The 57,671-nt window shown below is 41.5% G+C and carries 56 protein-coding genes, 1 tRNA gene and 1 pseudogene (1 of these 58 cut by a window edge); 28 read left to right on the top strand and 30 right to left on the bottom strand.

The annotated features are described in order from the left end of the window. On the top strand, positions 1–2,470 hold a 2,470-nt coding region (locus tag RM049_RS18460; protein WP_322705189.1), incomplete at its 5' end, for a HEAT repeat domain-containing protein. A 98-nt stretch (positions 2,471–2,568) separates the two neighbouring features. On the opposite strand, the gene RM049_RS18465 is transcribed toward RM049_RS18460, so the two are convergent. The 4 genes from RM049_RS18465 to RM049_RS18480 form a co-directional block, all read right to left on the bottom strand. Further along, positions 2,569–2,796 (bottom strand): hypothetical protein, encoded by a 228-nt coding sequence (locus RM049_RS18465; RefSeq protein WP_322705190.1) that lies wholly within the window; start codon positions 2,794–2,796, stop codon positions 2,569–2,571. Between the two features lie 365 nt (positions 2,797–3,161). Continuing rightward, complete coding sequence (locus RM049_RS18470; protein WP_322705243.1) at positions 3,162–3,656, bottom strand: hypothetical protein; 495 nt, start codon at positions 3,654–3,656, stop codon at positions 3,162–3,164. A 384-nt stretch (positions 3,657–4,040) separates the two neighbouring features. Then, positions 4,041–5,876: a threonine--tRNA ligase gene (gene thrS / locus RM049_RS18475; protein ID WP_322705244.1), complete on the bottom strand. Its 1,836-nt coding sequence runs from the start codon at positions 5,874–5,876 to the stop codon at positions 4,041–4,043. A gap of 152 nt (positions 5,877–6,028) precedes the next feature. Further along, the gene (locus tag RM049_RS18480) at positions 6,029–6,190 is read right to left on the bottom strand and encodes a hypothetical protein (RefSeq protein WP_322705191.1); all 162 of its coding nucleotides are present in this window, start codon (positions 6,188–6,190) and stop codon (positions 6,029–6,031) included. 217 nt (positions 6,191–6,407) lie between these two features. Between RM049_RS18480 and RM049_RS18485 the strand changes: the two genes are divergently transcribed. Further along, complete coding sequence (locus RM049_RS18485) at positions 6,408–6,725, top strand: DUF2605 domain-containing protein (RefSeq protein WP_322698212.1); 318 nt, start codon at positions 6,408–6,410, stop codon at positions 6,723–6,725. A gap of 308 nt (positions 6,726–7,033) precedes the next feature. Continuing rightward, positions 7,034–7,363: a DUF2973 domain-containing protein gene (locus RM049_RS18490; protein WP_322672931.1), complete on the top strand. Its 330-nt coding sequence runs from the start codon at positions 7,034–7,036 to the stop codon at positions 7,361–7,363. A gap of 215 nt (positions 7,364–7,578) precedes the next feature. On the opposite strand, the gene RM049_RS18495 is transcribed toward RM049_RS18490, so the two are convergent. The 4 genes from RM049_RS18495 to RM049_RS18510 form a co-directional block, all read right to left on the bottom strand. Then, positions 7,579–7,824: a hypothetical protein gene (locus tag RM049_RS18495; protein WP_322682188.1), complete on the bottom strand. Its 246-nt coding sequence runs from the start codon at positions 7,822–7,824 to the stop codon at positions 7,579–7,581. Positions 7,825–7,870: 46 nt separating this feature from the next. Next, positions 7,871–8,146, bottom strand: a complete 276-nt coding sequence (locus RM049_RS18500; RefSeq protein WP_322705192.1) for a hypothetical protein — start codon at positions 8,144–8,146, stop codon at positions 7,871–7,873. A gap of 230 nt (positions 8,147–8,376) precedes the next feature. Further along, positions 8,377–9,900, bottom strand: coding sequence for a chlorophyll a/b binding light-harvesting protein (locus RM049_RS18505; protein WP_322705193.1), 1,524 nt, complete (start codon positions 9,898–9,900; stop codon positions 8,377–8,379). A gap of 92 nt (positions 9,901–9,992) precedes the next feature. Beyond that, a complete protein-coding gene (locus RM049_RS18510) occupies positions 9,993–11,051 on the bottom strand; it encodes a chlorophyll a/b binding light-harvesting protein (RefSeq protein ID WP_322705194.1) in 1,059 nt (352 codons plus the stop codon). 173 nt (positions 11,052–11,224) lie between these two features. Between RM049_RS18510 and RM049_RS18515 the strand changes: the two genes are divergently transcribed. The 4 genes from RM049_RS18515 (at position 11,225) to RM049_RS18530 (ending at position 12,984) form a co-directional block, all read left to right on the top strand. Next, the gene (locus RM049_RS18515) at positions 11,225–11,380 is read left to right on the top strand and encodes a hypothetical protein (protein WP_322705195.1); all 156 of its coding nucleotides are present in this window, start codon (positions 11,225–11,227) and stop codon (positions 11,378–11,380) included. A gap of 110 nt (positions 11,381–11,490) precedes the next feature. Then, the gene (locus tag RM049_RS18520; RefSeq protein ID WP_322705196.1) at positions 11,491–11,811 is read left to right on the top strand and encodes a hypothetical protein; all 321 of its coding nucleotides are present in this window, start codon (positions 11,491–11,493) and stop codon (positions 11,809–11,811) included. Between the two features lie 79 nt (positions 11,812–11,890). Further along, the gene (locus tag RM049_RS18525) at positions 11,891–12,304 is read left to right on the top strand and encodes a RusA family crossover junction endodeoxyribonuclease (RefSeq protein WP_292752920.1); all 414 of its coding nucleotides are present in this window, start codon (positions 11,891–11,893) and stop codon (positions 12,302–12,304) included. After that, entirely contained in the window at positions 12,304–12,984 is a 681-nt protein-coding gene (locus RM049_RS18530; RefSeq protein WP_322705245.1) for a hypothetical protein, read from the top strand. The genes RM049_RS18525 and RM049_RS18530 overlap by 1 nt, the downstream gene beginning before the upstream one ends. Positions 12,985–13,100: 116 nt before the next feature. Here RM049_RS18530 and RM049_RS18535 read toward each other — a convergent pair whose 3' ends face one another. Continuing rightward, positions 13,101–15,392, bottom strand: coding sequence for an amylo-alpha-1,6-glucosidase (locus RM049_RS18535; RefSeq protein ID WP_322705197.1), 2,292 nt, complete (start codon positions 15,390–15,392; stop codon positions 13,101–13,103). A 302-nt stretch (positions 15,393–15,694) separates the two neighbouring features. Here RM049_RS18535 and RM049_RS18540 point away from each other — a divergent pair, with 302 nt between their 5' ends. The 4 genes from RM049_RS18540 to trpE all read left to right on the top strand — a co-directional run bounded on the left by RM049_RS18540 (position 15,695) and on the right by trpE (position 20,399). Continuing rightward, positions 15,695–15,838, top strand: coding sequence for a hypothetical protein (locus RM049_RS18540; protein ID WP_322705198.1), 144 nt, complete (start codon positions 15,695–15,697; stop codon positions 15,836–15,838). Positions 15,839–16,116: 278 nt separating this feature from the next. After that, the gene (locus tag RM049_RS18545; RefSeq protein ID WP_322705199.1) at positions 16,117–18,126 is read left to right on the top strand and encodes a DICT sensory domain-containing protein; all 2,010 of its coding nucleotides are present in this window, start codon (positions 16,117–16,119) and stop codon (positions 18,124–18,126) included. A 223-nt stretch (positions 18,127–18,349) separates the two neighbouring features. Next, complete coding sequence (locus tag RM049_RS18550) at positions 18,350–18,775, top strand: photosystem I reaction center subunit II (protein ID WP_322705200.1); 426 nt, start codon at positions 18,350–18,352, stop codon at positions 18,773–18,775. A 94-nt stretch (positions 18,776–18,869) separates the two neighbouring features. Beyond that, complete coding sequence (gene trpE / locus RM049_RS18555) at positions 18,870–20,399, top strand: anthranilate synthase component I (protein WP_322705201.1); 1,530 nt, start codon at positions 18,870–18,872, stop codon at positions 20,397–20,399. 598 nt (positions 20,400–20,997) lie between these two features. Here trpE and RM049_RS18560 read toward each other — a convergent pair. Further along, positions 20,998–21,228 (bottom strand): annotated as a pseudogene (locus tag RM049_RS18560) (hypothetical protein). Positions 21,229–21,297: 69 nt separating this feature from the next. After that, positions 21,298–21,510, bottom strand: coding sequence for a chlorophyll a/b-binding protein (locus RM049_RS18565; RefSeq protein WP_322689934.1), 213 nt, complete (start codon positions 21,508–21,510; stop codon positions 21,298–21,300). 962 nt (positions 21,511–22,472) lie between these two features. Here RM049_RS18565 and RM049_RS18570 point away from each other — a divergent pair. The 3 genes from RM049_RS18570 to RM049_RS18580 all read left to right on the top strand — a co-directional run bounded on the left by RM049_RS18570 (position 22,473) and on the right by RM049_RS18580 (position 24,817). Continuing rightward, the gene (locus tag RM049_RS18570; RefSeq protein ID WP_322705202.1) at positions 22,473–23,435 is read left to right on the top strand and encodes an orange carotenoid protein N-terminal domain-containing protein; all 963 of its coding nucleotides are present in this window, start codon (positions 22,473–22,475) and stop codon (positions 23,433–23,435) included. Positions 23,436–23,755: 320 nt separating this feature from the next. Further along, positions 23,756–24,448: a hypothetical protein gene (locus RM049_RS18575; RefSeq protein WP_322705203.1), complete on the top strand. Its 693-nt coding sequence runs from the start codon at positions 23,756–23,758 to the stop codon at positions 24,446–24,448. A 126-nt stretch (positions 24,449–24,574) separates the two neighbouring features. Then, on the top strand, positions 24,575–24,817 hold the full coding sequence (locus RM049_RS18580; protein ID WP_322682178.1) for a hypothetical protein: 243 nt from the start codon (positions 24,575–24,577) through the stop codon (positions 24,815–24,817). Positions 24,818–24,860: 43 nt separating this feature from the next. Here the strand turns inward: RM049_RS18580 and RM049_RS18585 are convergent, their stop codons facing one another. Further along, positions 24,861–25,316, bottom strand: a complete 456-nt coding sequence (locus RM049_RS18585; RefSeq protein ID WP_322705204.1) for a nuclear transport factor 2 family protein — start codon at positions 25,314–25,316, stop codon at positions 24,861–24,863. A gap of 154 nt (positions 25,317–25,470) precedes the next feature. Between RM049_RS18585 and RM049_RS18590 the strand changes: the two genes are divergently transcribed. After that, on the top strand, positions 25,471–26,058 hold the full coding sequence (locus tag RM049_RS18590; RefSeq protein ID WP_322705205.1) for a Uma2 family endonuclease: 588 nt from the start codon (positions 25,471–25,473) through the stop codon (positions 26,056–26,058). Between the two features lie 2 nt (positions 26,059–26,060). On the opposite strand, the gene RM049_RS18595 is transcribed toward RM049_RS18590, so the two are convergent. From RM049_RS18595 to RM049_RS18605, 3 genes are all read right to left on the bottom strand, one after another. Next, entirely contained in the window at positions 26,061–27,995 is a 1,935-nt protein-coding gene (locus RM049_RS18595) for a hypothetical protein (protein ID WP_322705206.1), read from the bottom strand. Between the two features lie 656 nt (positions 27,996–28,651). Beyond that, complete coding sequence (locus RM049_RS18600; protein WP_094352241.1) at positions 28,652–29,056, bottom strand: ExbD/TolR family protein; 405 nt, start codon at positions 29,054–29,056, stop codon at positions 28,652–28,654. After that, positions 29,040–29,693 carry a MotA/TolQ/ExbB proton channel family protein gene (locus tag RM049_RS18605; protein WP_322672955.1) on the bottom strand — a complete coding sequence of 218 codons (654 nt, stop codon included), beginning with the start codon at positions 29,691–29,693 and terminating at the stop codon, positions 29,040–29,042. Before RM049_RS18605 ends, RM049_RS18600 begins: the two co-directional genes overlap by 17 nt. 341 nt (positions 29,694–30,034) lie before the next feature. Between RM049_RS18605 and RM049_RS18610 the strand changes: the two genes are divergently transcribed. Beyond that, entirely contained in the window at positions 30,035–31,573 is a 1,539-nt protein-coding gene (locus tag RM049_RS18610; protein WP_322705207.1) for a TonB family protein, read from the top strand. A 189-nt stretch (positions 31,574–31,762) separates the two neighbouring features. Here the strand turns inward: RM049_RS18610 and RM049_RS18615 are convergent, their stop codons facing one another. After that, positions 31,763–31,984 (bottom strand): hypothetical protein, encoded by a 222-nt coding sequence (locus RM049_RS18615; protein ID WP_322689924.1) that lies wholly within the window; start codon positions 31,982–31,984, stop codon positions 31,763–31,765. A gap of 190 nt (positions 31,985–32,174) precedes the next feature. Between RM049_RS18615 and RM049_RS18620 the strand changes: the two genes are divergently transcribed. Then, complete coding sequence (locus tag RM049_RS18620) at positions 32,175–32,420, top strand: hypothetical protein (RefSeq protein WP_099099597.1); 246 nt, start codon at positions 32,175–32,177, stop codon at positions 32,418–32,420. A gap of 10 nt (positions 32,421–32,430) precedes the next feature. Then, positions 32,431–33,468, top strand: a complete 1,038-nt coding sequence (locus RM049_RS18625; RefSeq protein WP_322705208.1) for a hypothetical protein — start codon at positions 32,431–32,433, stop codon at positions 33,466–33,468. 104 nt (positions 33,469–33,572) lie between these two features. Here the strand turns inward: RM049_RS18625 and ilvA are convergent, their stop codons facing one another. After that, complete coding sequence (gene ilvA / locus RM049_RS18630; RefSeq protein ID WP_322705209.1) at positions 33,573–35,084, bottom strand: threonine ammonia-lyase, biosynthetic; 1,512 nt, start codon at positions 35,082–35,084, stop codon at positions 33,573–33,575. 534 nt (positions 35,085–35,618) lie between these two features. Between ilvA and RM049_RS18635 the strand changes: the two genes are divergently transcribed. The 3 genes from RM049_RS18635 (at position 35,619) to RM049_RS18645 (ending at position 37,635) form a co-directional block, all read left to right on the top strand. Further along, positions 35,619–35,921: an RNA-binding protein gene (locus RM049_RS18635; protein ID WP_322705210.1), complete on the top strand. Its 303-nt coding sequence runs from the start codon at positions 35,619–35,621 to the stop codon at positions 35,919–35,921. A 235-nt stretch (positions 35,922–36,156) separates the two neighbouring features. After that, the gene (locus RM049_RS18640; protein WP_322705211.1) at positions 36,157–37,164 is read left to right on the top strand and encodes an aldo/keto reductase; all 1,008 of its coding nucleotides are present in this window, start codon (positions 36,157–36,159) and stop codon (positions 37,162–37,164) included. 195 nt (positions 37,165–37,359) lie between these two features. Beyond that, positions 37,360–37,635 carry a tetratricopeptide repeat protein gene (locus RM049_RS18645; protein ID WP_322705212.1) on the top strand — a complete coding sequence of 92 codons (276 nt, stop codon included), beginning with the start codon at positions 37,360–37,362 and terminating at the stop codon, positions 37,633–37,635. Between the two features lie 346 nt (positions 37,636–37,981). Here RM049_RS18645 and RM049_RS18650 read toward each other — a convergent pair whose 3' ends face one another. After that, entirely contained in the window at positions 37,982–38,749 is a 768-nt protein-coding gene (locus RM049_RS18650) for a Uma2 family endonuclease (RefSeq protein WP_322705213.1), read from the bottom strand. 64 nt (positions 38,750–38,813) lie between these two features. Then, a complete protein-coding gene (locus RM049_RS18655; protein ID WP_322705214.1) occupies positions 38,814–40,040 on the bottom strand; it encodes a hypothetical protein in 1,227 nt (408 codons plus the stop codon). A gap of 377 nt (positions 40,041–40,417) precedes the next feature. Between RM049_RS18655 and RM049_RS18660 the strand changes: the two genes are divergently transcribed. Beyond that, the gene (locus RM049_RS18660) at positions 40,418–41,008 is read left to right on the top strand and encodes a chromophore lyase CpcT/CpeT (protein WP_322672965.1); all 591 of its coding nucleotides are present in this window, start codon (positions 40,418–40,420) and stop codon (positions 41,006–41,008) included. A gap of 642 nt (positions 41,009–41,650) precedes the next feature. On the opposite strand, the gene RM049_RS18665 is transcribed toward RM049_RS18660, so the two are convergent. The 5 genes from RM049_RS18665 to RM049_RS18685 form a co-directional block, all read right to left on the bottom strand. Then, positions 41,651–42,631, bottom strand: a complete 981-nt coding sequence (locus RM049_RS18665; RefSeq protein ID WP_322705215.1) for a hypothetical protein — start codon at positions 42,629–42,631, stop codon at positions 41,651–41,653. 259 nt (positions 42,632–42,890) lie between these two features. After that, positions 42,891–43,289: a hypothetical protein gene (locus RM049_RS18670; RefSeq protein ID WP_322705216.1), complete on the bottom strand. Its 399-nt coding sequence runs from the start codon at positions 43,287–43,289 to the stop codon at positions 42,891–42,893. 83 nt (positions 43,290–43,372) lie between these two features. Continuing rightward, positions 43,373–43,603: a hypothetical protein gene (locus tag RM049_RS18675; RefSeq protein WP_322705217.1), complete on the bottom strand. Its 231-nt coding sequence runs from the start codon at positions 43,601–43,603 to the stop codon at positions 43,373–43,375. A gap of 215 nt (positions 43,604–43,818) precedes the next feature. Further along, positions 43,819–44,451, bottom strand: coding sequence for a plasmid mobilization protein (locus RM049_RS18680; RefSeq protein WP_322705218.1), 633 nt, complete (start codon positions 44,449–44,451; stop codon positions 43,819–43,821). A 311-nt stretch (positions 44,452–44,762) separates the two neighbouring features. Further along, the gene (locus RM049_RS18685) at positions 44,763–45,878 is read right to left on the bottom strand and encodes a site-specific integrase (RefSeq protein WP_322705219.1); all 1,116 of its coding nucleotides are present in this window, start codon (positions 45,876–45,878) and stop codon (positions 44,763–44,765) included. Positions 45,879–46,048: 170 nt separating this feature from the next. Here RM049_RS18685 and RM049_RS18690 point away from each other — a divergent pair. The 5 genes from RM049_RS18690 (at position 46,049) to RM049_RS18705 (ending at position 49,559) form a co-directional block, all read left to right on the top strand. Next, a tRNA-Cys gene (locus tag RM049_RS18690) sits at positions 46,049–46,119 on the top strand. 317 nt (positions 46,120–46,436) lie between these two features. Further along, positions 46,437–46,580 (top strand): Arm DNA-binding domain-containing protein, encoded by a 144-nt coding sequence (locus RM049_RS39330; RefSeq protein ID WP_416212648.1) that lies wholly within the window; start codon positions 46,437–46,439, stop codon positions 46,578–46,580. A gap of 72 nt (positions 46,581–46,652) precedes the next feature. Next, positions 46,653–47,120, top strand: coding sequence for a hypothetical protein (locus RM049_RS18695; RefSeq protein WP_322705220.1), 468 nt, complete (start codon positions 46,653–46,655; stop codon positions 47,118–47,120). 351 nt (positions 47,121–47,471) lie between these two features. Beyond that, the gene (locus RM049_RS18700; RefSeq protein ID WP_322705221.1) at positions 47,472–49,109 is read left to right on the top strand and encodes an AAA family ATPase; all 1,638 of its coding nucleotides are present in this window, start codon (positions 47,472–47,474) and stop codon (positions 49,107–49,109) included. A 75-nt stretch (positions 49,110–49,184) separates the two neighbouring features. Beyond that, a complete protein-coding gene (locus RM049_RS18705; RefSeq protein ID WP_322644149.1) occupies positions 49,185–49,559 on the top strand; it encodes a DUF1257 domain-containing protein in 375 nt (124 codons plus the stop codon). Positions 49,560–49,648: 89 nt separating this feature from the next. On the opposite strand, the gene RM049_RS18710 is transcribed toward RM049_RS18705, so the two are convergent. From RM049_RS18710 to RM049_RS18735, 6 genes are all read right to left on the bottom strand, one after another. Continuing rightward, positions 49,649–50,884 carry a WD40 repeat domain-containing protein gene (locus RM049_RS18710; protein ID WP_322705222.1) on the bottom strand — a complete coding sequence of 412 codons (1,236 nt, stop codon included), beginning with the start codon at positions 50,882–50,884 and terminating at the stop codon, positions 49,649–49,651. A gap of 81 nt (positions 50,885–50,965) precedes the next feature. Then, positions 50,966–52,261 (bottom strand): WD40 repeat domain-containing protein, encoded by a 1,296-nt coding sequence (locus tag RM049_RS18715; RefSeq protein WP_322705223.1) that lies wholly within the window; start codon positions 52,259–52,261, stop codon positions 50,966–50,968. 330 nt (positions 52,262–52,591) lie between these two features. Further along, positions 52,592–53,788, bottom strand: coding sequence for a hypothetical protein (locus RM049_RS18720; RefSeq protein ID WP_322705224.1), 1,197 nt, complete (start codon positions 53,786–53,788; stop codon positions 52,592–52,594). A gap of 67 nt (positions 53,789–53,855) precedes the next feature. Further along, positions 53,856–55,415: an Hsp70 family protein gene (locus RM049_RS18725; protein ID WP_322705225.1), complete on the bottom strand. Its 1,560-nt coding sequence runs from the start codon at positions 55,413–55,415 to the stop codon at positions 53,856–53,858. A 126-nt stretch (positions 55,416–55,541) separates the two neighbouring features. After that, entirely contained in the window at positions 55,542–56,189 is a 648-nt protein-coding gene (locus RM049_RS18730; protein ID WP_322705226.1) for a hypothetical protein, read from the bottom strand. Between the two features lie 17 nt (positions 56,190–56,206). Beyond that, positions 56,207–56,419, bottom strand: a complete 213-nt coding sequence (locus tag RM049_RS18735) for a DUF2997 domain-containing protein (RefSeq protein WP_322672977.1) — start codon at positions 56,417–56,419, stop codon at positions 56,207–56,209. Between the two features lie 262 nt (positions 56,420–56,681). Between RM049_RS18735 and RM049_RS18740 the strand changes: the two genes are divergently transcribed. After that, positions 56,682–57,671, top strand: partial view of a hypothetical protein gene (locus tag RM049_RS18740; protein WP_322686086.1) — the 5' portion only. The gene runs 213 nt beyond the window's last position; only the first 990 of its 1,203 coding nucleotides appear in the window; its start codon is at positions 56,682–56,684; its stop codon lies off the right edge, out of view.

A 57,671-nucleotide genomic window follows, 5' to 3' on the forward strand; every position in this document is an offset into this window, starting at 1 on the left:
AGCATCGGCATTGGGAAATCTGGGGGAGGCTGCCAAACCCTACGTCAAAGACATCCTCGACTTCCTCAAGGATAAATCCGTTGAATTCTATGCTAGTTACAGTGCAGCATCGGCATTGGAAAATCTGGGGGAGGTAGCCAAACCCTACGTCAAAGACATCGCTGACATCCTCAAGGATGAAACCGTTGACTCAAGTGTTCGTTACTATGCAGCATCGGCATTGGAAAATCTGGGGGAGGCTGCCAAACCCTACGTCAAAGACATCCTCGACTTCTTCAAGGATAAATCCGTTGAATCCTATGTTAGTTACAGTGCAGCAGAGGCATTGGAAAATCTGGGGGAGGCTGCCAAACCCTACGTCAAAGATATCGCTGACATCCTCAAGGATAAAACCGTTAACTCAAGTGTTCGTTCCAGTGCAGCAAAGGCATTGGGAAATCTGGGGGAGGCAGCCAAACTCTACGTCAAAGACATCGCTGACATCCTCAAGGATAAATCCGTTGACTCAAGTGTTCGTTCCGGTGCAGTATTGGCATTGGGAAATCTGGGGGAGGCAGCCAAACCCTACGTCCAAGACATCCTCGACTTCCTCAAGGATAAAACCGTTGATAAAGATGTTCGTTCCAGTGCAGCATCAGCATTGGGAAAGATAGAACAACTCAACCTAAATGATATTGTAGTAATTCTGGATACCATCTATTACGAAGGTCAATCAGAATTTGCACAGTGGCGATTTTTGACATATTTTTTGGGTGGCGGCACTAATGAAGTCAAAACACTGCTCACATGGCTGGGTTTTCCTGAGACTAAAACAATTCCTGTTTCATTAAGCCACGATCGCGGTGATAAAACTCTCAAAATCTTTGCCCAAGTCTGGGAACCTAGCCAAGGTTTTACACGATTACGCGAAGACTTAGCCAAGCAAATTGCTGTAGTTGCCAGAAAAGTCCATTGGAAACCGCAAGATATTGTTATTTTAGAAACTCACCACAAAAACCTCAAAGACGCTGGCTACAACGAAGCTGATTCGGTGCAATCAGTAATAGTTAATCTCAAAACTTGGCAGTGGTTTCTCAACGCCAGAACTACTATTTTGATTCATGCTGCCTTTTGGCTTGTCCTGATCTTCGCTTATCCCAAATTTCCCCAAGTTCAAGCCATCTTCTTCTGGAATCCTTGGGTGAGGCGCATTCTCGGTGTCGGCTACGTCGGCTTAATTCTCACCTGGGTTCCCTTTTTCCGCAAAAAGTTATTTGAACCTTTCAAGCCTTCCCTACTAGCCGATGCCGGGTTAGATAAATTTAACCCCGAAGCTTACTTTCCAAATTCTAAAGTGAAAGTTCCCGGTGTAGATGAACCCGTACCAATTACCCAAGCGCTACCTAACATCAAAGGACAAGTCATTTTAGAAGGTGATTCCGGCTTGGGTAAGTCAATGTATCTGCGCTATTTGGTAAAAACTTCTGGGCGGCTTGTGGTTTATCTACCTGCACACAAGTGTGACAAGGGAGTAATTGAGGCAATTCAAGCCAAGCTGCACGGACAAGCACAAGATGCTGATTTTCTCAAGAATTTAATTTACAGTGGCGCATTAGATATTTGCATTGACGGACTTAATGAAGTTACCGCCGACACCAGGGCAAAAATCTGTCAGTTTGCCGAAAGCTATTTCCGGGGTAACATCATCATGACCACCCAACCCCTAGAGTGGACACCACCCTCAACAGCCAAAATATATAAATTGCTGCCCCTTGAAGAACCACAAATACAGCAATTTCTGATTTCCCGTCAGCCACGATTGCCCAAAAATGCCAAAGTTCAAGGTACTAATTATGAGCAAGCCACTGCTAGTTTTTTAACCAAAGCCCTCACTAATCAGCAATCACCACAGGAATTAAGCGCGATTGAGAAGGTTCTCTCTAATCCAATGGATTTAACTGTGGTAGCCCTGATGTTATCCCAAGGTGAATACCCCGATTTGTTTCACTTGCAACAACATCAATATCAATTGATGGCAGCAGAATACTTGCAAGAGTGGAACCAGGAATTTCCCCTGAAAAAATTCTCCGATGCTGTCTATCAAATGCGGCTGAATGATAAACAGGCGTTACCTGCGGATGAATTTTACCAGGTATTACAGTCTTTGGAAGACGATAAATATAAAATGGTTGTCAGCCGTCAGTGGCAAGACGAAAAAGGCGAAGCCAAGAGAGAATGGTATTTCCGCCACGACAAGATTATGGATTTCTTTTTGGTGCAAAACTTTCTCGGCGAGAGTGAGGAAGCTAAAAACCGTCTCCTTGACCACATGGACGACCCCCGTTTTCGTGGTGTCTACTTTTTGCTAGCAACCTTACTCCCGTTAGATGCTGCCGAAGAACTGAAGGAAAAATTAGTTCAATACGCCGCCGATACCAAAGACCATACTGTGAGTGATACCTTTGTGCAATTGTTGCGGCCAAGAGCGTGAGATTAATTCGTAATTGGTAATGGGCTACACGCTGCTACGCTAACGTAATTCGTAATTAAGAAAGAGACTTATAGGCTGAGGGGAAATTTTTGATTTCATTAAAATGAGTCTTTTAGCTCCATTAATGAGCCTTTGAACTCCATTAAAGAGCCTTTTAGCTCCATTAAAGAGCCTTTGAACTCCATTAAAGAGCCTTTTAGCTCCATTAAAGAGCCTTTGAACTCCATTAAAGAGCTTTTTAGCTCCATTAATGAGTCTTTGAACTCCATTAATGAGCCTTTTAGCTCCATTAATGAGCCTTTGAACTCCATTAATGAATCTAGCACTAAGGGTAAATTCTTAATTTAATAAAAATCTGACCTTTCACATCATGTAGAATAGCTAACGCTAAACCTAATCCCTGAGCAAGTTTCCTTACTAGGGAATAGAAGCGAGGTTTTCTAGATAAGAGTGAAAAGTCAGATATTGGAATGATATTATGTCCGCATAGTTAGTTATGATTCCCACAGTCATTGCACCCCACCCCCAACCCCTCCCCGCAGGCGGGGAGGGGAGATAAAGCGCAGGTTTAGCGGGGTGGGGTTTTTTGGGTTTAATAAGCAATCAAGCGGACATGATATGACTGGAATAAAGAGATTGTGTTTGTCCTACTGCTAAGTAGAATCAATGCTCAGTTTACTTGGAACTAAGCTTAATACGTAGGCACAATGATTCTACGTTCCCAGCCGCGATCGCGCTCATAGCGACGGTTATTATCAATGTTGCGAAGGTCATTATCGCGGTCATATCGGCGGTTATTTTCGCGCTCATAACGGCGATGATTTTCACGCTCATAACGGCGATTATTTTCGCGCTCATAGCGGCGATTATTTTCGCGCTCATAATGGCGATTATTGTCGCGGTCATGGCGGCGGTTATTGTCGCGGTCATAGCGGCGGTTATTGTCGCGCTCATAACGGCGATCGTCACGAATATTGCGAAGGTCATTGTGGCGGTCATAATCACCATTTCTGTAGTGACGACTATGACGTTCGTAGTTAGCATCGTTGTTGTGTTCATAGCCGTAGCTATCAAACTCAGCAAGATAAGATGCTGGTGTATTAGCCTCAGCTTTTGGAGAAATAGCCAAAGCTGATGCAGATGCTATCAAGCCAGCCAGCAAAATAGAGGTAAAGCGGTTCATCATGTTAGTCAAAAATTATTGACATTAATTTATGCAAGTCCAGTCTGTTTACGAAGAGCAGATTCCACAAGTCTTTAAATCAATCCTATCAGTCTTAAATAACTTGAAAAGTTTTCTTGAGTGGGGTGATTGAGAAAACTTTTGTTGTCTGTGATACTTTATGCTCTTCCAAATCTCATGAAAAGTTAAAATTAAAATGAGTATTTGAACTGGATGAATCCACCTTTGATCTTTGTTAACGAGTCTTTGAACTCCATTAATGAGCCTTTAATAATTAAATACGTTACGATCGCACCTTCCCAAAACCTACCAGCTAGACAAAACGCACACCAATATATGATTAGTGTGCGCTTGCGGTTAGATTTTAGAAATTATCAAGGTTAGATTTTAGAAATTCTCGAACTTAGCGATCGCATCTTTCATTTTATCTACCACCTCATCGACAGGGATAACTCCCAATTCTCCAGAGGCGCGGGTACGGATACTTAAGGTGTTAGTTTCCACTTCCTTAGCTCCCACCACAGCCATCACGGGTATTTTTTCTTTCTCTGCATTGCGAATTTGTTTACCCAAGCGATCGCCACTGGTATCAACTTCTGCACGGATGCCTAATGCACGCATCTTCGCCACCACATCTTTCGCAAAGTCTAACTGTGTATCACCCACTGGGAGTAATCTAGCTTGCACTGGCGCTAACCACAAAGGAAAATCACCCGCATATTCTTCAATCAAGATCCCAATTAGCCGTTCTAGCGAACCAAAAGGCGCACGGTGAATCATCACTGGACGTTTGCGAACGCCATCTTCAGCGACGTATTCCAACTCAAAGCGTTCAGGCAAATTGTAATCTACTTGTACAGTTCCTAATTGCCACTCCCGATCTAGGGCATCACTAAAGATAAAGTCAAGTTTTGGCCCATAGAATGCCGCTTCTCCAATCCCTTCAAAGTGTTCCATTCCCAAGGTTTCAACTGCACGGCGAATTGCACCTTCGGCTTTGTCCCAAACTTCATCATTACCGATGTACTTATCGCTAGCAGGATCGCGGAAACTGAGTCTAGCTTTAAAGTTCTTCAGTTGCAGCTTATTGAACACCGACAAAATCAAATCCACTACACTAAGGAATTCGCTATCTAGCTGTTCTGGAGTGACAAACAGGTGAGAATCATCCACAGTAAAACCGCGCACCCGCGTTAAACCGCCCAATTCCCCTGATTGTTCGTAGCGGTAAACAGTACCAAATTCCGCCAGTCGCATTGGTAATTCCCGATAAGAGCGTAACTCACTCTTATATATTTGGATATGGAAAGGGCAGTTCATCGGCTTCATCACGAAGCCTTGTTCCTGTGCAGCCGCTTCTTGATCGTCTGCCATTAAGGGGAACATATCTTCTTTATATTTCTGCCAATGTCCAGAAGTTTTAAATAAATCTACTCTGGCAATGTGGGGTGTTACTACAGATAAGTAACCCCGTTTTACCTGTTCTTGCTTGAGGAAATCTTCTAAAGTACTCCGTAACAGAGTGCCTTTGGGTGTCCACAAAGGTAAACCCGGCCCTACTAGATCGGAAAATATAAATAATCCCAGTTCCTTACCCAGTTTCCGGTGATCTCGCCGTAGCGCTTCTTCTTTGCGTCGCTTATATTCAGCGAGTTGTTCTGGACTTTCCCAAGCGGTGGCGTAGATGCGTTGTAATTGGGCTTTAGTTTCATCCCCACGCCAATAAGCGCCAGCAACGCTTTCTAGTTCAACTGCTTTCGGGTTTAATTCACTAGTATTTTCCAGATGAGGCCCCGCACACAAATCCCACCATTCATTCCCCAGATGGTAAATTGTGATTGGTTCCTCTTTGATATCTCCCAGGATTTCTAGCTTGTAAGGTTCATTAATTCCTTGAATCCGGCGTTCGGCTTCTTCGCGGCTGACTTCTTCCCGAATTAGTGGCAATTTGCGATTGATAATCTTCGCCATCTCTTTCTTGATGGCTTTGAGATCGTTTTCGCTAAATGGTTCTGGACTGTCGAAGTCATAGTAAAAACCGTTTTCTATCCAAGGGCCGATTGTAACTTGCGCCTTGGGAAACAGCTTTTGTACCGCCATTGCCATAACATGGGAAGCAGTGTGGCGAATCTTTTTTAAGTTCTCTGATTCGCTGGTACGCGGTAAATAGATTTTTTCAACTTGTTCTAACTGTTGTGACTGATTTGATGAATTTGGCGACATTGGCTGCTGAACCGTTGGCGAAGTGATTACAAAAGTTGATTTATCTGAATCTGTAGGCTTATTCAACTATAACGACTTTGGTTAATTAGTCATTTGTCATTTGTTCGTTGTCATTTGTCCGTTACGAATAACTAATGACTAATGACTAATGATTAATGACTAATAGCTAATGACTTTGCGTAGCGGTTTGATTCTGAGTCCTGAATTTTGACTCCTGAATTCTTCTTCAATCCAAAAATAAAGATAAATTTTTGATTTGTTACCTGAGTTTCAAATTCAGGATTGCCCGCGTAGGCGTAGCCCGTCGTAGACATCGCTAAATTATCTTATGAATTGCAACTCGCTGTCATATATGCCTATAGATGCCTGTCCAAAGGCACTGTACAAACCAGAGATCGAGACTATATAATAAATTTTGTGCCCTTTGTTACAAAATTTTACATTAAGTAATTATGAGAGAAATCTAAAAAGTATTAAGAAACGTAAATAACGTTAATATTAGTAAGCAAGTTTGAAATATCCCTCTTATTTATGTCAGACTCAAATTTACCAGGGACTGAGTTGTTGAAAACGGTTTTAGATCCGCTGCTGGAAGATTTTCAGCATTGGTTTACGCGATCGCGCCATTTACTCGAAACTGAGGAACTCTCATTTATGAGTCACCAAGAGCAATCTGACTTGCTCTTGCGGGTTAAGCAAGCGCAGGATGAACTAAATACGGCGAAAATGCTATTTAATGCAACTGATAAACAAGTCGGAATTGATATGGCAACGTTAATGCCTTGGCATGAATTAGTAACAGAATGCTGGAATGTCGCAATGCGCTTTCGTCAAGGACGTGAAGTCTAAGCGCGCTAAATTTCGGCAGACAACTTAGCGATGTCTTTTAAATTACTAAGGAAGCGTCTAGGCAAGATGGTAAATCAGTCGTTAAAAAGATAGTAGAAAACTCTTAACAATTTCTTAACATTATCTGGATTAGCAAAATAATGTATCCTATGCTACCGTAAGTGGAATAACTGTTGACAAATAGCTCCATATAAATGTAAGCGCCTGAAAAGTGCGTAGAATATTCGTCTTAACTGCGAGTACAGTATCGGCGAAACAAAGCGTTACAAAATAAAGTTTTAAAAATTGCTGTTCTGGAGGAAAATCCAATGTTACATCTGCTTTACATTCTTGCTTTTACAATCCTTGCATTTATAGCTGTTGGCAACTTAATTCGTAACCTGATTATGTTCAGTTTCGATCGGGAGCGAACTTACCCAACGAATTCCTCGCCAATGAATAACCAACGTAACTCTGGTTATTATTCATCAAAAAAACAGTTTGTACCCCATCCAGAGTTGTTAGATAGCGCGGGGAATTTAATTAAAGAGCCACTTTTGATAATGCGTTCAATTAACGTTGAAGATGCGCGTCAACATCTCGATGCACTTTACGAAGCATCCCCAGGACATAAAAGAGATAATTCAGAAGAAGCATAATGTAGAGACGCGATTAATCGCGTCTGTTAGCAATTTGGGTGTAAATGGTTGTTGTTTTTACATCCTTAATTTTTTTCTGAGGAAAAATTTATTTCCATATCAATCCAGTCAATGTAACTTTTTTGCATTTTGTTAAAAATACTCAATTGGTGGACAACTTCACTCATCTTGCAAAGACTGCGATCGCAGGTGGATACAATTTTCATTTTATTTAGCTAGCGAATTTCCAATTCTTTTTTAGCACTTTTCAACTGTCTCCAGAGGATGTGAATTTGTTTGTAAGCCTCTTGTGGTGAAAGTTTACCACTAGTTTGGAGACTGCAAATGTAGTTTACCCGTTGAGAAAAATCTTGAAGATTAGCGTTAAATACTAGATACTCTGGTTTAAATTGCCCATAATATGGACTACGAGGATATAAAAAATCGCATAGTTCCGATAGCAAATCAGATTGTCTGTTCATAAGTATTTAGAGTATTACGGATTAGAAATTATCTAATTAGAAAATTTTAATAAAGCTTTTGCCGACCCTTTTGACAAGCATTACAAAAAGAAGTTTGAGGTTCAAAGTCAAGACAGCCGAACGCTTCCTCAGAACAAGCTTTAGTTGGATGTACAGTACACTTAAGGCGATAGTCGTTAGTGAAATATTCACAAGCATGACAAGGAATTTGATGTAGCTTTTTTAAATGATTTATCCCTTGTTTTAAGGTAAAGCAGATACTCAAAAGAAAGAAAATCAAAGTGGCCCAAGCAAATGAAGCGCAAAAAATTGTAGCCAGCATAAGTCATCCTCCTAAAGATTAGAAAAAAGTGCCCGCAGTCAACTGCTTTTAACCGCAGGCATGAAATATTATTTAGCTAGTGTTGAGTGAAACTAAATTAACTGAGTCTAGTAGGTAGACATAAATCAAAAGGAATGAGGTGAGTGTGAGCAATTTAAGTCTTGCTCTAATTTATTGTAAAGACGTAGAATGCTACGTCTTTACATGATGAGTACTAAATCACTAGATGATTAAATCGAGTTGATTGCGATCGCACCGAATAAAGCAATACTAGTCAATAGCAGATAAGCGAAGATTGCTCCACCAATTCCACCAATCAAAAAGCCCTCGGTAAATTGACTCCATTCGGCGACAGTATTGATGCTCTGTGGTACTTTGGCAACAGTTGCAACCGAAACCGATCGTGAATAGATTTCTTGCTGTCTTTCGTAGCTAGTAGTGCCATAAAGCGAAAAACCAATTGTCAGGATGATAATCAAACTGCCTGTGGCTAATAAACCAACCAAGCTGCCGACATTAGAATTGCGTAATAAACCCAATGAACCTAATGTTGCAAAGGGGCCAACTAGCCAGTAACCATGAGCCATGCCAATTTCTAATCCCCGCCACAAAGGAGATATACCGGGGCGGTAAATTGGTAAGTATTTGAGAAACTTCAGCGTCAAATCAGAAGAATTGACTGCGCTTACCTGATTACTCGTTTGGCGCTCTACACGTGGAGGCTGAACCATATCACCATTTTTAAAATCAAACCCGGCTGCGATCGCACGAGCGCGGAGAGCGTGCCAAATGTGACCTAACAGAAACATCAGCGCTAGGACAAAATGGAAAGTTACCAACCAACCACGAGCAGAAACTATACCAGCAGAAGTTTCTATAGCTCTAACTGGCCCATAAAAAACTTCGGGATAAACGGTGTTATTAACTGATGCAAAATATGCTGCTAAAAAGCCCATGTATGCTACAGCACCAATGCTGTAAGATAAATACGCTTCCCCTGAGTAAATCAAAACTCGGCGTGCCCAAGCAAATGGCTTAGTCAAGATGTGAAAAATACCACCGCCAATTAACATCAAACCAACCCAGATGTGACCGCCAACAACATCTTCCAAGTTATCAACAGCAGCCAATCCCTCTGGCCCCCAAACCCCAAATAGGTAGCCAAAGATGCGCAATGGGTTAAGTGTCGGATGATTGATTACCCTGACATCTCCACCGCCAGCAGCCCAAGGGTCAAACAGTCCACCCCAAAACACCGCCTTAGCAACTAAAGCCAAAGCACCTAAACCTAAAAGCGTGAGGTGAATGCCCAAGATGGTTGTCATCTTGTCCTTATCTTTCCAGTCATAGCCAAAAAATCCAGCCCAAGTAGGATTATCTTGTAACACTTCTGGACCCAGCAGGGAGTGATAAATACCACCAGCTGCCAGAATCACTGAAGGTATCAGATGTAAGACACTGATTACAAAGTAGGGATAGGTGCTAATAACTTGCCCACCAGTACCGACACCCAAACCGAGAGTTGCTAGATGAGGTAGCAAAATTAAGCCTTGCTCATACATTGGCTCATTAGGGTTGAAGCGCGACAATTCAAACAGCGTCATCCCTCCAGCCCATAACAAAATCAATGCAGAATGGGCAACATGAGCGCCTAGTAATTTTCCCGATAAATTAGTGAGACGAAAGTTACCAGCCCACCAACCAACATCAGGTATCTGTTGCTTATATGGGCTATCTTCAATTACTGCTGTCATTTCCAAAACTCCTTGAGAATATTTAGCAATATTGTTGAGTTTATGCTTCCAAACAATTGCAAATCTATTGCATTAAATGCATTAAATTGAATTTAGCTAATTGGTTGCGGAATTACCGCCTCCTGGCTCACTCTACCTTTGCGAAAATCGAACCCACGCGCCCGCAAAGCGTGCCAGATATGACCTTGGAGAAAGAAGAAAGCTAACCAAAAATGGGCATTAGCTAACCAAGTCCGGGCAGTTACAAGGTCAGGGTCAGGTGATGAAAAGTACGGCACGATATTCTGTCTAACTACAAGCGCCGGCCCATAAAAAACTTCAGGATAAACAGTGGTGTTTACCGATACAAAGAGAGTTGCAATAAAACCCATCAGTGCTAAAGCGCCCAGACTGTATGAGAGATAAGCTTCTCCAGACCAAACAAATAGTGGATGCGTCCAACTAAAGGGCTTAGTAGCTATGTGGAAAAGTCCACCAATAATCAACATTGCACCAACCCAAATATGTCCACCAACCACGTCTTCTAGGTTGTCAACGCCAGCAATCCAAAATTTACTAATTGCGCCAAACAGATAACCAAAAATGACGGCTGGGTTTAATGTCGGATTTGTAATTACCCGCACATTTTCAACATTTGGGTCGTACAAACCCCCAAAGTACATTGCTTTGGCGACTAACAAGAATGCACCACAACCCAGTAAAACCAGATGTATACCAAGGATTGTGGTCATTTTACCCGTGTCTGACCAGTCGTAGCCAAAGAAAGGAACTTTACCCTTCAATTTTTCCGGGCCACGCAGGGAATGAAAGATTCCTCCAAAACCCAAAAAAGCTGAGGAAATTAGATGTAAAGCTCCAATTACAAAGTAGGGATAAGTATCCACGACTGCACCATTTGCACCAACACTCCAACCTTGAGTAGCTAGATGAGGTAGCAAAATTAAGCCTTGCGAATACATCGGTTCTGCTGGATTAAAGTGGGCTAGCTCAAATAAAGTCATAGCTCCTGCCCAGAAAACGATCAGACCAGAATGAGCGACGTGAGCGCCTAGTAGTTTCCCCGATAAGCTGGTGAGTCTGGCGTTACCAGCCCACCAAGGCGAGTCAGTAAGGTCTTGCTCCACCGACAGCGGACTTGTAGAAGTTGTCATTTTACCCTCTAACTTATTGATTAACTTTCTCAATAGTTATCAAAAAATAGTCTACACTAAAATTCAAATTAATGAAAGTAAATCTCATTAATGAGATTGTAAACTTTTACAAAAAAGCGTATTGACAACGTAAATACATCTTGCCTAAACTATGTAGGGATAGATGTGTTTTCGTGCTTAATGGCATCACCTTTATTTGGAACGAGAAGAAAGCTTGGATTAATCGCAGCAATGATGACGGCATAACATTTCAACAAGCCGTAGAAGCTTTCTTCGATCCGTTTCTAGTGATGGTTGATGCAAGCCGCAATGGAAGCGGGATGCTGTGATTGGCTTGGACAAAGATAGAATCTTCTCTACGTCGTCTACATTGAGCGTGAAAACGACATGATTCGGATTATCTCGGCTCGGAAAGCGACGCGTAAGGAACGTGAATACTATGAAAGCTGAAGTTTTAAAAAAGCGACTTGATAAAAATCGTCCAATGACGACAGTCACAATTCGCATTCCCGAAGATGTGATTGAGGATTTGAAGCGAGTAGCACCATTGTTAGGGTTTTCTGGTTATCAGCCATTAGTTCGCGCTTACATCGGACAAGGACTTCGAGCCGATCTTGAGCGACTTGAGGGTGATACTGTTTCTACATTGATTGCCAGCTTGAAACGGCATGGTGTCAGTGATGAGATAATTCGTGAAGCACTCAGCGAAGCTACTGGCGACGCAGCAACACTTAGTAACGGCAGTCTTCCTCTGTCATGAGTAGCGGGGCGGGAGTTTATCTGCTTGTGTTCTAGGTTACTAGCATAGAATAACCTGCGATCTATTATTTAGAAGTGCATTGACCAGATTTGAGTTCATAGTAAATGGGCGACCAGTATCACAACAGGCTCGTAAGCGCGGTAAGGGCAATCGGCTTCAAGATTGGAAAAAGACAGTGCGACAAGAAGCTGAAAAATACTGGTCTTCGGAACAAAAAACAGCTACTGGGTTAGTTATGCTTCAAATAACCTATTTCTATGATTCTGTTCAAATAGATATAGATAATATAGTGAAGCCTATTCAAGATGCAATTAAAGGATTAGCTTACGTCGATGATAATCAAGTAAGCGATCTTTTAGTTAGAAAGAGGAATTTGTCAGGTAACTTTAGAATAGAAAACATGACCTCGACATTGGCGGAAGGCTTTGCTAGTGGCAATGAGTTCTTACATATTGTCGTAATTGATGCTCCTAACCAGGAGGTAATTATTTGATGGAAACTCCAACTGCAAACTTAGAAAGAGAGCGATTGTTGAAACTAGCAGAGGAGTATCGTGAAAAGGGTTACGAAGTTTTTTTTCATCCAAATCCAGAAGACTTACCAGATTTCCTTAATCACTATCGCCCTGACATGATAGTACGTCGGGGAGAAGAAAATGTAGTTATTGAAGTCAAGTCACGCTCCTCACTTAACTCTTCTTCTAATCAATATTTAGGTAATTTAGCTCAAGCGGTAGAAAAACATCCTGGTTGGAGATTTGAATTAGTAATGACCAACCCGGAGGATACAATGTATTCTTTGAAAGCAGAGGCTTCTCTTCAAGAACATGAAATAGAATCACAGTTGCAAGTAGCAAGGCAACTTACAACGCAACATCCAGAATCAGCTATCCTATATTCTTGGTCTTTGGTAGAAGCAACTTTGAGACTTATTGCCCAAAAGGAAGAGCTAAGTTTAGAAAGATTTGATCCACATTACTTAGTAAAGCAATTAGCAACTGAAGGTGTAATTTCAAAATCTGAGTATCAGTTACTAATGAATGCACTCCCATTACGTAATTCTATTGCTCATGGCTTCAAAACTACACAAATTACGCAAAATTCTGTATCTGAATTAATCGAGCTTACAGAACAACTCTTGAGAACTGTACATACTGACGATGAAGCAGGCTAACACTGCGTTGGTTGGAGTGGATGGCACTGCGCGATGTCTACGACGGGCTATGCCTACGCACCAAGTATATCAGCCTAAAATAGGGAGTGGTGAATTTCCTACTCCCTACTCTCTTCCTATGCTTCAATAACTACTCGAAGATTACCCCGTTTTTTAGCAACGCGACAAGCAGTCGTAGTCCCAGAACGCTCGAATTCCAAATCGAGGATGGTGGGGCCTACTTGTAAATTATGAAATGACAAGCGATTAATCGATTCTGGTAAAGCGGGGTCGATGATTCGCAAGCAGTTATTTTGAGCGTCAGGCACCAAGTTGACCATCATTTGCAGTAGTTGGAAAATACTACCCGTAGCCCAAGCTTGGGGAGTGCAAGCAACCGGATACTGCACAGGAGCATTATCGCCGTTCCGTTCGTAGCCGCAAAAAAGTTCTGGAGGACGTTGATAAGGTTGCTGCTGAGTCATGTCAAATAAACCTTGGAATATTTCTAAAGCTTGATCGATAAGACCGAGCGATCGCAATCCCATTGCAATCAAAGCGTTATCATGAGGCCAAACCGAACCAATGTGATAACCCATCGGATTATAAGCGGGTGACAAACTACTTAGAGTCCGAATGCCCCAACCATTAAACATATCTGGTGCCCGTAACCGTTCTGCTACACTATGAGCTTTTTCGTCTGTGAAAAGTCCCAAATGCAGGCAATGACCAGGATTTGAGGTAATACTGTCTACTGGCTTACCTTCTCCATCCAAAGCCAGGGCGCAGAAATCTTGATCTTCTACCCAAAAATCTTGATTAAACCGAACCTTAAGATTTCTGGCCTCCTCTTGCCAACGATCTGCCAAATCAAGCCGCTTCTTCATCCTAGCTATTTCTGCTAGGCGGATTTTTGCAGCATAAACGTAAGCTTGTACCTCACACAGAGCAATTGGGCCGTTGGCTAATTCTCCCTTGCGGTCTACAATACAGTCGCCAGAATCTTTCCAACCTTGGTTAACAAGACCGCGTTTGGATCTACGGAAGTAGCTGAGGTAAGTGGTTTCTTTGGTATTGCGATCGATCCACTCCATTGCCGCTAGAGCATTGGGCCAAAGTTGCTCTAAGAGTTCTCGATCGTGAGTCCAAGCATAATGTTCGGCATAGAGCAGCAGCCACAAGGGAGTGGCATCAACAGTACCGTAGTAAGGTGTATGGGGAATTTCTTCACAACGAGCCATTTCTCCCAAACGTAACTCGTGCAAAATCTTACCCGGCTCTTCTTCGCGCCATTCGTCGTCAATTTTACCTTGGTATGTTGCCAGTAATATCAGAGTTTCCTTGGCGATTTGCGAGTTTAACATCAGGCTTTGGGAAGCTGTAATCAGCGAATCTCGCCCAAATAATGTCGAAAACCAAGGTACTCCAGCGGAAACAGTCTTATGCTTACCAAAAGACTGGCGCAACAAATACATATCTTGTTCAGCCCGCTCAATCACTCGATTGAAGGTACTCTTATCTGAGCTAATGCGAGTAATTTGTTGTACCCAGTGCTGCTCCTCCATCCACTCAGCAGCTTTCGCTTGTCCTAAAGTAGTAGCGGCGCTCACGGTTGAACTGGACTGGTTGTTTCTCAACATATTCACTCGGTAGCCCAGCTTTTGAGTTTCGTGAGAAGCCAACTCTAGCTGCCAAACCGCAGTGTAACCCTTGAAATTGTCTGGTTGCCGATGCTGGAATAAAATTCGGGATTCCATCACCGAGCCATCCAGGCCTTGATAGGCGAGTGTTAAGGATTCTTCTCTATAGGCAGATGGCTCTTTAGGTACAGGTGCAACACCATCGACGCGATCGGATGTTCCTTCCTCAGTCGTCGGTTCTACTAGGCGTAAAAGCCGACCTCGTTTTTCTCTGTCATAGCCACGGACTTCAAATAAATCAACAAAATCCGCATCAAAACTGATACTTAGTTCAAAATTGACAGTGGTTGTGCTGTAGTTAGATACTTCTATTTCTTCAAATAACGCTCCATTCAGCACGATTTCCCGGCGAATTCCGATAGTCTCGGCTTTTAGGCGTTCGTCGATTCTGGGATTGGTACACAAAACTGAGAGTGCAAAACCTTTTTCGGCAGTACTACTGAGGAGTACAGGCGATCGCCCTTCAATTTGCAACTCCAAGCGATTGAGAAATCTCGTATCACAACAAAACAGTCCCAGACTGAGATTACTATCGTTGAGGGAACAGCCAGAAATATTCCCGATAGTATCTGTCACAAAAAATAAATCATCATCTTTAACCGTTAGTGTCGGTTGCGATCTTTCAGCCACAACACAAGGCCACTCTGGAATCGGTAATTGTTCGGCAGGAATAAAAGTTTTTCCATCCAGAAAAATTTTTTCTGGGGTGATTAGCGTATCCGGTGTCATTAGACAAAGTTCCGTGTACAGGTCTATATTTTTGTGGTCTTTTGAGTATAAGTCTCTTACCCAAGAGGCAGAAGGAAAGAATAAATACCTTTTGCTTTGAGACAGAGCAACTAAATTTATTTAGGTCGATAAAAGAAAGATTTGTGTCTCGACACGTAGTTTAAACAAAAAACAGCGTATCGTAGAGAGACACAAGATTTTAAATAATCTTTGATATTTGATTAGACTAATTTATGATAATTAATTGATTAAGTTTAATCAACATTAGTGATTAAGTTATGTAAATATCGCAGTCATGATTTTTGGCTAAGAAAACTTATTTAGCAAGCAGAAATCAACGTCGGCGAAGTAGGCAATGTCTACGACAGGCGATTTTGCCAACGCATGGACTAGAAATCGATCGTCCGTGGTTATTAGCGAACACAGTAGTTAAAACCATACAATAATTAATGTTTTAGTACTTATTCCTGAAAAAATTTACCTGTACAAGCAAAAGCATCAGTTGCCCTGAATGTATATTGGGCGTAATAGGTTGTCAATCAGCAAATCAAGTGTACCCACGCCCCTTATTTAGTAACAAAGTGTTGCGACTAGCTTTGGCGAAAAGCGCTTTTTAGCGTTCTTTACATATTGCAACTATCTATTTAACTTGAGAGTCCCTTGGAATTTGTACAATGCAGCTGTGACGTGGATCTGATCGAGGTTGAGCGTTTAACAATAATTCATGAGCATTTCGACTTCTGTGCTGAGTGATCTGCTAAAGTCCCTACCCAACTTGCGGCCCCAGCTATATTTTAAGGCTTCACTAACGGCGCTCTCCCACGCGATGGAAGATCAAGTTTTGGCTGCGACTTTAGCGAAACCCCTTGTAATTGCTAGTTTCCAGCGAGAGCGATTCTACCGCCAAGAAGCTCATCGCTACCTGCGACTTGCCTTGCGGAGTAACCAAATATACGTATTAGCTGCTCCAGAAACGGATTTCGCCAACAGTTCGGAACACTACGAAAAGATAGCTTTTGAGGCAACGGATGGCTTAAGTCAGGAGTGGCATTTGGTAGTGATTGCTGACAATTATGCTACTTGTCTGGTTTGCCGAGAAAACCTTGGTTCTCTTGCCAAAAATAACCAACTACCGGAACTAAGCCCTAATTTGGATATAGACACAGCCCGAAGATTTGAGGGAATTTGGACATCAGAAAGGGGAGTTAGCCTGAAAGCCGCTGAATTGTTGTTAGATCGGGTTTTGGTTTACAGACCAGAACTGACAAGTAAAATTCAACAGGCACGTCAGAGGTTTGGCATTGGCGAACCGCGAAACTACTTTGGAGCCGAACAGGTAAACGAGTATGCCTGTGACATTGATACAGATCCCTTTGTGCAGCGCTTAGTAACTTATTTGCAAGCTAGTCAGTACAAATTGCACAAAGCTTACCGTTCTATTGCTGCTCAAGCACGAAAAGAGCGATTAGTCAACTCGATTAGTACTGCGATTCGGCGATCGCTCGATCCTCATGAAGTTCTCCAGGTGGCAGCACAAGAATTAGGGCAACACCTAGAAGCTTGTCGCTGTTTAATTTACCGCGCTCAAGCTACGGATAGCCAAGCGATAATTGAACACGAGTTTTTGAATCCCGGTATTTTATCTGTTTGTGGGCAAACCTGGGAGTTAGAGAAAAATTCTCTATTTCGGGACATCGTAGAACTTGGCGAAGGTGTTTGTGTCAGCGATACGCTCAGTGACCCCCGCGTTACCAAATCGCCAGGACTTTCCACGATCGCCAAAAAGTTTGCCATTCGTTCTTGGCTGATGGAACCAGTTTTCTATCAGGGGCGATTATTGGGGATTGTGGAGTTACATTACTGCCGAATGCCACCCCACGAGTGCCAACCTGGAGAATTGGATTTGATAGAAGCGATCGCTACCCAAGTAGGAGCAGCTCTCATCCAAGCCGAAGCTTACGCTAATCTAGAAGAACTTAACCAGCAGCTAGAAGCCCTAGACCGCACCCGCAGCAACCTCATAGCCATCACCGGACACGAACTGCGTACTCCCCTATCTACAATTCAAGTGTGCCTGGAAAGTCTCGCTACAGAACCAGATATGCCCTTGGAGTTGCAGCAAGTCATGCTCAACACCGCTCTTTCCGACTCGGAACGGATGCGAAAACTGGTACAAGATTTTCTTACACTTTCCAACTTGGAAAGCGGCCGAGTGGAATGGCATCCAGAATCCCTCACCTTACAAGAATGTGTCGATTTAGCACTCAGCCGAAATCGCACGCGTTCCTCAACGGAAAAGCCGCCCCAAATCAAGACTCAAATTGCCGAAAATCTACCTTTAGTTAGAGCTGACGGTGATTGGCTAGTCGAGGTACTGGCAAAACTCATAGACAATGCTTTGAAATTTACGCCACCCCAAGGAGAAATCACGATTAAAGCGATTGACAACAGCCGTCAAATGGTCGAAGTGACTATAGCTGATACTGGACGCGGCATTGAACCAAATCGTTTAGAAGTAGTTTTTGACCGCTTTTATCAAGAAGAGGGATCGCTGCGCCGCACCACCGGCGGAACTGGACTTGGTTTAGCAATTTGCCGTCAAATTGTTAATGGCTGGGGTGGGAAAATTTGGGCAGAGTCAGCTGGCAAAGACCAGGGCAGTCAGTTTCACTTCACTATCCCAATTGTTCGGAGTAGCCAAGAGGAAAAGCGGACAAAAGTCAAGAGTAAATAGATATTTAGTCCTTTGTCATTAGTCATTGGGCATGGGGCATGGGGCATGGGGCATGGGGCATGGGGCATGGGGCATTGGTTTTTAACAAATGACAAAAGACAAAGGACAAATGACAAATGACAAAGAACAAATGACTAAAAACTGTTACAGTCTATGACGCGATCGCAATATGATCCTGGTTGCGATGTTAGGATTCCCTAAAAACGTTGAGAGAACAGACTTTATGGCAGAAACACTCTCTGGACAAACCCCGCTATTTGCTGGCAGCACTGGTGGCTTGCTTACAAAAGCAGCAGTTGAAGAAAAGTACGCGATCACTTGGACTAGCCCGAAAGAGCAAGTTTTTGAATTGCCTACAGGTGGTGCTGCTGTTATGCGCAAAGGTGAAAACCTGCTGTATATAGCTCGTAAAGAATATGGCATCTTTTTGGGCGGTCAGCAACTTCGTAAACTCAAAATCACAGATTACAAAGTTTACCGGGTTTTACCCAACGGAGAAACCACTTTACTTCACCCAGCTGATGGTAACTTCCCTGAAAAGGTAACTGAAGGTCGTGACAAAGTGCGTTATGTAGACCGTCGTATCGGACAAAACCCCAGCCCCTCTAAAATTAAGTTTAGCGGTGTTACTACCTACGACGCTCCGTAACTAGCTGTTAGTCGCTAATGGGTAATTAGTAATGGGTAATTGGTAAATAAAAACCCATTACCCATTACCAATTACCAATTACCTTTGAAAAATAATGATGTTTCCGGATTTCTCCCAGTTTTCCACCCTAGCGCAACAAGGCAACTTCGTCCCTGTATATCAAGAATGGGTAGCGGACTTAGATACGCCCGTATCTGCTTGGTATAAAGTCTGTGCAGGTCAGCCTTATAGCTTTTTGTTGGAATCCATCGAAGGTGGGGAAAAACTGGGACGCTATAGTTTAGTTGGTTGCGATCCGGTGTGGGTTTTGGAAGCAAGGGGCGATCGCACGACTCAGAAAAACCGCGATGGTTCGCAGGTGGTTTTTGCTGGCGACCCTTTTACAGCTTTAGCCGAATGTTTAGCACCTTATCACCCAGTAAAATTACCACAGTTACCGCCGGGAATTGGCGGTTTATTTGGGTTTTGGGGCTATGAATTGATTCAGTGGATTGAGCCGCGTGTACCCATTTATCCACCAGATGAGCGGAATATCCCTGATGGGTTGTGGATGCAAGTAGACCACTTGTTGATTTTTGACCAGGTGAAGCGGAAAATTTGGGCGGTCGCTTATGCTGATTTACGCGACCCGGATGTAGATTTGAAAGCAGCATATCAACAAGCTGGCGATCGCGTCACCCAAATGCTCGAAAAGCTATCTTTGCCCCTATCGCCAGAAAAAACTCGATTGGAATGGAATCCGCCTGCGAGCAGAGGAGCAGAGGAGCAGGGGAGCAGAGAAGCAGAGGAGTATCAGAGTAATTTTACCCGCCCTGATTTTTGTGCCAGCGTTGAGAAGGCGAAAGATTACATTAAAGCAGGTGATATTTTTCAAGTAGTAATTTCCCAGCGACTATCAACAACATATACAGGCGACCCTTTTGGCCTTTATCGGTCGCTACGTCAGATAAATCCTTCGCCTTACATGGCTTACTTTAACTTCCAAGATTGGCAAATCATCGGTTCCAGTCCAGAAGTGATGGTGAAAGCCGAAAGCGATTCTGATGGTGGAGTAATCGCGACGGTACGCCCAATTGCTGGGACGCGTCCGCGAGGTAAAACTACTAAGGAAGATGCAGCCTTGGCTGAAGATTTACTCCAAGACCCCAAGGAAATTGCCGAACACGTGATGCTTGTCGATTTAGGGCGGAATGATTTGGGGCGTGTTTGTCAAAGTGGTAGCGTCAAAGTCGATGAATTAATGATGGTTGAACGCTACTCCCATGTAATGCACATTGTTAGCAATGTTGTGGGTAAATTAGCTATTGGTAAAACAGCATGGGATTTACTGAAAGCTTCCTTCCCAGCAGGTACGGTAAGCGGCGCACCCAAGATTAGAGCGATGGAAATTATCCACGAGCTAGAGTCTAGCCGTCGGGGTGTTTATTCCGGTGTGTATGGGTATTACGATTTTGAAGGACAATTAAATACTGCGATCGCAATTCGCACAATGGTAGTACATGATAGTACGGTCAGCGTACAAGCCGGTGCAGGTTTGGTAGCTGATTCTGAGCCAGAAAAAGAATACGAAGAGACGCTCAATAAAGCTAGAGGTCTATTAGAAGCTATTCGTTGTTTGCGTTGAAATGAGGACTGAAGAAGGGAATAGAATACGGGTTAGAGGGTACAGATTATTACCTGTCACCTGTAAACTCTCCTTTAACCCCAATCCTTTTTACTACTTGTATGGTTTCTCTTGCATACAATTAATTGCACACTGGTTTTTGTTGCTTAATTGTAAAACCGGGCTTGATATAAGTACAGTAACAGTTCGATCTGCGGTATGAGCATCCAGACCAGACTTTAAAAGTTGATGTACCAATACTCTTCTATTTTGAATTACATAGGTTTTACTTTGAACAGCAAGATGTTTGGAAACAATTTGTGCTACTTCTAAGCCCACGTATCCACAATACCGCGACAAATTAGGAAGCTTTATAAATCCAATCAACATCAAACTTTTTCCAAAGCTAAATAGAATTTTTAAACTTATTGAAAATTTCAAATAAGTCCTGGTAAGCTAAACCACATCTAGTTTGCATAATCTGAAATTGTACATTTCTTGTGGGGTGGGCGTCTCGTCCGCCCAATATATGCAACTTTTATGTGGAACAGCTTATCCAAATCCAAGACCTCTGTTGAAGTTACTACACACTAGAAATGAATAAACTTACTCATCCTAATTAGTTGAAGTAAATCGCCCAAAGAATTCCAGTTACTTTAATGGCAATTAAAAGGTTAGTGAAAAATCTGTCGAACTCAATTTATTCTCCCAATCCTTTGTCATCTTGACCAGCAGTAAAAAATAATTACCAGACTTGATTGACATTGATAGTCTCAAAGTTGTTGAAATCATGTCTAAAAACAACGGGTTCAATTAAATCCTTTTTGGGATAATCAAAATCAGTTTTCATAAGTAAGTTTGACTCTAAATTGCTTTATTCGTCAAGTAAAGAAAATTAAGAAATCTCAAAGTCTCTTCTTTAAAGGCTGGTTAGCCATCCAAGCAAACCGTGTCCGGTGATAACTTCTACAGCTATAAGTGAAACAAAAGCAATCATTGCCAAACGCCCATTAACTTTTTCAGCATATTTGGTGAATCCTATCCGTGGAATTTCATCAACATAAACTTTGGGTTCAATCGCAAATCTGTTGAATTTACTGCGTTCGTTAATGCTAAAGCCTTTACTTGCCATTTTTGACTCTTTGTTTTTGCTTTCTGTAAAGGAATATTCAATATTGTAAATATTTTTTGCAAATACTTGACATAGAAATAAAAGTAGTAATCACCGTACTAAGTGAGTAGGGTATTTCGGATATGTACGAGAACTAGGCAATAGACCTCTTGCAAAAGTCCCTAACACCCCTCCCCGCTCTTCGGGCTACGGTGTATACACAAGTCGGAAAAAGCTCGATTTCCCATTGTTCTCTCGCTTCTCGTTCCCAGTCTGAGACTGGGAATGGCTTATTAGAGGCTCTGCCTCCAGCCAGACATTGAGTCAGAGACTCAATGAATGCATTCCCAGTCTGAGACTGGGAACAAGGAAAGTCTTATTAAGGCTAGGTTTTTAAGACTTGTGTATACACCGTAGGCTCTTCGGGAGGGGATGACAAAGCGTAGCTTTGGCGGGGTGGGGTTCTTTCTTATTTTTGATTTATGCAAGAGGTCTAATGTCTACGACAGGTGGTTCCTGAGTGCAGCCGTACTCCTTCAAAGAAGGGTTACACCTACGCTCTTGGAGGGGAATTCATACAAAAGTACCAATTGCATGAAATTAAACATCAGGAAAACTTATTTTTTAGATAAACAGAAATTATCAATATATAACTGAGAAAGTATTGCTTATTTGTAACGAAATTGTTATCTTTCTTTACATAAAGATACACAAACAGCATCAATGCGTTAAACCACGGTTAATCAAGGCTTTTTAAATAACCATGCAGTCGAGCCTGCAATGTGCTTTGCCAAGTATCTAAACTCAATGGCAACAGCATCACTATGCCTTTATTAGAGCTATCTATGTCTACAACAGGCTTTCTAGTGATGTCAAAACTATTGAGTGCCTTTATTAACACTTAAACGCATTTCTCATCGGTTTTTGCACATTTGATTTTTCACATTCGGTAGAACTGTAATTTTCTTTTTGGAATTTCTGCTATGTCTTTTACCATCCAGTCGGCTCAAAGTATTTTTCCCGGCACCCTAGTTGCTGACGTTGTTCCAACCGTCGTCGAATCATTCTCTAAGCTCAATGCTGAAGATCAACTAGCATTACTTTGGTTTGCTTATACCGAGATGGGTAGAAGTATCACAGTTGCGGCTCCTGGAGCAGCAAACATGATCCTTGCACAAGGCTTACTCGAACAAATTAAGCAGATGCCTTTTGAGGCTCAAACGCAAGTCATGTACGATTTGGCTAACCGTGCTGATACTCCTCTGTGCCGTTCTTATGCATCCTTCACGGTGAATATCAAGTTGGGCTTTTGGTATCAGTTAGGAGAATGGATGGCTCAGGGAATCGTTGCTCCCATCCCACCAGGTTACAAGCTTTCTTCTAAAGCTGCCGATGTGTTACAAGCCATCCGCAATGCAGATTCAGGTCAACAAATTACCATCTTACGTAATACCGTAATTAGCATGGGATTCGATCCGAATGCTCCTGGTAGTTACAAAAAAGTCTCAGAGCCGGTAGCTCCTCCCACTGCACCAGCATTTCGGACTAAAGTCACCATTGAGGGCATCAACAATCCTACGGTACTTGGCTATATCAACAACATGAATGCCAATGACTTTGATGCTGCGGTTTCTCTGTTTACTTCCGAAGGTGCTTTGCAACCTCCCTTTGAAAGACCAATTGTTGGTCAAGATGCAATTCGTGCTTATATGCGTGAAGAATGTCAGGGATTGAAGATGCTCCCAGAGCGCGGTGTATCTGAGCCTGTGGAAGATGGCTATACCCAAGTTAAAGTTACAGGCAAAGTCCAAACCCCTTGGTTCGGTGCCAGCGTGGGTATGAATATTGCATGGCGCTTTTTGCTAGATCCCCAAGGCAAAATCTTCTTTGTAGCGATTGACTTGTTGGCTTCTCCAAAAGAACTGCTGAATCTAGTACGTAAATAGAGGGCTAGATTAGTTACTGCTTAAGCGTGGATAAGGCGTAGCCCGTCGTAGACATCGCCACGCTTAAGCAAAAGAAAGTTATAGCGCTTTATTTGGTATTTTGATGTTGCGATCGCTATTGAAAACAACCGATTTTATCAAGAAAGGCAGGAGGCAGAGGGCAGTTCTTGCTTGAGCAAAACTGCCCAGTTGTTGAGCGTAGTCGAAACACTGTTTCCTACCGTGACCAAAGGGAACTCTTTACTTGTTTATATTTAAATAACAATATATCTTTGGATAGAGTAATAATTTATTCATCTACCAAGGGTAATAGATTATCAATGACTTTTTTCAATTCCTCTGAGCCGCTCCTGCGTGAAAAACAGCAAGAGCTAGATTTTCAAGATATTCAAGGTCTAGTCTGTCTCAACTACCAAATTGGAAATTTCACCCTCTTTTCAAAGTTTTATAGTCGCGTCGATCAAGCATTTATTCTCTGGGGACTAATTTCATCTGGAATTTTCGTAACCGCCCAGTTTCTACCCATTAGCTGGAGTAGCCAAGCAATTTTGTGGTCAGTGCTTACCTTATTCGGTGCAGTTGGCATGGTAAGTTTAACTTGGTTTTGGGCAACTGTAGAACAGCTACGCTGGGTTGTTTATAGCTGGGCGATTTTAATCTTAATGGGTTTAATCTTGACCGATCTGAGCATTTTTTTAGGATGGGGAGAGGTGTTGATCCGTTTGTGTCCACTGTGGTTAGGATTAAGTGCGATCGGCTACTTTTGCACCGGGGTAGGAATGCGTTCGCGCACCTTTATTCTGATGGGGTTTATTCATTTGCTGGGAATCTTAGTTTTACCGTACTGCGGTGTTATGCAGTTTCTCTCAACGGGGCTAATTATGACCGTTAGTTTACTGTTACTAGCAGAATTACAATGGGATATGCAATCTTCAAGTGATTACAGCCAATTAACACCACAACAAAAGCAGTTTAACCAAGCACAGTCCCAACGGCGTCAAATGACTAACTAAAGTTATAAAGAATTAAAATCTTACTTTAGACAAGTTTATATAAACAATATAGCTATATCTCTTGACTAGGTGGTGTTTATACTTGAGAGAGAGAGGTTTTCACCCAACTGTTAGCTATTCTAGTTTATGAAAACAAACAACACTGTATGGGTGTTATGCCGCTGTGGCCCAGTATCAAACATCGAAGGAGAGCGATCGCAGATGTTTGAACAGTGTAAATTAAATACGTTGACGGTGTGGAGTTTTTGTCGCTTCCTCCACCTTGTTATCACCAAGGGAAGGTTAAATTCTTTATCAGAGCGGTCTGAGGTGATAAACGTCTTGTGTTTTTTAGATTACAACTTAATTTTGACACTCCAATCTTCTTAGTTCATTTTGAGCTAAGGAGATTTGACTATCACGACTAGTGTAACTATTTGTTAGTTGGCGTTTGTGTGTCAAAATATTCACGCCAACGACTAATTTGATTATCCTTAAAATCTACAACAATTACGTCATCAGCTTTATTACGACGACCTGTTGCCTTTTCTGTATCTTCGTAGTACCACTCTACTGCTGCCTGATTTGCTCCAATGATAATCCGGTGGATGTATATTTTAACATCTGAATACTGTTCTTTAAAATTGGCAAGTCCTTCTCGAATTCTTTCTTGCCCCCGCCAGCATTGACCAGGTATGATTAGTTCTCCATCAATTGTAAACAATTGTGCAATAGCGTCAACATCTTGAGCAACCCATGCATCTTTAGCTTTTTCTATTAATATCTGGATATCTTGTTGGTTCATAGACTGACTGGCAACTAAAGGTGTGCTAAAAGTTAAGCTAACAAATATAGTTCCTAACACTAGCCATTGAGATAACCAAAGCATCTAAATTTTTCTACCTTCTAAAGTATCAAGCTTATAGAGCATTAGTAACATTTAACCAGAAGTTGTTTGCATTGCGATCGCACTCCATTATCTCCTGGCAGCGATCGCACCCCACACAGCACTACACTAAAAAGTAAGATGCTCAGAATATCCTATGAACGCTACGACAACCACTTTCCCTTCTACACTCAAATTGAAAATTGACTTGACTGATGAGCAATTTTTCCAGATGTGCCAGAAAAACCGCGATTATCGATTTGAGCGTACAGCATCAGGGGAATTATTAATTATGCCACCTACAGGTAGTGATACTGGCAACCGTAATTTTGATATGGTTGTTGAGTTAGGAATCTGGAATAAACAAACTAAATTAGGCAAAGGTTTTGATTCTTCAACTGGTTTCACCCTACCTAATGGTGCAGAACGTTCTCCTAATGTTTCTTGGGTGAAAATTGAGCGATGGAATGCTTTAACACCTGAACAACAAGAAAAATTTGCCCCTATTTGTCCTGATTTTGTAGTAGAGTTGCGTTCTCGTACTGATTCTTTGAAAGAATTACAAGAGAAAATGCAGGAGTATATCGAAAATGGCACTCAATTAGGCTGGTTAATTGACTGCAAAAACAAGCGCGTGGAAATTTATCGTCCAGGTAAAAATGTAGAGATATTAGACAATCCTACTAATTTATCAGGAGAAAATGTATTGCCTGGGTTTGTGTTGGATTTACAGCAGATTATGTAGTTTTATTGATTAGGATAAATATAGCGCATTTCAAAGCGGCTTTGTTCCCAAATTGGTATTAAAGCCTGTTTAGCAGCATTTAACTGAGCTTGTGAAAAAGATATTTTACCATTTTCTATAATCCAAATAAATATCCGAGTGATTAAATCTGCTTTGAAACTATTCTCGTATTCACTATTATTTATTCTTATTACTTGCCGATCTAAGCAATCTATAGCATATTTAAAAGTCAAGTTTTTCCAGTCTGTGGAATTGCTATAATTTTCTTCTAGCGTATTTTTCCACTCAACTCTTTGCAAATTTCCAAAAATATAGTCTATGCCTGTTATGGAAGAATCTGTGTTACGCACTAAATTTGTATAGGCTTGGTAATATGGCTTCAATAGCGAAGCCGCAATATTTTCCACATAGATATGTAGCCAAGATTGGATGTCACGAAGATAAGGTACTAAATCTTTAATATTATCAATTTCTTTAATCAGCACACGTTCATTTCTGTAATTTGTTATTTTTGCTAGCAATTCAGATTCAGATAATTGAGATTTGTTAGAGTAATAAGTAATAACTTTGGGAATATATTTATCTAATAACCATTGTTTGGTATATCTAGCTGTCCAAGTTCCTCTTACTCCAATATCTTGCTGCCAGAAGCTAAATTTAGCTTTTTCTATAGATTGTAAATTAATATTATTTATCTCATAGATTATATCAATTTGATTACTAGGTAATAAAGAGAAATCTCTGTTAAATTTGGGGAAGATAAATGCACGATCGCGAATTCCTTTACTCACTCGAATTGAGATATTTTTTCTATGAAATAGATGCCATTCTGACTTGCCTTTCTTATAATCAAATTCTTTAAAAAACTGCCGCATTAACTCCCATAATTCTTGCCTAACAGAAAAAAGTATAAAACCACGAACTTCTGAAAATTTGATGAATTCAAAATCCCATGTTTCTAAAGCATTCTCAAATTCAATTATTGAGTTTTTATATTTTTGGCAAACTTCATCAATACACAAACACAAGTCTATTGCTTCTAAGTTGGATAAAATGACTGTTATTTGACCCAATTTTACTGTAAAACTATCTTTATCTATCTGTTTTAAAAAACGACGACACCCCCAATCTGGTTGAGTGTGCAATCCAGTCATTAAATGACCTAAAATATCTTGATGATTTAAGTGAATTTTTAAACCTTTAAAAAGAATACTACTAAATTCTATTTGACAATTACCTTCTCCAAAAGCTTTGGGTAAATTACAGGCGATCGCTACTTTTGGTTTAACAACAACTAAGTGGCAGCCTTCTAGTGTTATAGAAGGCTCAAAATCACATTTTTCTAAAAAATACTGTAAATCTGGATGGCGTATAATTAATTTTTCTATTAAGTTACATTTAGAATATGTCAAAATATCGGTTATATTTTTATCAATATTTTTAACTACATCAAAATTTAGTTTATTATAAAACTTTGAGACGATATCGTTATTTTTAAAGGCATCTATATTTAGATCGAATACTAATTCTTCTCGATTATAATCTAGGCGCTGGAAAACCTTAATTTCAGATCCATTAGTGACAATAAAAAATAGTGTATTAAAATGATTACTATAAAATTTAGCTTGCTCAATAGCTTTATTTAACTTAGTTTTATGCGGTTCTATCGTTTTTACAAAAATGAGTGATGTATCTGTATTTTGTTTTTTAACATCATCTGTGGCAAAATATATCTGAGCAATTTCTGGATTTTTGGTGTGTGTTTCTGATTGATATGTTTTCAAAGAGTATTCACGATGACATATCTCTGGATAGTAGAGATAGCGGAACATGGGCAAAATTAACTTTTCTTTTACGTCATCTTCATTGTGTAAAACACGACGATCAAAACCTTGTATCCATATAATGAATTTTTTAATTGACTCTGGAATAGTCATCAGATAATCTACCTGCTTGTATAAATTTGCTATGCCTTATTTTGTTCGTGTAATTAGCAATTTATCAAGTCAGTTTGGATTATGTCGTGATTCTAGATACTAGAATGGAAGCATTCGGCTGAAACTTAACCTTAGCAAAACCTACATTAATAAAACGTGAGTTCGATAAACCTCTCCTGGACAACCTCCCTCTCCCACGGGGAAAGGGAGGAGCAACGAGAAATTAGGGTTTTGGCTCTTCTCTGGGTGTCTAAGCTACGGTGTATACACAAGTTATCGAATCGCTACTAGTCCTCGAATTACCCCACCCTAACCCTCCCCGTATGTATTGGGGAGGGAACTAGATTTTCCGGTTTCCCCCCAATACATCGGGGGGATTAAGGGGGGTAATTCGACTTGTGTATCACGGTAGGGGTGTCCAAGAGGGGTTGAGGGAGAGGTCAAAAAAGGGCTTGTCGAACTCACGTTAATAAAAGTTACTGCTGTTAGAATTAAATATTTGGTGAAAATTAGCTAGGCAAAATTAATGAATTGTGTATAACAAGGATTTTGGACAACGCATAATTGCTGGAGATGTTTATTAGACAAGAAGGAGTTAGGAGTCAGAATATAGAATTTTCCTGACTCTCTGAACTTCTGATGCCCAATATATCTATTTATTCTCTTTGGGTAGCGATCGCTAATTTAGCTCCCGGAACCTGACGTACCCGATCCATTACCGCCACCACCCGGCCATAATCAACTTTTTCATCAGCATTAATAATCACTAATACTTCCGGGTTAGAACCAACTAAAGTCCGCACTTGCGCTGTTAAATCATCAACTGCAATTGGTTTACGGTTCAGGCTTACCTGTTCTTTTTCATCTACCGTAATGGTAATTTTAGTAGGAACTTGCTGTTGTTTCGCTGTGGCGGCCTTCGGTAAATTGACTGGCAAACCTTCCGAACGTGTTAAAAACAAAGTTGACATGATGAAAAATGTCAAAATTGCAAAAATCACGTCAATCATCGGCACGATGTTGATCTGGAGCGGAAGTTCTGGTTCATCTGGTAGACGCATAGGTTTTTTCTCCTCGTTCATAGCGACGGCGGTAAAGTAATTCTAGCTGTCCCCCATACTCCTGAATTAATGCAATTTGCCGTTGGTACAATCCCCGGAAGGTATTGGCGAACATGAGTATGAATATAGCAACGATCAATCCTGATGCAGTTGATACCAGGGCTTCACTAATCCCAGCTGTAACACTTGCCGTTTTGCTACCTCCCACATCACCAAGATTTAGGGAAGCAAAAGAAGCTATCAATCCTAATACTGTGCCGAGAAGGCCTAACAGTGGTGCCAGACTAATGATTGTCTCAAAAAGGTTTTGGAAACGTTTTAACACAGGTATTTCAGCCTGCGATTCGCTTTCTAACGCCAAACGAAACTCCTCCGGGTTTGGCTCCTCTAATTCTAAAGCCGCCAGAAAAATCCGAGCGAGTGGCAAATCTGCGTTTTTCTGAAGTTTATCCATTGCACCGACAATATTATCGAGACGGTAGAGATTCAAAACATCTCGCACCACCCGGTTTTGACGCTGATTGATTCTTACCCAAAATCTAATCCGCTCGACAATCAGTGCCACACCTACTACCGAAAACGCCAACAGGGGCCACATGACGATACCACCTGCTGCAAATAAATTCTGAATTTCCATGTAGTGCCTCTATAACGTCATCCACAATACAAAATTAGACTACCAGAATCTAGAGAAAAGATGAAACTTATTCTCAACAAAATATAAGATATAATGAGAAATTTTTCAAATGAAACGATCATGATTTTTATTTACTTGTTCGTTTGTTTTACATAAATTAATTTAATTTAATTGCAATAAAAGTTAATTTTGTCCAAAAAGCATGATATTGGTGGTTTAAAAAGATGTTTATCCTAGTCCAGGATTCTGTAAAGCGATCGCAATTAATTTGAATTTTTACTTGATATTTGTAACCTTGCATTCTAAGATAGCTAAATTAGTGAGAATAGGTAGCAATAGCTATGAGCTTTTCTGGCATTACTGTCGAGCAACGTTCCAAAGAAGTTGAGGCTCTCAAGTCTTTTCTGACTTACAGTCTGATAGGTTCACTGGCGCTGCATATCGGCGTACTGTCTTCTGGCATAAGTAATTATTTGACCAGAGTACCTACAGGAGAAGAAGAACCAATAGAGTTGGCGCTCGTGGATGCTCCGACTGCGGAACCAGAAAAACCAATTGCAGAGATTCCAAAAGAAATAAATAAAGAACCAGAAGTTGTCCAAAAACAGCCTATAGAAACTCCACCAGTAGAAAAATTTGAACAGATTACAGCAGTCCCTCAGAAGCCACAGCCGATAGATACGCCGCCAAAAGCAATTCCGACTGAGCCAAAAGTTGCTGTGAAATCTGCACCTATTCCACGAGCGGTACCAGAAGTACCTGTGAAATCTGCATCATCCATTCCCCAATCAGCTCCGTCTGAAGATTCCAAAGCAAGTTCACCAGGTGGTGGCGGTGGCAGTGGCGGTGGCGGCGGATCTGGTGTTGGTTTAGGCTCAGGTAGTGGTATTGCTGTAGGTACAAATAGCGGTACTGGCCCTGGCGGAGGTACTGGCACTGGCACTGGCGGTGGCATTGGCAGTGGAACTGGAACTGGCACTGGTAGCGGCATTGGTAGTGGCACAGGCAGTGGCATCGGTAGTGGAATTGGTAGTGGCAGAGGCAGTGGCATCGGTAGTGGCAGAGGCAGTGGCATCGGTAGCGGCACTGGTAGTGGCATCGGTAGTGGCACTGGTAGTGGAATTGGTAGTGGAACAGGAAACCGTCCCACAGTAGCAACAGCGCCTACAACTCCAAAAATTAACAGTTCAGGTAATGGTAATGGTCGTGCAGCCTGCCGCGAATGTAATGCCAAATATCCAGAGGCAGCAAGACGGCGAGGAGTTGAAGGCAGAGTAGAAGTAGCTGTAGATACTGATGCACAAGGTAATGTTACTAATGTGCGGATTGCTCGCTCTAGTGGAAACCGCGACTTGGATGAAGAAACCAAGAGACAAGCGCGTGACTGGAAATTAAAACCCACAGAAGGTGGTAGACAAGGGGTATCTATAGCCACTGAATATGCCATCAAAGGCTCACGGCGATCGCGCCAAGTTCAAGAACGGAGAACACAAAGACAAGCACAAGAGACACAGAGAAGCCAGCAAACAACGGCTGCTAACTCTACACAGGAAACTCCAAGACGTAGGCGCAGAGAGTTGGCACCCCCATCAAGACCAGCAATATCTGGATTTAGTCGGCGACTGGAACCTCAAAGAGCAGAAAGTCCTGCGAGAAACTCATCATCTGAAGCTAGAACAACTCGTACTCAAGGAACTGCAAGAGAGTCCCTACGCCGCATCCAGCGCGAGCAAACGACTACCGATTCATCACAAAAGCCACAAACAACCACAAATCGGCGGCGGCGAAGAGATAACGCTAGCCAGAATAAATTGCGGGACTCTTTGCGTCGTTTACGCCAACAACCTCAATCACAACCTGCTACTCCCAGTCAGCAGTAGTCTGTTAAGTTGAAATTCATGGGTTAATAATAAGCGCTTAAGCGCTTAACAAAGGGCTAAAGCTCTGACTACAAAGTTATTGACCCCGTGAAGTTGACTTGACATACTACTAATAGAGGGATCAAACTTATTGAAATCATACTTTGATTAACAACGATCGCCGCCTCCTGTTTAGGAGGCGGTTGTTCTTTAGACAGGAATGGCTTCATTAAGCATTACCCATCTAGCATGAAGAAGAGGGGTTAGGAGTGCGGTAATTTTATGATGGGCTATTAGAGACACTGGCGATCGCGCCCTTTGCCAATCAATAGTACTGGAAGTAAATAATCCTGGACTTTCCCGATCCATTTTTCTAATCGGGGCGGCAATGTAAATTGCTGCGCCTAAAGAATGATAGTAGTGTTTGCTCATCACCAATTATATGCTGAGAGATATAGTCAACGGCTAAATCTCAAATTGCTCATTTGCACTTTATGTCTAGATGTCAAATTCACTGATTTGAATAAAACTTCTACATAAACACACACTGATGCGGTTTGATTTGCTTGAATAGCTATATTGATAGGACATTGATAACGTCGGCAATTCACAATTCCTGATTATGGCAAGTAAATTCATTGATGTTAGAGAATATACTGTCAGGGCGCACAAAAGACAGATTCATACTCGTGTTTTCCAGTTTGTCTGTAAAGAGTGTAACGATCTGACAAAACGCGAGACTTTCGGCCCTCGACCTTTATATTGTGAGAGATGTCGCCCTCCCCAGCCGCCTAAGAAATCCCAACCTGCATCTCACAAGGCAAAACCCAGAGCAATGTCTTATAAAAGTGACATCGATTTAAATTGATTAAAGCCCTATGACTCAAAATGGACAATTAGAACCGCCTCCAGAAAACTTTTTCTCACCACTGTTGGAATTACGAGACTATTATGCTCGCCTTACAGAAGAGTATGAACGCCTCTTTGTGCAGGCGCGATCGCAGCTCGACCATGTAGAAGCATTGTTGTCTAACTGGTCTTCTTCTGATACCAACAAGCAGATATCAAGATTAACGGCGGCTGATGAAACCTCAAATATTTCTGGGGAAAGTTCTCTGCGGTTTTTATCACCCCTTGATGACATCGACAAAATCAACTTGGTGGAGTCTTTAGAGTTAGTAGAAAAAGACTCAGATCGGGTTGAGATAAATAATTCTTTTTCTGCTGTTGATACAAAAGAGAGTCAACCTCAAACGACATCAACAGATCCAAAGATCGCTCCAGAGAACAACGATAGTTCAACGAAGGTAGTGGAAATTCCGATGCTACCTCAGTATCAGCACGCTATCTCGCGAATGGAAGCCATAAAACAGCTATTGCAAGAACAGATAGGTACTGTTTGTCATATCGATTTTATCGTGCGATCGCTTTATGGAGAGTTAGATTCCAATCTATTCAAAGTAGTTAAAGGTAGAGTGCAATCTTCCCTCACCCAAGGCAGAGAAAGGAATTACTGGGTAACTATTCCCGATGAGCCAGGTTGTTATACTTTGGATTTAAGTTTAGTAGCCCCAAGTAATCGCAATGGTGCTTCTAGGAATATCAAGAACAAAAATAAGAAGCCTTTCGTTCCTCCGACAAAAACAGTACCGATGCTCAAAGCCTTTGAGGGTCAATTCTTAATTGATGCCCTCACCTCTCTGTTAAAACAAAATCCAGGTAAAATTTTCAGCGTGGCTGAAGTCATCGCCGGAATTTATGGAGAACTAGATTCTCAGCAAATTAGAGAGATCAAAAATAAGGTGCTGAATGAACTATCTAGAGGCTATCGCACAGGTAGATTCGCTAGGGTTCCTAATCAAATTGGCTTCTATACTTGGGACTCAAATCTGATATTGAAGGGGAGTTCCCGTTAAATTGGGGATTGGGCATTGGGGATTGGGCATTGGGGATTGGGCATTGGGGATTGGGCATTGTTATACTGCCCCTCTGCTCCTCTGCCCCTCTGCCTCTTCCCCGCCTATCCCAAAAACAGCTTGTATGCCGGATTCTTATTCTCATCCCAATAGCGATAGCCTAGGTTATCGAGAAAAGCTTGCCACTCTTGCATTTCGTGGGGAGGAACCTGGATACCGACAACGATTCGTCCGTAGTCTGAGCCGTTGTTGCGGTAGTGAAAAAGACTAATATTCCAGTCGGGACTCATGGAAGTAACAAATTTCATCAATGCGCCGGGACGTTCGGGAAACTCAAAACGGTAGAGCAATTCATTGTTAGCCAGGGGAGAGTGTCCACCCACCATGTGCCGCAGATGTAGTTTAGTTAGCTCATCGTCCGTTAAATCAAGGGTTTCAAATCCATGAGCTTCAAAGGTTTCTACCATCTTGACAGCATCAGCACGGTTTTGAATTTGCACGCCGACAAAAATATGGGCTGTTTTTTCGTCGGCAATGCGATAATTAAACTCCGTTAGATTGCGGTTGCCGATACATTCACAAAACTGGCGAATACTTCCCCGTTCCTCTGGAATTGTGACTGCAAAGATTGCTTCGCGGCGTTCGCCTAACTCTGCGCGTTCTGCGACAAAGCGGAGGCGATCGAAATTCATGTTTGCACCACAGGCGACAGCAATTAAGGTTTGTCCCTCGATTTGTTCTCTTTCGGCGTAGGCTTTGGCGGCTGCGATCGCCAATGCACCAGCTGGTTCTAAAATGGATCGCGTATCCTCAAACACGTCTTTGATCGCAGCGCAAGTATCATCTGTACCCACCAAAATAATTTCATCTACATATTGCTGACATAAACGGAAGGTTTCTTCACCTACTTCCCGCACCGCCACGCCATCAGCAAATAACCCCACTTGAGACAAGCGTACCCGATGTCCAGCTTTAAGTGATTGGGACATCGCATCAGCATCTACTGGTTCAACACCAATAATTTTGATTTCGGGACGCAACCGTTTTACATAAGCCCCGATACCAGAAATTAATCCGCCGCCTCCAATTGCCACAAAAATTGCATGGATGGGTTGCTGATATTGCTGTAAAATTTCCATCCCAATTGTTCCTTGTCCAGCAATTACATGGGGATCGTCAAAGGGATGAATAAAAGTCAATCCTTTTTCTATTTCTAATTCACGGGCATAGCTATAAGCATCGTCATAAGTGTTTCCATGTAACACCACTGCTCCGCCCCTCATTCTCACCGCATCCACCTTGACTTGGGGTGTGGTTACTGGCATGACGATAATCGCTCTGGTTCCCAAACGATTGGCTGCCAGGGCGACTCCCTGAGCATGGTTCCCCGCAGATGCGGCAATTACACCCTGCGCCAATATATCTGACGGCAGTTGCACCATTTTGTTATAAGCACCCCGCAGTTTAAAGGAAAATACTGACTGCATATCCTCACGTTTCAACAGGAGTTGATTATTCAGTCGCGCAGACAAATTTGGGGCATACTCCAGTGGTGTTTCCTGGGCAACATCATATACACGGGCAGTCAGGATTTGGATGAGGTAGTCGCAAAACATGGGCGTCAAGCTGTTAGCAAATGCTGGATGGAAACTAATTTTACGTTACAAGCGATCGCACTGGTTTTATTGATTTGTTCTCTCTCGAAATTTTGATCGAACAAAATCTAAAAATTACCAATTAATATTCTTTGAAGATAAATTAAGTTCAGTGATGAAAATTTTTTGATTGCTGCATATTTCATGCGATCGTTGCTAGGTTGATTTGAAACTAGTAGTACGCCAAGGCATTGCAAGCGGGGTAAAGGGGAAGGGGAAAGGGACTCATGTTTTTTATCCCTTACCCTTTACCCTTTACCCTTTACCCAACCTCCACCTAACATTTTTGGGTTGCCAAACTACTAGTTTTGCCAACTATCTGAGTACTTAGATCGACAGATTAAGTATAGTGTTACTTAAAAACATAACTTCTCCATTTATGTTAAAGTATGCATGGAAGATGAAATTCGGCTGTACAGTTTGTTTTTATATATATTTGTATTACAGACCTCTCCGGATCTAAATCTCTACACCCTCTGATTCTGGAGACATTCTATGTCAATTTACGTCGGCAATCTATCTTATGAGGTTAAAGAAGATGACCTCCGGCAAGTCTTTGCAGAATATGGAACTGTAAAAAATGTTCAATTGCCTGTCGATCGAGAAACAGGTCGGATGAGAGGTTTCGGTTTTGTGGAATTGGAATCAGACGCACAAGAACAAGCGGCAATTGATGCCCTTGATAAAGCTGAATGGATGGGTCGAAGCTTAAAAGTTAATAAAGCCAAACCCAAAACAGAGGGCGGTTCCTCTGGTGGTAGACGAGGAAACTATGGTGGTGGTGGTGGCCGCTATTAAGGTCTAAAACCAAAAATTTAACTCTCAGGTCTTAAGGGCAGACAAGGAGTCTGCCTTTTTTGTACTTCAGTTAAACGAAGAAAAACAGAGATAAAAATTATTTTCTACAACCTCCTGCCTCCGACCTCCTACTTCCAACCTCCTGCCCCCTGCCCCCTGCCTCCTGCCTTTCTTTAATAAATGATTTCTACTATATATGCCTGATAATTAATAAGACAATCTACAAATAGCAAAGATGCAGACTCTCCAAAAACTCTCACTCCCAAGCATGGGCTGCGGTACTTGGGCTTGGGGCAACCAACTGCTTTGGGGATATGACGAAAGTATGGATGAGCAGTTGCAAGCCGTCTTTAACCTTTGTGTAAGCAACGGTGTAACTTTATTTGATACAGGTGATTCTTACGGAACGGGGAAATTGAATGGTCGCAGCGAGTTGCTTCTGGGACGATTCAACCGAGAATATGTAGGTTCAGGCAAAGAAAATATTTGTATTGCGACTAAGCTTGCTGCTTATCCGTGGAGATGGACGCGTCAATCAATGGTAAAGGCTTGCCAGTCATCTGCTCAACGCCTGGGAAAAAATGTTGATTTGGTACAGATGCATTGGTCAACAGCAAACTATGCTCCTTGGCAAGAAGAAGGACTTTTAGATGGTCTTGCCGATTTGTATGAGCAAAGACTGGTTAAGGGCGTGGGATTATCCAATTATGGGCCGAAACGGCTGATGCGAGTGCAGAAAAAATTCGCCCAACGAGGCGTTCCGATTACAAGTTTGCAAGTTCAATACTCTCTATTGTCTACATATCCTGTCACTCAACTCAAGCTCAAAGACCTTTGTGATGAATTGGATATTAAATTGATTGCCTACAGCCCTCTAGCTTTGGGACTACTAACAGGAAAATACTCTGAGCAAGGCCCTTTGCCTAAAGGCATTCGAGGTCTGTTATTTAAGCAAATATTATCAGGAATGGCAAGAGGCAAAGCGGCTTCTGCTGGTAAATCGCTTTTGGAATGTTTGCAAGAGGTGGCACAATTCAGAAACAAAACTATGTCACAAGTAGCAATTAATTGGTGCATCTGTAAAGGAACTATTCCCATCCCTGGAGCAAAGAGCGTAGAACAAGCGAAAGAGAATCTTGGGGCGTTGGGTTGGCAATTAGACGCTGGTGAGATTGCAGAGTTGGATAAGGCGGCGGCGAATGCAGACAAAAAAATGGTACAAAATATCTTTCAAACGAAGTGAAATTTCAATGTCGCTGAATTTGAAAAGTCTTAAATGTAACGATAGCGCCAGCAATATCAACGAAAATCGTAGTGGTGGTAACTAAACTCGTTATTTTACTAATAAATTGGTAATATTTTAACAAAAATAATCATGTTTGTCACAAAAATCGTAGTGGTGGTAACTAAACTGGTTATTTAAGTAACTTAAAGCGCGATGTTAGTAGCGCTGTTTGCTGGCGACCATCCCGATGTGGCTAGTAGCTTGAATAATTTAGCTTTACTCCACAAAAGCCAAGGGCGGTACAGCGATGCCGAACTACTATACAGTGATGCTTTGGCAATGACAAAGCGCCTGTTTGCTGGCGACCATCCCAATGTGGCATTAAGCTTGAACAATTTAGCTTTACTCCACAAAAGCCAAGGGCGGTACAGCGATGCCGAACTACTATACAGTGATGCTTTGGCAATGTGTGAACATAGACTGTGGTAAGCGATCGCCTTTTACAATTGGAGTATTAATTGTATTTACATATGTGAACTTTCCTCCCCAACTCCAACAAAAGATTGAAAAATGGGCAAGTAGTCAGGGAATTTCGACTGAGCAGTTTATTTTGCAAGCTATTACAGAAAAAATTGATACGCTGAGTCAATAAATCACTGAAGAACATACTCAACAAAACTCTGAGATAGCTAATATACTGCCCCTTAACCAACCAAACATTTATCGAAAAGAAGGGATTTTAGTTGTAGAGGCAGAATTACCAGAAAACTTTGATGTTAATGCTTTTATAGATGAGTTGAGAGAAGAACGCATTCAAAATCAAATCTTCTAAGTTCTACGTTTCTATCTCAGATACATTCAAGCCTGTTAATCTCGCTACCTGTTCTATTGGCATTCCAGACTCAAGTAAGTTGCGTGCAGTTTGCAATAACTGCGATTCTGCTTTGTCTGCCCTTTGGCGTTCTTGTTCTGCCCTTTGACGTTCCTTTTCTTCAGGAGTTGGTAGTAATTCTCCTGCCAAATTTGCCCAGCGTAACCAAGTAGCATCAATACCTTTATAACTTCTCTGCCACAACTGCAATCCTAACCCTAAAGATTGGCTCACTAACTGATTTTGAGCATTGACTGCAATAGGTTGATAAGCTCCTTTTTCATTAGAGAAACCAGCCAAATCATCAGGGTTAAAAGGGTCATACCAGAAATATTCTGGTACACGCATTTTATTTTGATAAATCAGCTTTTTCTCATTTTTATCTGCTTGGGCTGTGCTGTCAGAAAGCAATTCAATGACTACATCTGGTGCTTTCTCCTCTTCCCAAACCACCCAACTGCGACGTTCTCCTTTCGGGACTCCTAACACAGCAAAAAAATCTGGCCCTTTAAAGTCTTTGTTTCGTGCTTGGGCCAGACTGTAGTAAACAAACATATTACCGCCGATAAACCCATCCTCTCGTTCTTCCAACCAAGGTATCAGAGCATCTATCAGCAAATCCATCTGGGTTTTGTGTCGTGCGCTTTCCATCGGAATACCGTCATCGTATGGTAATTCTGCTTGGGTGGGTGGGAGTTGAATATCTGGTGCAGCTAGGGTGGTTTCTGACATAGCTTTTCACCTTGTGGTTAGGCGTGGCGGGTATTTTTATGTTAAACGATCGCAGAAATTTCAGTTAATTTGCGTTCGACAGTTTTTTAATTTGCCCAGTAAAGTATGCTTCTTCATGTTTGAGTTGTTGCGCCAGTTTTAACCCTTGTTGAAAAGCTGTTAATGCTTGAGGAAATTCTTTGCGTTCTAGATACAATTGCCCAATTTGGTCATAAGCTTGCATCATTCCGTAAAAGTTTGCAGCTTGCGCCTGTATCTGCACTAGAATTTCACTAGCCTGCAAAGCCTCTTCTGTTTGTCCTTGGGAACGATACAACGCAATTAACTTTTGCAAAGCATCAGCAGCCCGAACGTATTCTTTTAATTGCCAAGCAGTGGTATAAGCTTCTTGATAATTATTAAAAGCTTCTAGCAGTAAATTAGGATCTTTCTTAGCTAGAGATTCGTAATCTGAAGCGATCGCTAGCTTTAATTCTAGTATTTCTGTAAGCTTATTTTCATTGGCATAAATTTCTACTAGTTTGTTAAGTACATTTAATGACTGCTGCGGTTGGTTTGTCTGCTCGTAAATATAAGCCAATTGTTGCAGATATGTTACTTCATTTACGCGATCGCCAAGGGATGTAGCGAAACTCAACAATTCCTCATAGATTGGTGCAGCTTTGCGATAATCAAACCAACTCAAATGCAGTTCTCCAATTGTTTTGAGGGTTTCTAATACCGCTGTCTGGTCTTGTTGTTGTCGCACTACTAGCAAAACTTGGTTGTAAGCTTCTATAGCTAGTTTAGACAATCGCACATTTTTGTAAGCTTCACCTAGCGATCGCCACAATTCTAAATCGATTGGGGCAGCTTTTTTCTGAGATTGGGCTTGTTTTTGAATTGTTTGCAATCGTTCCGTTATATATTGTACTTCTTGTCCGTCGTTTAGCTTCCAAGCGATCGCGCCAACTCTTGATAATGCTTGCACTTCTGCTAATGAACCTAAAAAGCGCCGCAAACGTAATTCTCGGTTCCAAATTTCAAACGCCGCCACCTGTTCCCCTGCTTGCAGTTTCGCCGCCGCTTCTTGATTTAGGGCATCTAACGCTGGTTCTAACTTTTGCCGTTCTTGGGGAGTTAATGGCTGTTTATCCTTGGGCGATCGCGGTGACAGTGGATCGGGTGTGGTAATCTCTAGAGGGCTGGGAGGAAATTCATCGGGTGGTTTCGGCGGTTTACTCGCTGCCAGTGTTAAAGAATTGCTAAAGAGTATAGTGGCAGTAGCGATCGCAATTAAGTGCCTGAGCATGAGTACTTTACTTTGCCTTGAGTGATTTGCATGAGATAATTAACAATTATCCCCATGCCTATTATTGACTAACTATTCTCCAGCTTTTCTCCAGGTTTATAAGAAAAGCCTACCTGAGAGCAATCTGGCTTCAGCACACAGAGAAAAGATAGTGTGCGGATTTTGCCAAAATAAATGCTTAACAAGTTCTAGTTGTTAGGTACAAGATGTAAAGTTTTACTTGTACTCAAGCAGCTAATTTTCTCCAATCAGAGCATCTATCCTAGATATAATTTAAAAATTGCGATAAAAATTGCGATCGCAGCCAGGATTTTTGAGCCAGGGGAGTGTCAAAATAATCCTAGATCGTATTTAAGTAACTAGTCAATCGTTTTGTAATGACTCATTCTACTGATATCGCCACCTTAGCTCGCTGGATGGCAGCTGACTTTAGCAATCAAGAACAAGCTTTTGAAAATCCGCCTTTTTATGCTCATATCCGCGTCTGTATCCGTCCCCTTCCCTTAGAATTGTTCTCAGGGGTAAGTTTGTTTCTCGAACAAGCTTATGATTTTGCGCTCAATCAACCCTACCGGATGCGGGTAATGAAGTTAATTCCGGCAGAAAACCACATTGCGATTGAACACTACACCGTTAAACAAGAAGAGAAATTTTACGGTGCATCTCGCGAACCCGAACGCCTCAAAGAGTTGTCTCTTGACCAATTGGAAAAAATGCCAGGTTGCAACATGATTGTAGAGTGGACAGGTAAAAGCTTCAAAGGCAGAGTTGAACCTGGTAAAGGCTGCATAGTGTTTCGCGACGGCAAAAATACTTATCTGGATAACGAATTTGAGATTGACGCTAAAGAATTTTTCAGCCTCGACAGGGGAAGAGATTTAGACACCGATGAACGTCTCTGGGGTTCTATCGCTGGCCCATTTCACTTTCTGCGCTGGGGTAATTTTGCCGATGAAGTAAAGGTGTAACAAGTTAAGAGTGAGGAGTGAGGAGTTACAAATCTCTTTAATCAGCTAAGATTTGTTTGTGGTGCGATCGACCTGCAATCGAAATTTTCTCGCGATCGCCTAAAGCCTACCAAAAACATCCAGTTAACCTACTATCTCTAGCTCAAAATCCTATGCTATCATGGTTTAAGTAGCGCCCTATGACTGCTAAATAGCTGCTAAGATACCTTAGCAACATAAAAGTAGTTCAGGGAATCTTGCTGTGGCGGCATAGCCAAGTGGTAAGGCAGAGGTTTGCAAAGAGTCAACCTTACCCATACTGTAACCCTTAGTGCGCTTATACTTTACCCATTATTCTAAAGTACATAAAGAAGGTAAAGGTAGCTTAATGGTAGCTAAACCTATTATGAATAAGCTATACCTATCAAATAAGGATAATAGATAGACCATACTTATAGGTGCTATTCTGCCTTATTAATGTTACTGGAGTTAGTAAGGTATTAACCAGGGTAATAACCATCAAAAATACCCTTAACCATTATAGCTAGGGTATTTTTCACAGATAGCCAGGTTGTCTCTAGTGCTAACAGGACAAACACACACACAAACAGTATACCTCCAGTCATAGCAAGGCTTTTAGAGGTATACTAGGTATACCCTGACTTAGACTGCTAACACTGGGCTAACCTGTCTCCATACCAGTTTAGTGGCATCAACAGGTTGCCATTCTAGACCATCAGGGTCTCTACTGGTAGTAAAGTCTTTAATAGACTTCTTATTTAGTTTCTTACCACCTATAGTCTTCATAGTTGCTGCTAAGGAGTTTAGTTGCCCTTTATCTAGGTTAGGGTTAGTCTTAAACCTGGCTATCAGTTCATCATTAGTTGCTGTCATAGGCACTACCTGGCTATCAGGTTCTATTGTGCTATCCTGGCTAGGTTGGCTAACCTCTGGCATAGGCTGTTCTACCACACTATCCAATGTATGAGGGGATAGCACAGGGTTATCCTGGCTAGCTGGCAGTCTACTGACTGGTTCATCTTTACTGATAGACTCTGCTAACTCTTTAAGGTGCTTAGTAGCTTGCTCTATAAGGATATCCTCGCTAGACCTTAAGGAAGTCCACTCATAAGCCCATCCCTTCTCTAATGCCTCAGCAATGATAGGTAACTGCGCGAACTCTGCTATCCGGGCATAAGTGGTTTGATATTCTTGTAATGTAGTTAAGGGATAGGTTGAGAAGTTCCTATGCTTAGTTGCTGCTAACCATACTGCCTCTGGGTACTGTGCTGCAACCTCTAACCATGACTTAGCCCCATTAGCTGACTTATTCCAGATAGCTACTACCCTATCCTCTGGGAAAATATACCAGTCTCGCTTATGCCCCTTATAGGACATAGAGTACTTCTCACTTAAATGCTTTTTTAACTCCCATGAGAGTTCTAGCTTGGTTCCTATTGAGAAAACACACATATTCGGTATACCTCCGCGCTGTGACTGCTTTTGAGCGGTATACCTAGGTATACTGGCTAGCTGCATTAGTGCGCTAAATGCCTCTGCTTGAGTCTTATAACCCTTGGCAAATGCCTTAAACAGGGTAAAGTCATTAGGTTCTACTTTGATACTTAGTACTTTCTGTGTCATGGTATATTACTGTTTTAAAATGGTATACCCTTGTATACCTCTAAAAAGCTTGCTATGAGTAAAGGTATACTGTTTGTGTGTATGTTTGTTATGCTATAATGGAAAGTATCCAGACTGATAGAAGATAAACTATGTTAGCAACTCATATAACAGACATAGATACCTTATTAAGTGCGCTCAATATTGCTGATGGATGGACTCAATGGGATACCTGGGTAGGACAGGTTACTACCGCATAAAACCTGTCCTTAACCAGTACTTAGAGCTTAGTAGTATAGAATACTAGATCATCATAAAGACCTTTAGGTAGGGCATCTAGGGCTACCATCTGGTTAACCGGGGTTATATAGCATTCAGACTGGCTAGTGTAGGTCTTAGCCTGTTTAGATGCCTCTATGACCTGCCAAGGTGCGACTAGATAGTTACCATCAGCCAGTTTATAAGCCACATAGTCTATTCTTTGCTGTCTCTTCCTAGCTAAGTAGTCTTTAACTTGGATACCCAGTATATCAGGGTAGGTGGTAAAGTACTTATTACTACCAATGGAACAGGGTATACCTATGGTATCTAGGGTTACTCCAGATAAAGTGGGTCTAGGTACTACCAAATAAGTAGCATCTGTGCTATAATGGCAGTATTCGGGGTTATTGCAAAACATTCAGTGTCTCCTAAAAAAAATAGGTATCAGCCTTCTAAGTACTGTCAATACTGAGAGGGTTATTTTAATGTGGTTACTCGCGGTTAGCCTGGGTTAGCCTGGGGTAGGTACTCTTTTAGGGCATCTCTAACTATTTGAGCCATAGAACAGTCTCTATGCTCTGCTATATGCTGCATAGCCTGATAGTCTTGCTCTGAGAAGCGCATTGTTAGCTTTGCTGTTGTCTTAGCCATATTCTTGTCTCCTAACCGCTTACTAATACTTTGTTGTTTAGCCTGTTTAGCCTCCAAATAGGTCATTACAGCCATTGACATAGAAAATAGTCTATGTTAGGTAGGTAAAGTTAGGATAAAAACTATGTATCTTGTTAAGATACCTCTATTGATATAAGACAGCACATATAGGGGGCTAAGGGCATCTAACCACACTAAATGAGCTAACACACCCTTAGCCATAACAAAGCCCTGCTAGGATGACCTTGGCAGGGCTAAATATTGGGTAGTAACTAAGTAGTATAGTAGGTAGTATGCTAGCTAGCCTGTCTTACCCAGTGCTGTCTAGTAGCATCAGTAGGCAACCATGCATAGCCATTAGGGTCTTTAGAAGTTGTCATTAGCTTTAGTTTGGTTTCCTTAGCCTTAGCAAGGTCTAGGGGAAAGTTAGCTACTGTATTTTGTCTACCTTTCTCTGTCTTAGCAGTTGACTGTGCTAATATAGCTGGCTTTAACCTCTCCAGTAGTTGCTCAGTAGTAAGTATAGCCCCACTTGGTAAGGTAGTATCTACATCGCCTAAGTCTTGCTCTGACTGCATTTGAGTGGTAGTATTCTGAATAGTATTTATAGGTAGTATAGTAGATACTAACTGAGTAGTATTTAAGGTAGTAGCTAAGGTATTAACATCCTCTCTAATGGCTAAGGTATCCTTAGTCAGGTTACTAACAGCATCCCATAGTTTACTGTACTCACTAGCAGCATCCTGGGTGGTAACATAGGTAGTATCTAGGGTAGTATCCTCTGGTAGGTTAATAGCAGTAAGGATAAGTTGCTTACAGTAGCCAGATAATGATAGGTTAGCGCTGTTAGCTAGCTGCTTAATGCGCTCACCCTCTTTAGGTGTTACTACCACTTGAATGCGCTCTGAATATTGCTTAGGTTTAGTCATTGTCTTTTCTCTCTAGCTTGACTACTACCTATATACTACTTATAGCTACTATCTACTGTCAAGGGTTGCTACTACTTATAGTTACTACTGCCTAAATACATACACAGCAAGCAACTTAGCTATACTATACTATCTACTACCCAATATACTACCTATTAAAATACCCTCTTTAGTGTTATAAGTACCAAAAAGGGTAGTAACTAAGTAGTATTATAGGTAGTAGCTATAGGTAGTATACTAGGGTATACCTTCTAAACCCTTATTGTGAGCCAAGGTATACCATTGGTGTGTGTTAGCAGTGATAGCTTACCTTATATATCAGGTAACTGTATAGCTACTCCATTACCAGCATAGTGCTGTAAGATAATGGCAGGACTGTTGCCTACTAACTTAGCCACTTGAGAGACTGTTAACCCCTCTGCCAACATTAAGGTTATGAAAGTATGCCTAGTATTGTAAAGGCATCTATAGCGGTCTATAGCGCCTGAGTCCATTAAGCCTTGTAGTACCCCATTATAGGTCTTATCCCCTGCTTTACCACCCTTCCAGACTTGGGTACTGAACTTTGTATTATTGACCATACCCCCATTAGGCGCTAGGAATACTGGGGTATCCTTAATAGCGCCTATAGGCTTGATAGATAGCAATAGTGCCTTTAGTTTGGCATTACAAGGGAACTTCCTAGCCTTACCTGTCTTAGTACACTTTCTAACCTTTAAGGCAGTATCATAGGACTCACAGAAGGTTATCTGGGTACAGTCAGGGCTTATATGCCCCCAGGTTAGCCCTATTGCCTCTCCTGTCCTACATCCTGTCCAGAATAGGAACTTAACAAAGGGGGCATAATGTGGTCTAGTATCCTCAAATGCCTTAATAATGGCTACCATCTCATCCCTGCTAAAGGGGTTAATAGCATCATTATCATGCTTTGGTAGCTTAATGCCCTCTGACATACCAGCAAATGGGTTAGTCTTGACCATACCAGAGGCTATAGCCCATTTACAACAGGCTGCAAGGTAGGTTAGTACCCTCTTAGCTGCATTAGGGGATAGGGTAGCTAATAGATGTTCTTTAATAGCTATTGCCTGTGTTAAGTCTCTGGTAGGTAGTGCAGCAATGTGGTTAGTATACTTTCTTCTATAGTCTTTTAAGTAGGTAGTACTGGCTAGCTGAGGCTGCATATACTCACAGTATTTATCCCATAGAGCGCCTAAGTCCTGCTGTGGTTGCTGAGGTTTAACTATGGTTAGCTGAGGTCTATTGAAGGTATCTATTCTCTCTCTATACCTCTCTAGGGTACAGTCAAACTGTCCAGTAGCTATTTCCTCATCCATTTGAGCTACTAGCATTCTCATCTGCTTTCTGTTATAGTCAGAGGCATCTAGTCCAGTCATCATATACCTGCTTTGACCTTCCTTAGTCAGCATGGTAGGCAACCTAAGTCTTAGTTTACCTCTATGGTCTTCTATGCCTACTGTGCCTCTGGCTTGTCTAGTTCTGATGGACTGTACCATGTTAAGCTACCCTATAACCTTTACCTTACCTAATGGTAGCTAAATGGTAGCTAAGAGTCAAGAAAAGAGCTAAAGATAGCTGTGGCGGTATAGCCAAGTGGTAAGGCAGAGGTCTGCAAAACCTCCACCCCCGGTTCAAATCCGGGTGCCGCCTTTAAAGAAATATAAGCATTACAGGGTTTTCAAGCCCTTTTTTATTGGGCGTTAAAAGCTTGTTTTCAAAGCCTTTAGAGATTTTTGGGGTTATTTTGGGTAGTTTGGGTAAAGAACTGGGGTAAAAATGTAAGGTAGAGGTTTTTACCCCAATAAGTATTTCTGGGGTAAAACTGGGGTAAAGCGAAAGGATAAAGGTCTTTACCCCAGTTAATTACCCTTATGGAATCTCAAAAATCTCAAAGTATTGCCCGTCGGGGTTCAGTATAGATTAAGAACTCTAACGGCAGCCTCCAATTAGTTTTTTATCGTCCTATTATTACTCCGACTGGAGAGCTAAAAACCAAGCGTTTCTATCTTTCAACAAGGCACGACGATACACCTTTTGGAAGACATCAAGCATCGGCTTTGGCGACAAAAATCCAGAGAGATATTGACTATGGAGAGTTTGATGCCAGTTGAGTTAAGTACAAACCAGCAGCGTCATTAAGCACCGTTACCCCAATTACACCTTCACCTAAACCCCAACCAGACTTGGGAGAATTATGGGAAAAATACACTGAATTTAAAAAACCACAGATTAGTCCTTCTACTTATGCAGTTGACTACCGCAAGTATCGCAATCACATTGCTAAGTTAGCAACTAAAACTTTAGATGATGCGATCGCAATTCGAGACTATTTACTTGCAAATCTCAGTGCTAATGCAGCTAAACGTACTTTGACAAATATAAATGCTTGCTGTGATTGGGCACTTAAAAGTCAGCTAATTGAATCCAATCCCTTTCAAAGTATGGCAAAAGATATTCAGATGCCGAAGTCGGAATCAGCAGAATATGAAATCAATCCCTTTACTAAGGAAGAACGGGATAGCATAATTCAAGCGTTCGAGGAGAGTAAACTCTACAGCTACTATGCTCCTTTAGTAAAATTATTATTTTTTACTGGGTGCAGACCATCAGAAGCGATCGCTCTACAATGGAAGCATATCAGTGATAAATAGTAAAAAGTCGAATCCGCAAAAAACTGGAGCAGTTTGATTGTTTACGAGACGCCATTGAAGATGTCTTGCATTTTGCGTCCTAACCATCTTGGCGCTTGCTATAGTATCCTTGGAAAGGATATAGTATTAATTAAGACTAATCAATTACTAGTACAGCACGGCAGAAATAAACATACCCTTCGGGTGACGCTCCTGCGTCGCTAACGCTACGCTAACACCAGTCGCCTGCGGAGGGAAACCCTCCCGCAGCGCTGGTTCACCATTTCAAATAGCGCAAAAGCGCAAAGATAAGAGTTTTAAACAGCGCTAAAAACTCTTTTTCTTATACCCTAATACCCATTTTCAAGCGAAATGAACAATTTTCATCAATATGGAAAAGGAGATGCAACTCATAACAGCGAGAATCAGCAATACACCTCTTTAGTAGAGCAACTTGATTTGATGATTCGGGCACGGTATCCCTTACTGTATGTGATTTCCGTTGAAGAAGAACCTGTGGAAGAAGTGTTACAGCAAGTTGCATTGCGTTCTGTGCCCAAACGACAGCTTTTATTTTGGGATATTGTCCGGGGTTGGAGTGATAATGGTGCAGATAAAGGTTCGGTGATGGCTGCATTAGGGCGAATTGGCAAAGCTGATGCCCAAATACCTGCGATGTTTGTACTGCGGGATTTGCATCCATTTGTGAAAAATCCGACGACTGAGAAAAATGCCCCAATTGTGCGAGAGTTGCGAAACTTGACGCGGGAGTTAAAGCGATCGCGTAAAATTATCGTTACCACCAGCCATACTTTAGAACTTCCCGACGAGTTACTGCAAGAAGTGACAGTAGTGGATTTTCCCTTACCTAGCGTTAGCGAAATAGATAATTTAATCCAACAGTTAGTAGTACCAGATAAATTAAATGTTTCTGGTTTGGCGCGAGAACAGTTAGTTAAAGCCTGTCAAGGTTTAAGCCGCACCCGAATTTCTAGAGTATTAGCAAAAGCTTTAGCAGCCAAACAACAAGTAAATGAGTCTGACATTGACGGCGTATTGGAAGAGAAAAAGCAAGCAATCCGCCAAACTGGGATTTTAGAATTTTTCACACCCCAAGAATCACTCAAACGAGTTGGTGGATTAGATCAACTCAAACAATGGGTACTAATGCGACAAGATGCTTTTACCGAAGAAGCCAGACGCTACGGTATTCCTAACCCCAAAGGGATGTTACTTGTGGGGATTCAGGGAACAGGTAAATCCCTCTCAGCCAAGACAATTGCCCATGAATGGCGCTTACCGTTATTAAGATTAGATTCTGGGCGTTTATTTGGTGGGATTGTCGGCGAAAGCGAAAGCCGCGTGCGGCAAATGATTCAGCTAACTGAAGCAATGGCACCCTGCGTTTTGTGGATTGATGAAATCGATAAAGCCTTTGGTAATATTACCAGTACCATTGACGGGGATTCGGGGACATCGCGTCGCGTATTTGGCAGTTTGATTACCTGGATGCAGGAGAAAACCGCGAGTGTGTTTATTGTTGCCACCGCAAATAACGTCAAAATATTACCCGCCGAGTTGTTGCGAAAAGGAAGATTTGATGAAATTTTCTTTTTGAATCTACCTACAGAAACTGAACGCCAAGAGATTTTTAAAGTGCATTTGCAACGGTTACGCCCGAATCGGCTGCGAGAATTTAACTTAGCTTTGTTAGCTAAACAAAGTCTCAATTTTAGCGGTGCGGAAATTGAGCAGGTAATCGTTGATGCCATGCACCAAGCATTTTCCACAAGAATTGAGGGACAGCGCCGAGACTTTAATACAGAAGATATTTTACAGGCTGTAGCTCAAACAGTGCCACTAGCTGCGATCGCGCATGAACAAATTGAAGCATTAAAGCAATGGGCAGCACAAGCCGGTGCCAGAACGGCCTCCAACGATGTGCTGTTGGTAGAAGAATTAAAACAATACTCAACCGAACAAGGAATAGGCCCTTTAGAAGTCGATTAAAATAGAAAAAATACGTGTTTCCTGCGCCTCGTTTTTTAATCCAAAATCCCAAATATAAAATCCAAAATTGGTATTATGTCTCATTTCACAACTATCAAAGTCCAAATCAAACACGGTGAAATTCTGCATCAAGTTTTGCAAGAATTAAACTATCAAGTTGAATGCAACACGAATGTACGCGGATATCGAGGCGATACGACTCAAGCCGAGTATGTAATTCGCCAGAACAATGGTTATGACTTAGGTTTTCGCCGCAGTGGTGAAAATTACGAAATAGTTGCAGACTTTTGGGGAGCGAAAATTAATCAACAACAGTTTGTTAATTCCATCAGTCAAAAATATGCTCATAAAACCTTGATGGCAACAGTGCAAGAACAAGGTTTTAATGTGGAGGACGAAGAAGTATTAGCAGATGGAACTGTGCGAGTAGTTGTAGGGCGTTGGGTGTAAATAAGTGCTTGGGCTGGGCATCTTTCTCAGCCTAGATATTTAACCTCTTGCAAAAGTCATAATTACAAATTATGAATTATGAATTAGTATTACTCTGGTATACCCCAAATTTTAATAGTTGTATCGATACTCCCGCTAACAACAGTTTTTCCATCTGGACTAACAGCTATGCAAGTAACACTAGCTGAATGTCCTTCTAAATCGTGAATTTCTTCACCTGTAAGCACATTCCAAATTTTAATAATGCCATTATTTAAACCTCCAAAGAAAGCTTCACCATCTTTGCTAACAGATATTGAGCGAATCTTATTATCTGCTTCCAGGGTAAGTGTATAAATTTTCTCTGTTTTTTCTATATCCCAAACATCAACCTGATTTTCTCCTCCAGCAATAGCAATTGTTCCATCTGGACTGATAGCAACACAAGAAAGTCCTGGTACATAATTATTTAAACCCAATGTTTCGTTTCCTAGAGTTGTAATTTGTTGTCTTTGCTTCCAATTCCAAATTTTGATTGCCCTATCAATAGCACTACCACTAATCAAAATCTTCCCATCAATACTAAGGGAAACCTTAACAGTATTCATTCCCCAAACGTAACAAGGATGCTCTCCCAAAACATCATATTTTCCTGAATGGGGTTGTTCCCAAACATAAATCAATTTATCTTGACTACCACTAATTAAAGTGCCATCAGGAGCAACAGCAAGAGATAAAACAGCATCAAAATGCCCTTTAAGTATACGAATCTCTTGCTTTTTTTGTAAATCCCAAATTTTTATTTCATTCCAATTATTGCTATACAAAGTTTTTCCATCTGGACTGAACGCAAGGGCATAAGGAGATGATAAATCTTCACCTAATGTGGAAATTAATTGGCTGGTTTGAAGATTCCATAATTTGATAGTTTTATCATGGCTTCCACTAGCTATAGTTTCTCCATCGGGACTAAATGCTATTCCATATACATCAGATGTATGTCCTGTTAAAGTAGTTAAACATTCAAAAAACTTATAATGGTATGGATTGAAAGCTCCAATAACCTGTTCAAGACCAGCTTCTTTTCTTTTATGTAATAACTTATATGCTACCGCTTTTAACTGCACTGATTCATTCTGTAAACTTTGAATGACTAACTCTAAGCCTGTATCACCATAGTTGATAGCTTCAGTAAGTGCAGCCATTTTTGCTTCTAAATTATTACTTAAAAGACGACGCTTAACGCCTTCGATTCCGCCTAGAACTACACCGGAAACTGGAGGTGGTGCTTGTCCACCAAGTACAGCATCATATTCTCGTGGTTGATTGGGATTCTCTAACATCATTCTCTTCCTCGACACTAATACCAGTGTTCCCAATTAAGGAAATGCGATCGCACTTATTTGGAATCGCACCTATCCTTGATTCTATGGAACTCGCCATACTTGAATTAATTTCCTAACGTAAGTAACAATAGTCTGTCCATCTGGGCTAATAGCAACACTTGTTCCATAAGAAGAAAGTTTAGCAAGTCGTTCTTGTGTCTGCAAGTTCCAGATATCAACATCACCACCACAATTAACAAATATTTTTCCATCATAATTGAAAGTGAAAAAGTTTAATTGACCACTATTAGGAAATAAAGTATGAACTTCTTTACCAGTTCTCAAATCCCATATTCTAATACGTGTTGGCAAATGATTATCGCCAGTTATTAAGGTTTGTCCATTGGGACTAATTGCTAATGAGACAACGCCATAAGGATGTCCATTTATAGACTCATGCCCTACTAAGGTATAAATCTCACTTCCCGTTATTAAATTCCATAGTTTAATAGTCTCATCTAAACTAGCGCTTGCTAAAATTTTTGCATCTATATTGATCGCAAGGGAAGTTATATTTTTTGAGTGTCCTTTGATAGTGTAAATATTTTGTTGTGTTTCCAAATCCCAGACGAGAATATTACCAGCTTCATTACCGCTAGCGAGGATTTTACCATCAGAACTGAGAGCAATAGCGGTAATAATATTGCGCTTTCTCGACTCCCATAATGGTTGTCCGCTAATAACATGACTTAATTTCTCGGTATTGAAATTCCAGATTTCAGTTCTAATAGTACTGTCATGCTGAGAACCACCTATTGCTAAAGTTTGAGCATCAGCACTGAAAGTTAAATGTTTTGGATGGTCTTTTACTCTCGTACCAAATATTTTAGTGATGGTGCGAAGACTTTTTCCTGTCTTCAAATCCCACTTTTTAAAGTCTATATAAGTCCCACCAACGATACTGCCATCTCTTTGAGGTTCTTCAAAAGAACTACCGCCAGCATCGCAACATACTAGGGTTTTGCCGTCGGGATGAATAGCGATCGCAGCATCATTTCTATTAAGCTCAATTGTATAAGCACACTCAAAAAACTGATAGGGATTAAATTCTAAGATTGCCTGTTTTACTTTTAATTCTGAGATATCCCGCAATAATTTATATGCTGCTAACTGTACCCTTTTTGATGGGTCTTTTAAAGCCTGAATTACTAAATCCCAGCCTTCCTGTCTATAGTTAATGAGTTGCGAAAGCGCTAAAAAGCGGTAATTTTCATCACTGCTAGCGAAACGTTGTTTTGCGCCTTCCAATCCGCCTAAAACTACACCATCGACTGGCGGAGGATTTTTTCCGCCAAGCACAGCATCATATTCTCTTGGTTGTTTGGGATTATCTGGCATCGCTTTTAACCTGTGGCTAATACCAGTGTTCCCAAATTTAGGCTATTTTGCAGCTTGCTAATTTCTCTGCAAGCGCAGACAGGGTTCTGCAACCCGTCCAAAAGTCACCTAACCCCCAACCTATAAATGCACCGCCACGGGGTAGGTGTCCTACGTTAGCACTCAAATCGAATGTCAAGTCATTCCAATACCGCCAAGAACAGCATCATAAACTCTTGGGCGATTGGTATTTTCTTTCATCAGGTTTTTAATGTTGAGCCTACTACTTAGTATTCCCAATCACTGAGGTGAGGCGATCGCATCCCTAATTTTTGACTCGACTCGCTTTTTCTATGACTTAATACCCCAAATTTTGATAGTTTTATCTCTACTACTACTAACAATAGTTTTTCCATCTGGACTGATAGCTACACAATAAACCCAATCAGTATGTTCTTTGAGAATGCGTAGGCATTCCCCAGTTTGCAAGTCCCAAATTCTGATAGTTTTGTCTCTACCACAACTAAGAAGAGTGCTTCCGTCTGGACTGATAGCTACACAGTAAACCCAACCAGAATGCCCTTCAAGTGTGAACTGAAGCTGTTTTGTCTGTAAATTCCATACTTTAATTGTTTTGTCTTTACTGCCACTAACAATTGTCTGTCCGTCTGGGGTAATAGCTACAGATTCAACACCATTTGAATGTTTTTTAAAAGTGTGTATAAGTTCTCCAGTTTCAAAATTCCACGCTTTAATAGTTGCGTCATTACTACCACTAACAAGAGTTTTTCCATTTCCACTAATAGCTAACGCTTGAACTAAGTAGTGTGAATGTCCATTCATGGTACGTATAATTTGTTCTGTTTGCAAATCCCAAACATTAATTCCGCTATTCTCACTACCGCAGGCAAGCGTCTTTCCATCTGGACTAATAACTAGAGAAAAAACTCTGTAAGTAAATTCTTCTAAAGTTTGTTTACGCTTTCCACTTGGGAAATCCCAGATTTTGATTTTATGGTCACCGTCATAAGTTCCTCCTCTACTAACTAAAGTTTTTCCATCTTGGCTAATAACTAAAGAATTAACGTCAAAATTATTTATAGAAAAAGCTTGGAGTTGTCCGGTATGTAGCTCCCAAGCAGTGATGCTTCTTCCAGAACTGAGAAGAGTTTTCCCATCTGGACTAATGGCAAAAGCTGTGACCAGTATTTTCTGCTGTAAAGTGCGGAGGCAAGTGATTTTTAACCAGGGATTATGTTCTTGTAACGCCTGTTTGACTCTTGCTTCTTCTCGGTGGCGAAGTAACGAATAAGCAGCCCACTTTAATTTTCCTGATTCAGATTGCCAAGCCTGAATTACTAAGTCTAAACCTGCTTCTCCATAATTGAATGCCTCTTTTAGGGCAGCAATTTGCACTTCTATATCTACACTTTTCAAGCGGCTTTTAACACCTTCCAGTCCCCCTAAAATCATACTACCAACTGGGGCAGAATTTTGAGTTCCTAAAACCGCATCATATTGCTTAGGTTGGTTCTGTTTCTTTGCCATTGCAATTTACCAAATTACGATTATTTTTTAAACGAACCGCCAAGACGCAGAGGGCGCAGAGAGAAGATTATTTGAGTTTGGCGATCGCTCCCCTATCAACTAACATTTTTCCCGTCAATAAATCCTTTACCGTCACTACTAATACCCGTTGTTCGTTAACTTCAAATTGTGCTTGTATTCTGTCTACTCCTGTTTGTCCTGGCGGTTCGATATGAGCGACACATACTTGTTGATGATGAGTTTCCAAAGAACGATAGCTATCTTGTTTTAGTAACTGGCTACTCGTCATCCTACCTTGAGCATCGTAAGAAACTTCCGCTTGGGAAACTTCTGCTACTTCCCCAATATCGAGACGAATTTCTCGCTGTCCTTCTGTTGCAACTTGCAGAGTTAAAGCTTCAGAACGCGCCCCTGGATACTTTGCCCCTTTTTCAATCAAAGTTAAATAAGAATAACTTTTGCTGTGGGGTTCCCAAAGACGAATAGCATAACTGTGGCGCAGGTAATCATCAACTGCTGCCATTTCACTTAAAGCTAATGCGCCATGTGCGACTGCTTCAAAGGGTTTATCTAACTTTACCTTTTGTCGTCCAAAATAGGAAATTACTAGTTGTTGTATGGCGGGAATTTGACAAGTTCCACCGACTAATAAAACCTGCTCAATTGTAGATTTACCGATTCCTTTAGCAAGTGCGATCGCTAATACTTCATCTATCGCCTGTCTTAGCTGTTCTAATAATTGTTGATTTTCTAAAATTTCGCCTAATTCATCCCGATGCAATTGCAATTCATGAGACATAAAATTTTCATCATCAAACCAACTTTCTTTAGCCTCATCTGTTATCGAAAGTTGAATTTTTACCCTTTCTGCAACTTCCAGCAAATTCATAAAACCGATTTCTCCAACTTCAGCACGGGAGGAACTGATTTTTTGCAGGTAATGTTCGACAATCCATGTGTCAATATCTACGCCGCCAATAAAAGCATCGGATTTGGCGATAACTTCGGCACGTACTACTTGCTGTTCAGATTCAGCGCTGACAGTCCGTACTAAACTTAAATCTAGAGTACCGCCGCCAAAATCAACTACCAGAACTACAGCACCAGGATGCTTGACAGCATAACCAAGGGCTGCTGCGGTAGATTCATCGACAATTTGCACTGCGGGAATATTTAACTTGTCGCCCAAATTGCGGAACCAGTCAAGATATCGCTCAAATGCACCGACGGGAACTGTGAAAATAACGCTACTGGGTTGTAATTGCTGTTCAACCTGTTGCCAAATTTCCTTGAGAAACAGTTCCGAAACCACCTCAGCGCTGTAACTATTACCATCCAACTGTCGCGGAGGTGGGACAAAATCTGCTGCCAAATCGCGTTTGAAAGCTCTAAAACAGCGTTCCGGCTGGGCAAACCCCAAGCGTTTGGCGCGTACAGATTCACCAAAAGAAATGCGATCGCGCCCTTCCACAAATACTAAACTGGGTACAACGCTAACTTGTTCCGCCCCAACCTCAAATCGACGCGACATCGAATCAAATCTCAACGTCCGTGGTTTTTGCGTAATCAAATCGGTAGTACAAACAACAGTATTGCTTGTACCAAAATCAATTATTACTGTAGTCATTTGTCATTTGTCATTTGTCATTTGTCATTAGGCATTGGGCATGGGGCATGGGGCATGGGGCATTGGGTAATAATCAATAGTTCTTCTTCCCCTGCTCCCCCTGCTCCCTCATCCTCCTCATCCCCCTCATCTCCCTCCTCCGGGCAAAGTGCGACTAACTTTCGCAGGGACAAGAATTTTTCCTTGATGTTGATAACCAACGAATCGGATGTAAACTAACTCATCTTCAGCAATATCTGCTGTGTCTGGTTGATGAATTTGAGGATTGTAAGGTACTTGTTCCCAAGGTTTCCCTATCTGTTCGTAACCCCATTTATTGAGGAGGTTATCTAAAGAGGTAAACATCGAAAGCAGATTTTTCGCAGGTAATTCTGGTTTAACCTGCACCATTTGAGGGATGCTGGGATAGTTTGTTAACAATATCTGCAATTGCTCAAATGTCGAAGAACGTATTTCGTCTGTCAGTTCAAGACGCTGCTGCTGCAATTCTTCATGTAGTCGCAAGCCTTCCTGATATAGCGCTGCTTTTTCAGCAAGTAACTGTTCTATTTTTTGCTGCTCTTCTAAGTAATTTTTGCGTGTTGCCTTTAGTTCATTTTCTAGTAACTCAATTTGCGTAGATGCTAACCTGCTTGTTGCTAGACATCGCGCCAATTCTAACTTGTTAGTTTCCAAGTCTGCTTGGCGAGCGATCGCATCACTAATTGCTGGAATAATCAACAATAGAGTGCAAATCCCTATTGCGATTGTCAAAAGGCTTAAAAGAGAAAACATTCCTATCTGCATCCCTCTTAGATTTGTTTGAGAGACTGGTTTTGTGCCACTGTATCGCCCTCACCGCCTTCGTAATACTCAGGCAATAATTCTTGATTTTCAACTTCTCCTAAAGCCTTTTCAATTCCCGATGTTGTACTTGTACAACTTGAACCAGAAGAATTGATTACTGTTTCAGTAATTTTCCCATCTTTACCAATGCGATACTCAATTTTTTGATACTCAGCCATAAATAGACTCTTTTGATTTTTTAGGGTTTCGATCGTGTTGTACCAAATTCTAGCCAACGACAATTAACACTGGCACTAGTACAAATAAATACGTGAGAGCTTTCGCCAATAAATTAAAACAAATGTACTAGTTTAAGTCAATAAGATTTAACATAATTTACGCACAATCTTCATGGTTAGACGGTTACTTACACGCGCAATAGAGCGATCGCATTTTATCAATCTAGGGGAATGATAGACAGTAGTGCAAGCTGAAACCATCATGTCACAAAATCCCAATCAGCCAAGACCTTTTGATGTTGTTTTAGGTAGCCAAATACCTACCCCAGGCGATGCAGCAGTTTTAGGAGGACTGCCAGGAGTCAAACAACGGTTAGCTAGTACTGCCCCACAAAATCGGATTGCAGCGTTAAAAGAAGCCCTCCAGCACGGAGATGCAGGCTTAGATTTAGTCATCCAAGCTTTGCAAAATGAAGTCACACAAGTCAGGTGGGCTGCTTACTCGCTGTTAAGGCAAAGACAAGAACCTCTTATAAAACAGGCGTTACGCGAGTACAATCCTTGGCAAAAGCTTACATGTCTGCGTACCTTGGAAGGTCATTCAAGGTTTGTTAGCTGTGTCGTCTTCAGCCCTGATGGTCAAACTCTTTTCACTGGCAGTTGGGACACAACAATCAAAGTATGGGAGTTTGCAACAGGACGTTTAATTCGCACGCTCGACGGAGATGGATATTATATTAATTCCCTAGCCATTAGCCCTGATGGTCAAACTCTTTTCGTTGGACAGGAAAAGAATTTTATCAAGGTTTTGGATTGGCAAACTGGAAAAAAAATTAGCACTTTGCGTACTAGGTTACAAGCAAGATTTACGTCGATTTACGCTCTAGCCGTTAGTCCAGATGGGCAAATTCTTTTTAGTAGCGACTATTCACTCAAAGCCTGGGATTGGCAGATGGCAAAAGAACTTTACAACTTTTATGCTCATCAGAGTGAGATTTGTTGTCTCGCAATCAGCTTAGACGGACAAATATTGGTCTGTAGCAGTCAGAACAACAGCATCACCGTATGGGATTTACCCACAGCAAAGCAAATCCATATTTTGAAGGGACATTCAAAAGCAGTTACCTCCGTTGCCCTCACTGGTGATAAAAAAACTCTTGTCAGCGGTAGTTGGGACGGTTCTATTAAAGTGTGGGATTTGGAAACGGGAAAAGAAATTTACACTCTTATTGGAGATCAAACCCAAGTTAAT

Source organism: Nostoc sp. DedQUE04 (assembly GCF_034530995.1).
Taxonomy (GTDB): Bacteria; Cyanobacteriota; Cyanobacteriia; order Cyanobacteriales; family Nostocaceae; genus Nostoc.

Coding starts and splice junctions, on each gene's coding strand:
- RM049_RS18470 (WP_322705243.1), bottom strand. CDS start 3,656: ATGATGAACCGCTTTACCTCTATTTTGCTGGCTGGCTTGATAGCATCT.
- thrS (WP_322705244.1), bottom strand. CDS start 5,876: ATGTCGCCAAATTCATCAAATCAGTCACAACAGTTAGAACAAGTTGAA.
- RM049_RS18480 (WP_322705191.1), bottom strand. CDS start 6,190: ATGTCTACGACGGGCTACGCCTACGCGGGCAATCCTGAATTTGAAACT.
- RM049_RS18485 (WP_322698212.1), top strand. CDS start 6,408: ATGTCAGACTCAAATTTACCAGGGACTGAGTTGTTGAAAACGGTTTTA.
- RM049_RS18490 (WP_322672931.1), top strand. CDS start 7,034: ATGTTACATCTGCTTTACATTCTTGCTTTTACAATCCTTGCATTTATA.
- RM049_RS18495 (WP_322682188.1), bottom strand. CDS start 7,824: ATGAACAGACAATCTGATTTGCTATCGGAACTATGCGATTTTTTATAT.
- RM049_RS18500 (WP_322705192.1), bottom strand. CDS start 8,146: ATGCTGGCTACAATTTTTTGCGCTTCATTTGCTTGGGCCACTTTGATT.
- RM049_RS18505 (WP_322705193.1), bottom strand. CDS start 9,900: ATGACAGCAGTAATTGAAGATAGCCCATATAAGCAACAGATACCTGAT.
- RM049_RS18510 (WP_322705194.1), bottom strand. CDS start 11,051: ATGACAACTTCTACAAGTCCGCTGTCGGTGGAGCAAGACCTTACTGAC.
- RM049_RS18520 (WP_322705196.1), top strand. CDS start 11,491: ATGAAAGCTGAAGTTTTAAAAAAGCGACTTGATAAAAATCGTCCAATG.
- RM049_RS18530 (WP_322705245.1), top strand. CDS start 12,304: ATGGAAACTCCAACTGCAAACTTAGAAAGAGAGCGATTGTTGAAACTA.
- RM049_RS18535 (WP_322705197.1), bottom strand. CDS start 15,392: ATGACACCGGATACGCTAATCACCCCAGAAAAAATTTTTCTGGATGGA.
- RM049_RS18545 (WP_322705199.1), top strand. CDS start 16,117: ATGAGCATTTCGACTTCTGTGCTGAGTGATCTGCTAAAGTCCCTACCC.
- RM049_RS18550 (WP_322705200.1), top strand. CDS start 18,350: ATGGCAGAAACACTCTCTGGACAAACCCCGCTATTTGCTGGCAGCACT.
- trpE (WP_322705201.1), top strand. CDS start 18,870: ATGATGTTTCCGGATTTCTCCCAGTTTTCCACCCTAGCGCAACAAGGC.
- RM049_RS18565 (WP_322689934.1), bottom strand. CDS start 21,510: ATGGCAAGTAAAGGCTTTAGCATTAACGAACGCAGTAAATTCAACAGA.
- RM049_RS18570 (WP_322705202.1), top strand. CDS start 22,473: ATGTCTTTTACCATCCAGTCGGCTCAAAGTATTTTTCCCGGCACCCTA.
- RM049_RS18575 (WP_322705203.1), top strand. CDS start 23,756: ATGACTTTTTTCAATTCCTCTGAGCCGCTCCTGCGTGAAAAACAGCAA.
- RM049_RS18580 (WP_322682178.1), top strand. CDS start 24,575: ATGAAAACAAACAACACTGTATGGGTGTTATGCCGCTGTGGCCCAGTA.
- RM049_RS18585 (WP_322705204.1), bottom strand. CDS start 25,316: ATGCTTTGGTTATCTCAATGGCTAGTGTTAGGAACTATATTTGTTAGC.
- RM049_RS18590 (WP_322705205.1), top strand. CDS start 25,471: ATGAACGCTACGACAACCACTTTCCCTTCTACACTCAAATTGAAAATT.
- RM049_RS18595 (WP_322705206.1), bottom strand. CDS start 27,995: ATGACTATTCCAGAGTCAATTAAAAAATTCATTATATGGATACAAGGT.
- RM049_RS18600 (WP_094352241.1), bottom strand. CDS start 29,056: ATGCGTCTACCAGATGAACCAGAACTTCCGCTCCAGATCAACATCGTG.
- RM049_RS18605 (WP_322672955.1), bottom strand. CDS start 29,693: ATGGAAATTCAGAATTTATTTGCAGCAGGTGGTATCGTCATGTGGCCC.
- RM049_RS18610 (WP_322705207.1), top strand. CDS start 30,035: ATGAGCTTTTCTGGCATTACTGTCGAGCAACGTTCCAAAGAAGTTGAG.
- RM049_RS18615 (WP_322689924.1), bottom strand. CDS start 31,984: ATGAGCAAACACTACTATCATTCTTTAGGCGCAGCAATTTACATTGCC.
- RM049_RS18620 (WP_099099597.1), top strand. CDS start 32,175: ATGGCAAGTAAATTCATTGATGTTAGAGAATATACTGTCAGGGCGCAC.
- RM049_RS18625 (WP_322705208.1), top strand. CDS start 32,431: ATGACTCAAAATGGACAATTAGAACCGCCTCCAGAAAACTTTTTCTCA.
- ilvA (WP_322705209.1), bottom strand. CDS start 35,084: ATGTTTTGCGACTACCTCATCCAAATCCTGACTGCCCGTGTATATGAT.
- RM049_RS18635 (WP_322705210.1), top strand. CDS start 35,619: ATGTCAATTTACGTCGGCAATCTATCTTATGAGGTTAAAGAAGATGAC.
- RM049_RS18640 (WP_322705211.1), top strand. CDS start 36,157: ATGCAGACTCTCCAAAAACTCTCACTCCCAAGCATGGGCTGCGGTACT.
- RM049_RS18645 (WP_322705212.1), top strand. CDS start 37,360: ATGTTAGTAGCGCTGTTTGCTGGCGACCATCCCGATGTGGCTAGTAGC.
- RM049_RS18650 (WP_322705213.1), bottom strand. CDS start 38,749: ATGTCAGAAACCACCCTAGCTGCACCAGATATTCAACTCCCACCCACC.
- RM049_RS18655 (WP_322705214.1), bottom strand. CDS start 40,040: ATGCTCAGGCACTTAATTGCGATCGCTACTGCCACTATACTCTTTAGC.
- RM049_RS18660 (WP_322672965.1), top strand. CDS start 40,418: ATGACTCATTCTACTGATATCGCCACCTTAGCTCGCTGGATGGCAGCT.
- RM049_RS18665 (WP_322705215.1), bottom strand. CDS start 42,631: ATGACACAGAAAGTACTAAGTATCAAAGTAGAACCTAATGACTTTACC.
- RM049_RS18670 (WP_322705216.1), bottom strand. CDS start 43,289: ATGTTTTGCAATAACCCCGAATACTGCCATTATAGCACAGATGCTACT.
- RM049_RS18675 (WP_322705217.1), bottom strand. CDS start 43,603: ATGTCAATGGCTGTAATGACCTATTTGGAGGCTAAACAGGCTAAACAA.
- RM049_RS18680 (WP_322705218.1), bottom strand. CDS start 44,451: ATGACTAAACCTAAGCAATATTCAGAGCGCATTCAAGTGGTAGTAACA.
- RM049_RS18685 (WP_322705219.1), bottom strand. CDS start 45,878: ATGCTGACTAAGGAAGGTCAAAGCAGGTATATGATGACTGGACTAGAT.
- RM049_RS18700 (WP_322705221.1), top strand. CDS start 47,472: ATGAACAATTTTCATCAATATGGAAAAGGAGATGCAACTCATAACAGC.
- RM049_RS18705 (WP_322644149.1), top strand. CDS start 49,185: ATGTCTCATTTCACAACTATCAAAGTCCAAATCAAACACGGTGAAATT.
- RM049_RS18710 (WP_322705222.1), bottom strand. CDS start 50,884: ATGATGTTAGAGAATCCCAATCAACCACGAGAATATGATGCTGTACTT.
- RM049_RS18715 (WP_322705223.1), bottom strand. CDS start 52,261: ATGCCAGATAATCCCAAACAACCAAGAGAATATGATGCTGTGCTTGGC.
- RM049_RS18720 (WP_322705224.1), bottom strand. CDS start 53,788: ATGGCAAAGAAACAGAACCAACCTAAGCAATATGATGCGGTTTTAGGA.
- RM049_RS18725 (WP_322705225.1), bottom strand. CDS start 55,415: ATGACTACAGTAATAATTGATTTTGGTACAAGCAATACTGTTGTTTGT.
- RM049_RS18730 (WP_322705226.1), bottom strand. CDS start 56,189: ATGTTTTCTCTTTTAAGCCTTTTGACAATCGCAATAGGGATTTGCACT.
- RM049_RS18735 (WP_322672977.1), bottom strand. CDS start 56,419: ATGGCTGAGTATCAAAAAATTGAGTATCGCATTGGTAAAGATGGGAAA.